Source organism: Prauserella cavernicola, from assembly GCF_016595675.1.
Lineage (GTDB): Bacteria > Actinomycetota > Actinomycetes > Mycobacteriales > Pseudonocardiaceae > Prauserella_A > Prauserella_A cavernicola.
Map to the genome: position 1 here is coordinate 168,754 of NZ_JAENJH010000012.1, position 56,200 is coordinate 224,953.

General features: G+C 71.3%; 53 protein-coding genes, 1 rRNA gene and 1 other RNA gene (1 of these 55 cut by a window edge). 38 read left to right on the plus strand and 17 right to left on the minus strand.

Going from position 1 to position 56,200, the window contains the following annotated elements:
* Window positions 1-839 carry the 3' portion of an AAA family ATPase gene (locus JHE00_RS31965; RefSeq protein ID WP_200325408.1) on the plus strand. The gene continues 121 nt to the left of window position 1, outside the view, so only the last 839 of its 960 coding nucleotides appear in the window; the start codon falls outside the window, past its left edge; it ends in the stop codon at window positions 837-839.
* On the plus strand, window positions 839-2,134 hold the full coding sequence (locus tag JHE00_RS31970; RefSeq protein ID WP_200325410.1) for a DUF58 domain-containing protein: 1,296 nt from the start codon (window positions 839-841) through the stop codon (window positions 2,132-2,134). The genes JHE00_RS31965 and JHE00_RS31970 overlap by 1 nt, the downstream gene beginning before the upstream one ends.
* Window positions 2,135-2,147: 13 nt before the next feature.
* On the opposite strand, the gene JHE00_RS31975 is transcribed toward JHE00_RS31970, so the two are convergent.
* Window positions 2,148-3,155 carry a stage II sporulation protein M gene (locus JHE00_RS31975; RefSeq protein ID WP_200325411.1) on the minus strand — a complete coding sequence of 336 codons (1,008 nt, stop codon included), beginning with the start codon at window positions 3,153-3,155 and terminating at the stop codon, window positions 2,148-2,150.
* A gap of 52 nt (window positions 3,156-3,207) precedes the next feature.
* Here JHE00_RS31975 and JHE00_RS31980 point away from each other — a divergent pair, with 52 nt between their 5' ends.
* Window positions 3,208-4,080, plus strand: a complete 873-nt coding sequence (locus JHE00_RS31980; protein ID WP_307832206.1) for an RDD family protein — start codon at window positions 3,208-3,210, stop codon at window positions 4,078-4,080.
* On the opposite strand, the gene JHE00_RS31985 is transcribed toward JHE00_RS31980, so the two are convergent.
* Entirely contained in the window at window positions 4,073-4,879 is an 807-nt protein-coding gene (locus JHE00_RS31985; RefSeq protein ID WP_200325412.1) for an SDR family NAD(P)-dependent oxidoreductase, read from the minus strand. The genes JHE00_RS31980 and JHE00_RS31985 overlap by 8 nt on opposite strands.
* A gap of 98 nt (window positions 4,880-4,977) precedes the next feature.
* Between JHE00_RS31985 and JHE00_RS31990 the strand changes: the two genes are divergently transcribed.
* The 4 genes from JHE00_RS31990 to JHE00_RS32005 are packed head-to-tail and all read left to right on the plus strand — an operon-like array spanning window position 4,978 to window position 9,644.
* Window positions 4,978-6,264 carry a M16 family metallopeptidase gene (locus tag JHE00_RS31990; RefSeq protein WP_200325413.1) on the plus strand — a complete coding sequence of 429 codons (1,287 nt, stop codon included), beginning with the start codon at window positions 4,978-4,980 and terminating at the stop codon, window positions 6,262-6,264.
* Window positions 6,261-7,643 (plus strand): M16 family metallopeptidase, encoded by a 1,383-nt coding sequence (locus JHE00_RS31995; protein WP_200325414.1) that lies wholly within the window; start codon window positions 6,261-6,263, stop codon window positions 7,641-7,643. The genes JHE00_RS31990 and JHE00_RS31995 overlap by 4 nt, the downstream gene beginning before the upstream one ends.
* The gene (gene nudC / locus JHE00_RS32000) at window positions 7,640-8,641 is read left to right on the plus strand and encodes an NAD(+) diphosphatase (RefSeq protein ID WP_200325415.1); all 1,002 of its coding nucleotides are present in this window, start codon (window positions 7,640-7,642) and stop codon (window positions 8,639-8,641) included. Before JHE00_RS31995 ends, nudC begins: the two co-directional genes overlap by 4 nt.
* A gap of 58 nt (window positions 8,642-8,699) precedes the next feature.
* Window positions 8,700-9,644 carry a cobalamin biosynthesis protein CobD/CbiB gene (locus tag JHE00_RS32005; protein ID WP_200325416.1) on the plus strand — a complete coding sequence of 315 codons (945 nt, stop codon included), beginning with the start codon at window positions 8,700-8,702 and terminating at the stop codon, window positions 9,642-9,644.
* 90 nt (window positions 9,645-9,734) lie between these two features.
* Here the strand turns inward: JHE00_RS32005 and JHE00_RS32010 are convergent, their stop codons facing one another.
* From JHE00_RS32010 to JHE00_RS32020, 3 genes are all read right to left on the minus strand, one after another.
* Window positions 9,735-10,577: an SURF1 family cytochrome oxidase biogenesis protein gene (locus JHE00_RS32010; RefSeq protein ID WP_200325418.1), complete on the minus strand. Its 843-nt coding sequence runs from the start codon at window positions 10,575-10,577 to the stop codon at window positions 9,735-9,737.
* A 105-nt stretch (window positions 10,578-10,682) separates the two neighbouring features.
* Window positions 10,683-11,561: a fructosamine kinase family protein gene (locus JHE00_RS32015; protein ID WP_200325419.1), complete on the minus strand. Its 879-nt coding sequence runs from the start codon at window positions 11,559-11,561 to the stop codon at window positions 10,683-10,685.
* Complete coding sequence (locus JHE00_RS32020) at window positions 11,558-12,016, minus strand: low molecular weight protein-tyrosine-phosphatase (RefSeq protein ID WP_200325422.1); 459 nt, start codon at window positions 12,014-12,016, stop codon at window positions 11,558-11,560. Before JHE00_RS32020 ends, JHE00_RS32015 begins: the two co-directional genes overlap by 4 nt.
* A gap of 154 nt (window positions 12,017-12,170) precedes the next feature.
* Between JHE00_RS32020 and JHE00_RS32025 the strand changes: the two genes are divergently transcribed.
* Genes JHE00_RS32025 through JHE00_RS32045 form a run of 5 tightly spaced genes read left to right on the plus strand, consistent with a single transcriptional unit; the run spans window position 12,171 to window position 16,261 of the window.
* Entirely contained in the window at window positions 12,171-13,613 is a 1,443-nt protein-coding gene (locus JHE00_RS32025; RefSeq protein WP_230425333.1) for a sensor histidine kinase, read from the plus strand.
* Between the two features lie 51 nt (window positions 13,614-13,664).
* Window positions 13,665-14,081: a roadblock/LC7 domain-containing protein gene (locus tag JHE00_RS32030; RefSeq protein ID WP_200325426.1), complete on the plus strand. Its 417-nt coding sequence runs from the start codon at window positions 13,665-13,667 to the stop codon at window positions 14,079-14,081.
* On the plus strand, window positions 14,081-14,440 hold the full coding sequence (locus tag JHE00_RS32035) for a DUF742 domain-containing protein (protein WP_200325545.1): 360 nt from the start codon (window positions 14,081-14,083) through the stop codon (window positions 14,438-14,440). Before JHE00_RS32030 ends, JHE00_RS32035 begins: the two co-directional genes overlap by 1 nt.
* Complete coding sequence (locus tag JHE00_RS32040; RefSeq protein WP_230425334.1) at window positions 14,421-15,029, plus strand: GTP-binding protein; 609 nt, start codon at window positions 14,421-14,423, stop codon at window positions 15,027-15,029. The genes JHE00_RS32035 and JHE00_RS32040 overlap by 20 nt, the downstream gene beginning before the upstream one ends.
* Window positions 15,026-16,261, plus strand: coding sequence for a cytochrome P450 (locus tag JHE00_RS32045; protein WP_200325428.1), 1,236 nt, complete (start codon window positions 15,026-15,028; stop codon window positions 16,259-16,261). The genes JHE00_RS32040 and JHE00_RS32045 overlap by 4 nt, the downstream gene beginning before the upstream one ends.
* On the opposite strand, the gene JHE00_RS32050 is transcribed toward JHE00_RS32045, so the two are convergent.
* Window positions 16,227-17,462 carry a cytochrome P450 gene (locus JHE00_RS32050; protein WP_200325430.1) on the minus strand — a complete coding sequence of 412 codons (1,236 nt, stop codon included), beginning with the start codon at window positions 17,460-17,462 and terminating at the stop codon, window positions 16,227-16,229. The two genes, JHE00_RS32045 and JHE00_RS32050, sit on opposite strands and share 35 nt — an antisense overlap.
* Before the next feature lie 125 nt (window positions 17,463-17,587).
* Between JHE00_RS32050 and JHE00_RS32055 the strand changes: the two genes are divergently transcribed.
* The 4 genes from JHE00_RS32055 to rnpB all read left to right on the plus strand — a co-directional run bounded on the left by JHE00_RS32055 (window position 17,588) and on the right by rnpB (window position 20,655).
* The gene (locus tag JHE00_RS32055) at window positions 17,588-18,406 is read left to right on the plus strand and encodes a Nif3-like dinuclear metal center hexameric protein (RefSeq protein ID WP_200325432.1); all 819 of its coding nucleotides are present in this window, start codon (window positions 17,588-17,590) and stop codon (window positions 18,404-18,406) included.
* Window positions 18,403-19,140 (plus strand): zinc ribbon domain-containing protein, encoded by a 738-nt coding sequence (locus JHE00_RS32060; RefSeq protein WP_200325434.1) that lies wholly within the window; start codon window positions 18,403-18,405, stop codon window positions 19,138-19,140. The genes JHE00_RS32055 and JHE00_RS32060 overlap by 4 nt, the downstream gene beginning before the upstream one ends.
* Window positions 19,137-20,246, plus strand: a complete 1,110-nt coding sequence (locus tag JHE00_RS32065) for a bifunctional RNase H/acid phosphatase (protein ID WP_200325436.1) — start codon at window positions 19,137-19,139, stop codon at window positions 20,244-20,246. Before JHE00_RS32060 ends, JHE00_RS32065 begins: the two co-directional genes overlap by 4 nt.
* Window positions 20,247-20,281: 35 nt before the next feature.
* Window positions 20,282-20,655, plus strand: an RNA gene (rnpB, locus tag JHE00_RS32070) — RNase P RNA component class A.
* Between the two features lie 19 nt (window positions 20,656-20,674).
* Here rnpB and arsM read toward each other — a convergent pair.
* On the minus strand, window positions 20,675-21,445 hold the full coding sequence (gene arsM, locus JHE00_RS32075; protein ID WP_200325438.1) for an arsenite methyltransferase: 771 nt from the start codon (window positions 21,443-21,445) through the stop codon (window positions 20,675-20,677).
* Window positions 21,446-21,556: 111 nt separating this feature from the next.
* Between arsM and JHE00_RS32080 the strand changes: the two genes are divergently transcribed.
* The 12 genes from JHE00_RS32080 (at window position 21,557) to JHE00_RS32135 (ending at window position 33,396) form a co-directional block, all read left to right on the plus strand.
* A complete protein-coding gene (locus tag JHE00_RS32080) occupies window positions 21,557-21,904 on the plus strand; it encodes an ArsR/SmtB family transcription factor (protein ID WP_200325440.1) in 348 nt (115 codons plus the stop codon).
* Complete coding sequence (locus tag JHE00_RS32085; protein ID WP_200325547.1) at window positions 21,901-22,641, plus strand: aquaporin; 741 nt, start codon at window positions 21,901-21,903, stop codon at window positions 22,639-22,641. Before JHE00_RS32080 ends, JHE00_RS32085 begins: the two co-directional genes overlap by 4 nt.
* Before the next feature lie 8 nt (window positions 22,642-22,649).
* Window positions 22,650-23,045, plus strand: coding sequence for an arsenate reductase ArsC (locus JHE00_RS32090; RefSeq protein ID WP_200325549.1), 396 nt, complete (start codon window positions 22,650-22,652; stop codon window positions 23,043-23,045).
* A 91-nt stretch (window positions 23,046-23,136) separates the two neighbouring features.
* Entirely contained in the window at window positions 23,137-24,006 is an 870-nt protein-coding gene (locus JHE00_RS32095) for an SCO6745 family protein (protein WP_200325442.1), read from the plus strand.
* A 501-nt stretch (window positions 24,007-24,507) separates the two neighbouring features.
* Window positions 24,508-24,774, plus strand: a complete 267-nt coding sequence (locus tag JHE00_RS32100) for a hypothetical protein (RefSeq protein WP_200325444.1) — start codon at window positions 24,508-24,510, stop codon at window positions 24,772-24,774.
* 15 nt (window positions 24,775-24,789) lie between these two features.
* On the plus strand, window positions 24,790-25,305 hold the full coding sequence (locus JHE00_RS32105; RefSeq protein WP_200325446.1) for a hypothetical protein: 516 nt from the start codon (window positions 24,790-24,792) through the stop codon (window positions 25,303-25,305).
* Window positions 25,306-25,308: 3 nt separating this feature from the next.
* Window positions 25,309-28,188 (plus strand): ATP-binding protein, encoded by a 2,880-nt coding sequence (locus JHE00_RS32110; RefSeq protein WP_200325449.1) that lies wholly within the window; start codon window positions 25,309-25,311, stop codon window positions 28,186-28,188.
* Window positions 28,185-30,275 carry a magnesium transporter gene (locus tag JHE00_RS32115; protein WP_200325452.1) on the plus strand — a complete coding sequence of 697 codons (2,091 nt, stop codon included), beginning with the start codon at window positions 28,185-28,187 and terminating at the stop codon, window positions 30,273-30,275. Before JHE00_RS32110 ends, JHE00_RS32115 begins: the two co-directional genes overlap by 4 nt.
* Before the next feature lie 9 nt (window positions 30,276-30,284).
* Window positions 30,285-30,896: a hypothetical protein gene (locus JHE00_RS32120; RefSeq protein WP_200325454.1), complete on the plus strand. Its 612-nt coding sequence runs from the start codon at window positions 30,285-30,287 to the stop codon at window positions 30,894-30,896.
* A 1-nt stretch (window position 30,897) separates the two neighbouring features.
* Entirely contained in the window at window positions 30,898-31,890 is a 993-nt protein-coding gene (locus JHE00_RS32125) for a C40 family peptidase (protein ID WP_200325456.1), read from the plus strand.
* Window positions 31,891-31,911: 21 nt separating this feature from the next.
* A complete protein-coding gene (locus JHE00_RS32130) occupies window positions 31,912-33,147 on the plus strand; it encodes a hypothetical protein (RefSeq protein WP_200325458.1) in 1,236 nt (411 codons plus the stop codon).
* Between the two features lie 39 nt (window positions 33,148-33,186).
* Window positions 33,187-33,396: a hypothetical protein gene (locus JHE00_RS32135; protein ID WP_200325460.1), complete on the plus strand. Its 210-nt coding sequence runs from the start codon at window positions 33,187-33,189 to the stop codon at window positions 33,394-33,396.
* Between the two features lie 402 nt (window positions 33,397-33,798).
* Here the strand turns inward: JHE00_RS32135 and JHE00_RS32140 are convergent, their stop codons facing one another.
* Complete coding sequence (locus tag JHE00_RS32140; protein WP_200325462.1) at window positions 33,799-34,746, minus strand: ATP-binding protein; 948 nt, start codon at window positions 34,744-34,746, stop codon at window positions 33,799-33,801.
* A 113-nt stretch (window positions 34,747-34,859) separates the two neighbouring features.
* On the opposite strand from JHE00_RS32140, the gene JHE00_RS32145 reads away from it, so the two are divergent.
* From JHE00_RS32145 to JHE00_RS32155, 3 genes are read left to right on the plus strand one after another with little or no spacing between them, the layout of a single operon-like run.
* On the plus strand, window positions 34,860-36,272 hold the full coding sequence (locus JHE00_RS32145; protein WP_200325464.1) for an RNB domain-containing ribonuclease: 1,413 nt from the start codon (window positions 34,860-34,862) through the stop codon (window positions 36,270-36,272).
* A complete protein-coding gene (locus JHE00_RS32150; protein ID WP_200325466.1) occupies window positions 36,259-36,639 on the plus strand; it encodes a DUF4326 domain-containing protein in 381 nt (126 codons plus the stop codon). The genes JHE00_RS32145 and JHE00_RS32150 overlap by 14 nt, the downstream gene beginning before the upstream one ends.
* Window positions 36,636-37,406 (plus strand): helical backbone metal receptor, encoded by a 771-nt coding sequence (locus JHE00_RS32155; RefSeq protein WP_200325468.1) that lies wholly within the window; start codon window positions 36,636-36,638, stop codon window positions 37,404-37,406. The genes JHE00_RS32150 and JHE00_RS32155 overlap by 4 nt, the downstream gene beginning before the upstream one ends.
* Here the strand turns inward: JHE00_RS32155 and JHE00_RS32160 are convergent.
* Window positions 37,378-38,805, minus strand: a complete 1,428-nt coding sequence (locus JHE00_RS32160; protein ID WP_200325470.1) for an aldehyde dehydrogenase family protein — start codon at window positions 38,803-38,805, stop codon at window positions 37,378-37,380. The genes JHE00_RS32155 and JHE00_RS32160 overlap by 29 nt on opposite strands.
* Window positions 38,802-40,133, minus strand: coding sequence for a 4-aminobutyrate--2-oxoglutarate transaminase (gene gabT, locus JHE00_RS32165; protein WP_200325472.1), 1,332 nt, complete (start codon window positions 40,131-40,133; stop codon window positions 38,802-38,804). Before gabT ends, JHE00_RS32160 begins: the two co-directional genes overlap by 4 nt.
* A gap of 75 nt (window positions 40,134-40,208) precedes the next feature.
* Here gabT and JHE00_RS32170 point away from each other — a divergent pair, with 75 nt between their 5' ends.
* Window positions 40,209-41,651, plus strand: a complete 1,443-nt coding sequence (locus JHE00_RS32170; protein WP_200325474.1) for a PucR family transcriptional regulator — start codon at window positions 40,209-40,211, stop codon at window positions 41,649-41,651.
* Here JHE00_RS32170 and pip read toward each other — a convergent pair whose 3' ends face one another.
* Window positions 41,652-42,611, minus strand: a complete 960-nt coding sequence (gene pip / locus JHE00_RS32175) for a prolyl aminopeptidase (protein ID WP_200325476.1) — start codon at window positions 42,609-42,611, stop codon at window positions 41,652-41,654.
* A gap of 60 nt (window positions 42,612-42,671) precedes the next feature.
* Window positions 42,672-43,550: a 3-methyl-2-oxobutanoate hydroxymethyltransferase gene (gene panB, locus JHE00_RS32180; RefSeq protein ID WP_200325478.1), complete on the minus strand. Its 879-nt coding sequence runs from the start codon at window positions 43,548-43,550 to the stop codon at window positions 42,672-42,674.
* A gap of 253 nt (window positions 43,551-43,803) precedes the next feature.
* Between panB and JHE00_RS32185 the strand changes: the two genes are divergently transcribed.
* Together JHE00_RS32185 and JHE00_RS32190 are read left to right on the plus strand one after the other, a co-directional pair.
* Window positions 43,804-44,427: a DUF998 domain-containing protein gene (locus tag JHE00_RS32185; RefSeq protein ID WP_307832207.1), complete on the plus strand. Its 624-nt coding sequence runs from the start codon at window positions 43,804-43,806 to the stop codon at window positions 44,425-44,427.
* 28 nt (window positions 44,428-44,455) lie between these two features.
* Complete coding sequence (locus JHE00_RS32190) at window positions 44,456-45,034, plus strand: DinB family protein (RefSeq protein WP_200325482.1); 579 nt, start codon at window positions 44,456-44,458, stop codon at window positions 45,032-45,034.
* Here JHE00_RS32190 and JHE00_RS32195 read toward each other — a convergent pair.
* From JHE00_RS32195 to secA2, 3 genes are read right to left on the minus strand one after another with little or no spacing between them, the layout of a single operon-like run.
* Window positions 45,001-45,549, minus strand: a complete 549-nt coding sequence (locus tag JHE00_RS32195) for a methylated-DNA--[protein]-cysteine S-methyltransferase (protein ID WP_200325484.1) — start codon at window positions 45,547-45,549, stop codon at window positions 45,001-45,003. The two genes, JHE00_RS32190 and JHE00_RS32195, sit on opposite strands and share 34 nt — an antisense overlap.
* A 43-nt stretch (window positions 45,550-45,592) precedes the next feature.
* The gene (locus tag JHE00_RS32200; protein WP_200325486.1) at window positions 45,593-47,317 is read right to left on the minus strand and encodes an NAD+ synthase; all 1,725 of its coding nucleotides are present in this window, start codon (window positions 47,315-47,317) and stop codon (window positions 45,593-45,595) included.
* 55 nt (window positions 47,318-47,372) lie between these two features.
* Complete coding sequence (gene secA2, locus JHE00_RS32205) at window positions 47,373-49,697, minus strand: accessory Sec system translocase SecA2 (RefSeq protein ID WP_200325488.1); 2,325 nt, start codon at window positions 49,695-49,697, stop codon at window positions 47,373-47,375.
* An 83-nt stretch (window positions 49,698-49,780) separates the two neighbouring features.
* On the opposite strand from secA2, the gene JHE00_RS32210 reads away from it, so the two are divergent.
* Window positions 49,781-51,355 carry an alpha/beta hydrolase gene (locus tag JHE00_RS32210; RefSeq protein WP_200325490.1) on the plus strand — a complete coding sequence of 525 codons (1,575 nt, stop codon included), beginning with the start codon at window positions 49,781-49,783 and terminating at the stop codon, window positions 51,353-51,355.
* A gap of 4 nt (window positions 51,356-51,359) precedes the next feature.
* On the opposite strand, the gene JHE00_RS32215 is transcribed toward JHE00_RS32210, so the two are convergent.
* Window positions 51,360-52,049 (minus strand): LppX_LprAFG lipoprotein, encoded by a 690-nt coding sequence (locus tag JHE00_RS32215; protein ID WP_200325492.1) that lies wholly within the window; start codon window positions 52,047-52,049, stop codon window positions 51,360-51,362.
* 10 nt (window positions 52,050-52,059) lie between these two features.
* The gene (locus JHE00_RS32220; protein ID WP_200325494.1) at window positions 52,060-53,049 is read right to left on the minus strand and encodes a GlxA family transcriptional regulator; all 990 of its coding nucleotides are present in this window, start codon (window positions 53,047-53,049) and stop codon (window positions 52,060-52,062) included.
* Between the two features lie 71 nt (window positions 53,050-53,120).
* Between JHE00_RS32220 and JHE00_RS32225 the strand changes: the two genes are divergently transcribed.
* The 3 genes from JHE00_RS32225 to JHE00_RS32235 form a co-directional block, all read left to right on the plus strand.
* Window positions 53,121-54,398, plus strand: a complete 1,278-nt coding sequence (locus JHE00_RS32225) for an MFS transporter (protein WP_307832208.1) — start codon at window positions 53,121-53,123, stop codon at window positions 54,396-54,398.
* A 28-nt stretch (window positions 54,399-54,426) separates the two neighbouring features.
* Window positions 54,427-55,770 carry a type I glutamate--ammonia ligase gene (glnA, locus tag JHE00_RS32230; protein WP_200325496.1) on the plus strand — a complete coding sequence of 448 codons (1,344 nt, stop codon included), beginning with the start codon at window positions 54,427-54,429 and terminating at the stop codon, window positions 55,768-55,770.
* Between the two features lie 362 nt (window positions 55,771-56,132).
* Window positions 56,133-56,200, plus strand: a 16S ribosomal RNA gene (locus tag JHE00_RS32235); the annotation flags it as partial.

Here is a 56,200-nt window from a genome sequence, read left to right on the forward strand (position 1 = left end):
ACGTGCTGCTCGAGGGCGTGCCGGGCGTCGCCAAGACCCTGCTCGTGCGCACCCTCGCCGCCGCGCTGAACCTGCGCACCACCCGCGTGCAGTTCACCCCGGACCTGATGCCGGGCGACGTCACGGGCTCGCTCGTCTACGACCCGAACTCCGCGGAGTTCTCGTTCCGCGAGGGCCCGGTGTTCACCAACCTGCTGCTCGCCGACGAGATCAACCGCACCCCGCCGAAGACGCAGTCGGCGCTGCTGGAGGCGATGGAGGAGCGGCAGGTGTCGGTCGACGGCACCCCGAGGCCGCTGCCGGGTGTGTTCGTGGTGGTCGCGACGCAGAACCCCGTCGAGTACGAGGGCACCTACCCGCTGCCGGAGGCCCAGCTCGACCGGTTCCTGCTCAAACTCACGATGCCCGCGCCGTCCAGGGAGGACGAGATCGCCGTGCTCACCAGGCACGCAGACGGTTTCGACCCGAGGGACCTCGGCGCGGCGGGGGTCCGGCCGGTCGCGGGGGAGGCGGAGCTGGCCGCCGCGCGGGCCGCGGTGCGCGAGGTGACCGTGGGCCCCGAGGTCACCGGCTACGTCGTGGACCTGTGCCGCGCCACGCGTGAGGCGCCGTCGGTGCGGCTGGGCGTCTCGCCGCGCGGGGCGACGGCGCTGCTGTCGGTCGCGCGGGCGTGGGCGTGGCTGTCCGGACGCGGGTACGTGACGCCCGACGACGTGAAGACGCTGGCGCGCCCCGCGTTGCGGCACCGCGTCGAGCTGCGGCCCGAGGCGGAGCTCGAGGGCGCGACCGCCGACGGACTGCTCGAGCGCGTCCTCGCCACCGTCCCGGTACCCCGCTGATGGCGCTCACCGCGCGGACCCCGCTGCTCGCCCTCGTCGGCGCGCTCGTCGTGGCGCTGCTGGCGCCGTCGGTGGCCGGGGTGCTCGTGGTGTGCGCGGTGCTGCTCGCCGGTGTGCTCGCCGACCTGGCGCTCGCGGGCAGCGTGCGGGCGCTGACGTTCGCGCGCGACGGCGCCACGGCGGTGCGGCTCGGCGAGGAGGCCGAGGTGCGGCTGCGGGTGACCAACCCCGGTGGGCGCGGCGTGCGCGGGATGCTGCGCGACGCGTGGCAGCCCAGCGCGGGCGCGAGCCCGCGTGCCCACGACCTCGACGTGCCGCCGGGCCAGTCCCGCACCGTGGTGACGCTGCTGCGTCCCACGCGGCGCGGCGACCGCCTGGCCCACCGGGTCACCGTGCGGGCTATCGGCCCGCTCGGGCTCGCGGCGCGGCAGGGCTCGCACGAGGTGCCGTGGGCGGTGCGGGCGCTGCCGCCGTTCCACAGCAGACGGCACCTGCCCGGCAGACTCGACCGGCTGCGCAAGCTCGACGGTCGCAGCGCCGCGCACGTGCGCGGGCAGGGCACGGAGTTCGACTCGCTGCGCGAGTACGTGCTCGGCGACGACGTCCGCTCGATCGACTGGCGCGCCACGGCGAGGGCGTCCGACGTCATGGTGCGCACGTGGCGGCCCGAGCGCGACCGGCACGTGCTGCTGGTGCTCGACACCGGGCGCACGGCGGCGGGCCGGATCGGCGACGGCACCCGGCTCGACGCCGCGATGGACGCGGCACTGCTGCTCGCCGCGCTCGCCGCCCGCGCGGGCGACCGGGTCGACCTGCTCGCCTACGACCGCGAGGTGCGGGCCAGCGTGCAGGGCGTCGCCGCGGCGCAGTTGCTGCCGTCGCTGGTGACCGCGATGGCGCCGCTGGAGCCGAGGCTCGTCGAGTCCGACGCGCGTGGGCTGACCGGCGAGATCCTGCGCCGCACCCGGCGCCGCTCGCTCGTGGCGCTGCTGACCGGATTGGACGCCGCCCCGCTGGAGGAGGGACTGCTGCCGGTGCTGCCCTCGCTGACCGCGCGGCACCGGCTGCTCGTCGCCGCCGTCGCCGATCCCGCGGTGGCCGCACTCGCGCGCGGCAGGGGCGACGCCGAGGCCGTGTACGGAGCCGCCGCGGCCGAGCGCACGCTTGCCGAACGCCGCCACGTCACGGCGCTGCTCACCCGGCACGGCACCGAGGTGGTGGACGCGGAGCCCGACGCGCTGCCGCCCGCACTCGCCGACCGCTACCTCGACCTCAAGGCCGCGGGCAGGCTCTAGGTGTATTCGGTCCTCACCCGGACGCGGGCAGCGTGTCCCCGGTGTGGGCCGCGGCGATGTCGCCCGTCTCGCCCTCGTGCGCGGCGCGCCTGCCGAGCACGAACACGTAGGCGAGGAACGCGACCTCGGCGAGACAGCCGATGCCCACGCGCGCCCACGTCGGCAGGCCCGAGGGCGTCACGAACGCCTCGATCACGCCCGAGATCAGCAGCACGCACACCAGCCCCAGCGCGATCGCGCCCACCGCGCGGCCCGTCTCGGCCAGCGCCACCGACCGGGGCCTGCCTCCGGGGTCGATCACCGTCCAGCCCAGCCGCAGTCCCGCGCCCGCGGCGACGAACACCGCCGTGAGCTCCAGGAGCCCGTGGGGCGCGAGCAGCCCGAGGAAGAACTCACCCCGGCCCGCCGAGGCCATCAGCCCGATACCGACCCCGAGGTTCAGCGCGTTGAGCCAGAGGATCAGCACCACCGGCACGCACAGCAGCACCCCGAGCAGCAGGCACGCGGCCGCCACCTGCGCGTTGTTCGTCCACACCTGGGCGGCGAAGGAACCGGCCGGACCGCTGGAGTAGTAGGACTCGTAGTCGCCGCCGGGCTCGGTCATCGCGCGGATCTGCTCGGGGGCGGCGATGGTGGCGCGCACGCGTTCGTCGCCCGCGACCCACGCCGAGAGCACGCCGGTGACCACCACGAACACGGCCGCCGTCGAGAGCCACCACGGGCCGCTCCGGTACAGCGCGGCGGGAAAGCGCCGCGTGAAGAACGACGCCACTTCGCGCCAGGCCGGGGTGTGCGTGCCCGTCACCGCTGCGCGGGCCTTCGCCACCAGCGACGACAGCCTCGCCAGCAACGCCGGGTCCGGAGCCGTGGAGCGCACAATCGACAGGTGTGTGGAGGCGCGCTGGTAGAGCCGCACCAGCTCGTCGGCCTCCTCGCCGCGCAGCCTCCTGCCCCTGCGGACGAGCTCGGCCAGCCGGTCCCACTCGGCGTGGTGCGCGGCGACGAACACATCGAGATCCACGCGAACACCCCTGCCGCGACGTGAGCACCTGAACGCACACGATACTGGTGGTGTGCAGCAGGAATCCGATCTCGTCACCGGCGATGCCGTCGTGCTCGAACTGCGACTGGCCCGCTCGGCCAGCCGTGCGCTCGGCTACGGCCTCGACCTGTGCGTGCAGCTCGCCTCGCTGCTGCTCGTGGGACTGGTCTTCCTGTTCGCGGGGGTACCCGACGACACCGCGCTGGTGATCGCGATCGTCACCTCCGTGCAGCTGCTCGTGCTCGTCGGCTATCCCACGATCTGCGAGACCCTCACCAGGGGGCGCACGCTCGGCAAGGCCGCGTGCGGCCTGCGCGTGGTGCGCGACGACGGCGGCCCGATCCGGTTCCGGCACGCGCTGATCCGGGCACTCGCGGGCGCGTTCGTGGACTTCGGTCCCTTCGGCGCGTGGAGCGTCGTCGGATTCTCGACCTCGCTGGCCTCGGTGACGAGCAAGCGCGTCGGCGATCACCTCGCAGGCACCGTCGTGATCCGCGAACGCGTGCCGCAGCAGTACGAGCCAGGGCTCTCGATGCCACCGGCGCTGGCGGGCTGGGCCGCCTCGCTCGACCTCTCCGGGCTGACGCCCGCGCTCGCGCTCTCGGCGCGTCAGTACCTCGGGCGCTATCACGAGCTCAACCAGGTCTCGCGTGATCGGATCGGCGCCGAGCTGGCTGGCGAGGTCGCCGCGAGCATCGGCGCGCCGGTGCCGCCCTACACCCCGGGCTGGGCGTATCTGACGGCCGTGCTGGCCGAACGACAGGCCCGCGACTGGGCCAGGCTGTCGCCCGCTGCTCCGGTTCAGCAGCCGGTTCAGCCGCCCGTACAGCAGCCACAGTCCCCGCCGCCAGTGCAGTCCACTTCGGACCAGCCGGGCGACTCGCCGTTCGCGCCGCCTAGCTGAGCGCGGCGGCCACCAGTTCGTCGCTGAGTAGCCGCAGGTTCTCTCTGGCCTTCGGGTGAGTGGCCTGCCAGTGCGGCTCGGCGAGCCGCGTCCCGGCGAAGTAGCGACCGCTGACGTCGTCGAGGTCGCCGGAGGTGATCAGCCGCAGCGTCGCCTCGGCGCCCTCGTCGAGTGTGCTGTGCGGTGCGGTTCCGGTCTCGAGCACCATCGTGGTGGGCATGAACGTCGCGGGGTGCAGCGTGTTGACGGTGATGCCGCTGCCCTGTAGCTCCTCGGCGAGGTCGACGGTGAACATCACCTGCGCGAGCTTGCTCTGCCGGTACGCGCGGCCACCGTCGTAGCTCTCGTGCAGCAGCGGGTCGGCGAAGTCGATCTCCTGCTGGCCAGCCGAGGCGACGTTGACGATCCGCGCGGGCGCGCTGAACAGCGGCAGCAGCTTGCGCGTGAGGTGGTAGCCGGCGAGGTAGTTGACCGCGAAGCGCAGCTCGACGCCGTCCGCGCTTTCCTCGCGGGCCGCAGGCTCGGCTCCCGAACCGACGCCCGCGTTGTTGACCAGCACGTCGAGCCGGTCGTAGCGCTGAAGGATCTCCTCGGCCAGCCGGTCCACCTGACGCAGCTCGGCGAGGTCGGCGCGTTCGGTCTCCACCCCGAGCTCGGTGCGCAGGGTCCGCAGCTTGGCGGCGTCGCGGCCGTGCGCGACCACCGTCGCTCCGCGTCGGGCCAGCTCACCGGCCAGGTGGCGGCCCAGCCCGTCGGTGGCCCCGGTGACGAGAATCGTCTGTTCGCTGAGGGGTCTCATGTGCCGCCCGTCGACGTGCGTGGCTCCTGTCTCGAATCCCCGAACCTACCCGGTCCGGGCGGGACAGCGGAGCGGCCGCACTCCCGTAGGGTGTGAACATGGCCGTACCCGAGCTACACAGACTGACTCTCGACAACGGCCTGCGGGTCGTGCTCGCCCCCGATCGCACCGCACCGGTCGTGGGTGTCAGCGTGCACTACGACGTGGGCTTTCGCTCCGAGCCGGAGGGGCGGACCGGGTTCGCGCACCTGTTCGAGCACCTGATGTTCCAGGGTAGCGAGAGCCTCGAGAAGCTCGCGCACTTCCGGCACATCCAGGGCAGCGGCGGAACCTTCAACGGCTCCACCCATCCGGATTACACGGACTACTTCGAGGTGCTGCCCTCGGCCGCGCTCGAGCGCGCGCTGTTCCTCGAGGCCGACCGCATGCGCGCGCCGAAGCTGACGCAGGAGAACCTGGCGAACCAGATCGACGTGGTGAAGGAGGAGATCCGCCTCAACGTGCTGAACCGGCCCTACGGCGGGTTCCCGTGGATCCTCCTGCCGCCGGTGCTCTACTCGACGTTCCCCAACGCGCACAACGGATACGGGGACTTCACCGACCTCGAACAGGCCACGCTGGACGACTGCGCGGCCTTCTTCGACACCTTCTACGCGCCGGCCAACGCGGTGCTGACGGTCGCAGGCGACTTCGAGCTCGACCGCGCCCGCGACCTCATCGACAAGCACTTCGGTGACGTGCCCGCGCGGCCCAAGCCGCACCGGCCTTCCTTCGCCGAGCCGAGGCCCACGTCGGAGCTGCGCGACATCCACACCGACCCGCACGCGCCGTTGCCCGCCCTCGCGGTCGGCTACCGCATGCCCGACCCGGTCAACGAGCTCGACGGCTACCTGGCCCACCTCGTGCTGTCCGGGGTGCTCTCCGACGGCGACGGCTCGCGGCTGCAGCAGCGGCTCGTGCACCGGGAGCCGCTGGTCACCGACATCAACGCCGGCGCGGGCCTGTTCGGCCCGTTCGAGGCGCGCGACCCGGACACGTTCTCGGTCACGGCCGTCCACGCGCCTGACGTCAGCGCCGACCGCGTGCTCGGCGCCCTCGACGAGGAGCTCGAGGCGCTGGCCAGCACCCCGCCCGGCGAGCAGGAGCTCGCGAAGATCACCGCCAGGTGGAGTGCCAACCTGCACTCCGAACACGACCGGCTCGTGTCGCGCACGCTCGCGCTCGGCGCGTTCGAACTGCTCTACGGCGACCCCGCGCTCGCCTACGGCGTGGCCGACCGCATCGCGGCCGTCCGGCCGGAGCAGGTCGCCGAGGCCGCGAAGGGCCTGCGCCCCGACTCGCGTGCCGTGCTCGTCGTCAAGCCACAGGAGGGACAGGCCCAGTGACCGCAGCGACACACCGCAGCGCGGAGGAGATCGGGCGCACCGCGGCGGGGCCGCGCGAGCTGCCCGCGCTCGGCGAGCAGCGGGCAGCCGCCGACCTCACCCACGTCGACACCGTGCTCGCCAACGGCCTGCGCGTGCTGGCCGTGCGCAAGCCCAACGTGCCGATGGTCGAGGTGCGGATGGCGATCCCGTTCGCGGGCGACGACCCGCTGCACTCGGCCACGGCCGAGGTGCTGGCGGAGACCATCGCGACCGGCACCCGCCGCCGCGACCGGGTCGCGATCGACACCGAGCTCGCGCTCATCGGCGGCGACCTCGGCACGGCCGTCGACCCCGAGCACCTCTCGGTGTCGGCCAGCTCGCTGGCGAGCGGCCTGCCCACCCTGCTCGACGTGCTCGCCGACATTCTCACCGAGGCGTCCTATGTGGACAACGAGGTGAGCAGGGAGGCCGAGCGTCTCATCGAGCGGCTCGCCGTCGCCCGCACGCAGCCGCGCGTGATCGCGCGCGAGGCGCTGCAGCGCCACCGCTACGGCACCCACCCCTACACGCGGGAGGTGCCGGAGCCCGACGACGTCGCGCAGGTGACGCCCGAGCTCGTGCGCGCACTGCACGCCGACGCGCTGCTGCCGCGGGGTTCGGTGCTGGTGATCGTCGGCGACATCGACCCCGACGCCGTCACGGGCCAGATCGAGCGGGCGCTGTCCGCGTGGAGCTCCGACAAGGCCGCTCGCGAGCTGCCCTCGCTGCCGGAGCTGGCGGGCGGCAATCTGCTGCTCGTGCCCAGGACCGGTGCCGTGCAGTCGCAGCTGCGGCTCTCGGCCCAGTCGGTGTCCAGGACCGACTCGCGCTACGCGGCGCTGCAGCTGGCCAACCTGGCCTTCGGCGGGTACTTCTCGTCGCGGCTGGTGGAGAACATCCGCGAGGACAAGGGCTACACCTACGGCGCCCACTCCGGCTTCGAGTTCACCGGGCAGAACGCCACGGTGCAGGTGGAGGCCGACACCGCCAACGAGGTCACCGCGGCCGCGCTGCTCGAGACGCGCTACGAGCTGGGCAGGCTCGGGCTCGTGCCGCCGACCGACGCCGACGTGGAGTCGGTGCGGCAGTACGCGATCGGCTCGCTCCTGATCGGCGCCTCGTCGCAGGCAGGGCTGGCGGCCCAGCTCCTCGGCCTCGCCGCCGTGGGTCTCGGGGCGGAGTGGCTGAGCGGGCACCCCGCGCGGATCGCGGCCGTGACCACCGACGAGGTGGCGCAGGCGGCGCTCGACTTCTTCGCGCCAAGCCGGTTCACCGGCGTGGTGGTGGGTGACGCCGAGACGCTGGCTCCGCAGCTGAGGTCGCTGGGCGGCGTGACCGTGGAGAGCTCCGAGTCATGACCGGCGCACCCTTCCAGCTGGGTGCGCTGCCCGCGCTGTCTCGGTCCACTGTGGATCGTCAGGAGACGTTGCGGACCGATCCGGAGCGGCTGCGCTCGCGCTGGCCGGACGCCAGGGTGCTGCAGGTCGACAGGTACGGCCGCACCCCGGTGCCGCTCGAGCGCGTGGTCCCCCGGTCGGCGGAGGCCATCCCGCTGTCGACGCGCAAGGCACTGAGCTTGGGTGAACAGCCGCCCGACACGGCGTCGTTCCTCGGACAGTGGCAGGACACCGACTACTGGGCGGTGCCCGCCGATCCGCCGGAGGACGCTGAGACGGTGGAGATCGAGGGCAGCTGGGGCGTGCGTCAGCAGGCTCCCATCGCCGAGGGCGAGGCGTGGGTGGAGCTGCGCGGCCACGGCTCGCTGCTCGACGACACCTCCGCCGGCCTGCTCACCACCGCCGAGGCGTTGCGCAACTGGCACTGGCGAGGCCGGTTCTGCGCCCGCTGCGGCGGCGCGACCCGGCGCAGGCAGTTCGGCTGGGCCACCCAGTGCGAACAGTGCGGACGCGAGGAGTACCCGCGCACCGACCCCGCCGTGATCTGCCTCGTGCACGACGACGTCGCGGACAACGGCGAGCACGTGCTGCTGGCCCGCCAGCCCGTCTGGCCGCCGAAGCGCTACTCGGTGCTGGCCGGGTTCGTCGAGGCCGGTGAGTCGCTGGAAGGCTGCGTCGAGCGGGAGATCCGCGAGGAGGCGGGCGTCGGCGTGTTCGGCATCCGCTACCTCGGCAGCCAGCCGTGGCCGTTCCCGCGCTCGATCATGCTCGGCTTCGCGGCCAGGGCCGACGTCGACGCCCCGCTGTATCCCGCCGACGGCGAGATCGAGGAGGCGAAGTGGGTGCGCAGGGCCGAGGTGCGCGCGGCGTTCGCGGGCGAGAACCCCGACCTGCTGCTGCCTGGCAACTCCTCGATCGCGCACGTGATGCTGAGGGCCTGGGCGCGGGCCGAGCCGTAGGCCTCCGGGCGGTCCAGTAGTCTCGCCGCATTCGGGCTGGAGATCGGGGGAGTTCCGAGTGAGCGCGGCACGGGCCATCGGACTGCTGTTGGGTGTGGTCGCCGACGGAGCGATCGGCGACCCGCGACGCGGACGGCCCGGCACCGGGCTCGCGACCGTCGCCGCCGCGGCCAGGAACCGCCTCTACGCCGACCACCCGGCTCCCGGCATCGCCTACGCGGGCACGCTCGCGGGCGGAGCCGTGCTGGCCGGGGTGCTCGTCGAACGCGTCGGCCGCAGGCATCCGCTGCTGCAGGTCGCGGGCACCGCCGCGGCGACGTGGTCGGTGCTCGGCGGGGCCAGGCTGGTCACCGAGGGCACCGAGCTCGCGCGCGACCTCGAGACCGGCGACCTCGACTCGGCACGCGGCACACTGTCCACACTGGATGGCCGGTCCACCGAGGACCTCGACGTGCCCGCCCTGTCGCGGGCGTCGGTGGAGACGGTGGCCGGACAGACCTCGGCCGCCGTCGTCAGCCCGCTCGTGTGGGGCGCGATCGCCGGGGTGCCCGGGCTGCTGGGCTCGCGCGCGGTGACGCTCGCCCGCGCGGCCGCCGAGCCGAGGGTGCCGCGCTACCGCCGGTTCGGCTGGGTCGCCGCTCGCCTCGACGAGCTCGTCGGCCTGCTGCCGACCCGGGTCGCCGCGCTGCTGACGGTCACCGGTGCTCCCGTGGTGGGCGGGTCGGCGAACCGGGCCTGGGAGGCGTGGCATCGCGACACGGTCGTGCACCCGAGCCCCAACGAGGGCAGGGTGGAGGCCGCGTTCGCCGGTGCGCTGGAGATCCGACTCGGCGGCCGGACGGTGTACCCCCACGGCGTCGAGGAGCAGCCCGTGCTCGGCAACGGCCGCAACCCCGACGCCGGTCACGTGACGCGCGCCGTCGAACTGTCGCGCGTGGTCGGCTGGCTGGCCGGAGCCACCTCGGCCGCACTGGCCCTGACCCTGGGCCTGCGCCGCCGCTGACCCCGCGCACTCACCCCCTGGATGCGGTGAAGGGCACCTTTACTGCATTGAACGCAGTAAAGGTGCCCTTCACCGCGTAGGCACCGGGGGCTACGAGTGGGTGCTCGCCTCTTCGCGTTGTTCGTCCTCGGCGAGGATCTGGGCCACCGACTTGCGGCGGACCTTCTCCTGGCCGGTGCGCTCGCCTGCCAGCGCACCGCCGGGACGCAGCTCCCTGACCGTGAAGTACAGCCAGCCCAGCAGGGCCATGGTGCCGAACGCGATCCACTGCAGCGCGTAGGACAGGTACGGCCCCGCCTGCAGCTGCGGCAGCGGCAGCGCGCCGAGCACGCCGGGCTGCCCGCCCTCCAGCTGGAAATAACCGGGCTGGATGTCGAGGTCGGTCGCGCGCCCCACCACCTGCGAGTTCACCGAGTACGCGTGCAGTTCGCCGTCGGTCGAGGAGTCGGCGAACGCGTCCCGGTTGCCGGGGTCGCGCTCGTCCATCCGGACCCGCGCCTCGAGCTGCACCTCACCCTCGGGGGGCGCCGCGTAGCCGGGCACCCTGGTGCGGTCGTCGGGCCGGAGGTAGCCCCTGTCGATCAGCACCACGGAGCCCTCGGTGGTCTGCAGCGGTGTGAGCACCTCGAACGCGGGCTCACCCTGCACGGTGCGCAGGCGCGCGATCACCTCGTCGTCGGGCAGGTACGTGCCCCTGATCAGCACACGCTGCCATTCGGCGTCCTCCAGCGGCGTCTGGTTCTCGGACAGCACCGCCGCCAGCGGCTGCGGCTGGGCGCCGAACGAACTCGACACGGCCTCGTTCTGGGCGGCGCGTTCGCGGTGCCGGTCGAACTGCCACGGGCCCAGCAGCGTGTAGCAGCAGATCGCGAAGATGAACACGACCGCTGTCAACGCCAGCCAGCTGGGCCTGAGCAGGAGCTTCCACCGCACCCTTCCACGGTATGCCGTGTCCCGCGACACCCAGAGCGCGGGGGACGCGTAGGCCTCCGCGCAGCAGCCCGCGTCGGCGTGACCGAGCGTGATCGGCCCGGCAGGCTAGACGCGCAGTGCCGTGCTCGCCGCGGCCAGGGCTTGACGCGCGTACCCGCCGCCGAACAGCACGGTGTGCACCAGCAGCGGGAACAGCTGATGCAGCGGCACCCGGCTCGCCCAGCCGTCGGCCAGCCGCGAGCCCGCGTCGACGGCCGCCTCGGCGTAGGCGCCGAGGACGTGGTCGAGCAACGGCGTGCCGAACAGGCGCAGCATCGCCAGGTCGGTCTCGCGGTGCCCGCCGTGCGCGGCCGGGTCGAGCAGCCACACGCGGCCGTCGCCGCCCCAGTGCACGTTGCCGCTCCACGCGTCACCGTGCAGCCGCGCGGGCGGCTCCGGCTCGGGCACGAGGTCGGGCAGCTTGGCGCAGACCTCGCCGAACACGGCGGCCTGTTCTGTGGTGAACAGCCCGTCGTCCACCGCCGCGCGCACGTAGGGCTCCACCCGCTCGCCCGCGTAGAAGCTCGCCCAGTCCTCGTGCGGCTCGTTGCGCATGGGGGCCAGCCCGATCCACGCGTCGGCGGGACCCTCCGGCGGCGGCGAGCCGAACGCGGGCGCGCCGCGCAGGTGCAGCGCCGCGAGGCCCCTGCCGAACGCCTCGGCGGCCTCGACGCTCGCCGCGCCCGGCGCAACGTAGTCGAGCAGCAACCACTCGTCGTCGGCGCCGCGCACCGCGGGCACCGGGACGTCGCCGGACTCGGCCAGCCAGCGCAGTCCCGCGGCCTCGGCCGCCACCGCCGCCTCGCCGCTGCCGCGCTTGGCCACCACCTGCCCGCCGCCGGACAGCGTCACCAGCTCGGCGCCGCCGAGCGAGTGGGTGCGACCGGGCTCGACCCCGAGCAGCCGCGACACCGCCGCCCTCGCGTCCGCCACGTCGCCGGTCATCGGTCCTCGGAGACCCGGTCGAGCAGGCCGGGCACCGCGCGCTCGATCATGCCGAGCACGTCGGCGAACCCGTCGCCGTCGCCGTAGTAGGGGTCGGGCACCTCGGAGCCCGGCGGTGCCGTCGGATCGAAGTCGCGCAGCAGCACGACCTTCTCCGGATCGTCGACCACGGCGCGCACGTCGCGCAGATGCCCCTCATCCGCGACCAGGAACAGGTCGGCGTCGAGGTGCTGTTCACCGAGCTGCGCCGCGACGTGGCCGTCGTCGTAGCCGTGGGCGCGCAGTGTCGCGCGCGCCCGTGGGTCGGCCGGTTCGCCGGCGTGCCACGGACCAGTGCCCGCGCTGCTCACGCGGACCGCATCGGAAAGTCCCGCCGCGCGGAGCTGCTCGCGGAAGACGCTCGCCGCCATCGGCGAGCGGCAGATGTTTCCGGAGCACACGAAACAAACGTGCATGCCCACAGTGTGCCCAAGCGCTCGGTTCCCCGAACGAGGGGACACACCCGGTGCGAGCCCTAGCCGCCGGGTCTGCGAACGTACTAAGCTCCCGATCTCGTCAACAGCCCGAGTCTCGCCCTTGTTGGCGGGAGCAAGCAGACACCACAGGTCATTGGGGGCTCCCATTTCCCTGTCCACCGCGAACCGCGTCAACGACGAGCGATCGCCGCTCAACCGGGCCTTGCTCGTCCTTCTCGCCACGGTGCTCGTCACGGGTGGAGCGTGGCTGTGGATCACCCTCGAGACGTCCGCCGCCGACCGGGTTCCGGTCGCCGTGGCCGGAGGGGTCACCGCCGCTCTGCTCTGTGCCGCCGCATTCCTGGCCGCACTGCGCCACCACCAGATCCGTACCGCCACCGATGAGGTCGCCGAGCTGAGGGCCGAGCTCGACCGGCTCGCCGACGACACCCTGCCCGCCGCGGCCCGCAGGCTGCGCGAGGGCGCATCGGCCGACACCGTATTTACTGAAATTCCCTTGCCAGGCAACGAAACTCACGAACGCATCCTGCGCACTCTCACCAAGGAGATCAGCGTCGGGCACCGGCAGCGCGCCGCCGCGATGGCGGCCTGCGCCAACGCCGCGGGCCGGGTGCAGGCGCTCGCGACGAGCATGCTCGCCGACCTCCGCGAGATGGAGAACCGGCATTCCGAGGAAGTCCTCGGCGACCTGCTCAAACTCGATCACAGCACCGCGCAGGCGGGCCGCCTCGCCGACAGCATCGCCGTGCTCACCGGAGCGCGCTCCGGCAGGCGCTGGACCAAGCCAATCGTCATGGAGAGCATCCTGCGCGGCGCCATGGGCCGCATCAGGGCCTACCAGCGCGTGCGCATCCACTCGGCCAGCACCTCCGCGATCGTCGGCTACGCCGCCGAGGACGTGATGCACGCGCTGGCCGAACTGATGGACAACGCCACCAAGTTCTCCGCGCCGTCGGAGGAGGTCCACGTCTACGTCGAGGAGCTGCACACCGGCCTCGTCGTGACCATCGAGGACGGCGGGCTCGGCATGAAGCCGCAGGCGCTCGAGCGGGCCAAGACAGCGGTCTCGACCAGTGAGACACTGGACCTGACCAAACTGTCGGGCACCCGGCTCGGCCTCGCCGTGGTCGGTTGTCTCGCGCGCAAGCACGACCTGCACGTGTTCTTCCGCCCGTCGTCGCGCGGCGGAACCGGTGTGGTGGTGCGGGTTCCGAACCAGCTCGTCACCCAGCAGCGGCAGGAGTTCCCCGACACGGCGCCGCAGCCCGCGGTCCCGGCGGCGAACCCGGTCAGGCAGGCCTTCGCGAGTGCCACGCACGCCGCACCGGCGCAGGACACGATGACCGCGGTGCTCGACGGCGAGCAAAGCCAGGCACCGCAACGATCCCTGCCCAAGCGCCGCCGGGGACAGACACTGGCGAACTCGGGGCAGCCGACGCCCGCGCCGAGGCCGCAGCACCCGCCCAAGCCTCGCACCGACGCCGGTGCGCGGTTCGGCGCCTTCCGCCAGGGCACCTCGCGCAACCACCGGCCGGACCAGGGCCCGGCGTCCCCCTCCGCCAACCCCGACAGCTGAGCCTAGACAGATTGGAGTGAGGGGCGGTGTTCGTGCGCCCCGGAAATCCCGATGACCACGACGAACCCGAATCTCGAGTGGTTGCTGGAGAACCTGGTGGAAAGCACGCCGGGCGCCAACCACGCACTGGTGCTGTCCAGGGACGGCCTGAAGCTGTGTCACACCCGCGCGCTCGGCATCGACAGGGCCGACCAGCTCGCCGCCATCGCCGCGGGCGTGCAGGCGCTGTCGCAGAGCGCGTCGGTGGAGTTCGGTGACGGCACGGGTGGTGTCCGCCAGTCCATGACGGAGTTCCACGGCGGCGTGCTGTTCATCGTCGAGGCCGGCGAGGGCGCGCACCTCGCCGTACTCGCGTCCGAGGACGCCGACGTCGGCCTGATCGGCCACAAGATGGACGAGCTGGTGGAGCAGATCGGCGCGTTCCTCACCTCGCCGCCCCGGCACCCGCGGCACAGCCAGCCCGCATGATGGTCCGCGGGGCAGTCGACAGCGAGGACCCGGACCGGCTCTACACCGTCACCGGCGGCCGCAGCAGGGCCGAGTCCCGCGACCTCGACCTCGTCACCCTGATCGTCAGCGAGGCCGACGCGGCCACCGGCATCCAGTCCGAGCACGCCAGGATTCTGCGGATCTGCCGGTTCCCGACCGCGGTCGTGGAGATCGCCTCCGAGCTCGCGCTGCCCGTGAGCGTCGTGAAGATCCTCGTGTCCGACCTGCTCGAGTCGGGTCAGGTCTCCGCTCGCCATCCCACGGCGCCCCGCGCCAGCGCCGAACTCCCGGATCCCGCATTCCTCAAGAAGGTGCTCGTTGGACTCCACAATCTCTGATGAAACCACCAGGACGCCACTGCCGAGCACGGCCATGGAGGGCCTCAAGATCGTGGTGGTGGGCGGCTTCGGCGTCGGCAAGACGACCATGGTCCGTTCGGTCAGCGAGATCCGTCCGCTGAACACCGAGGAGACCATGACCCAGGCCGGACTCGGGATCGACAACACCGGCGGCGTCGCCGACAAGACCACCACCACGGTCGCGTTCGACTTCGGCCGGATCAGCCTCAGCGAGCAGCTGGTGCTCTACCTGTTCGGCGCGCCGGGCCAGGAACGGTTCTGGTTCCTGTGGGACCGGCTCTTCGCCGGAACCCTCGGCGCCGTCGTGCTCGTGGACACGCGCAGGCTCGAGGACTCGTGGTACGCGATCGACCGGCTGGAGCACCACGGAACGCCGTTCATCGTGGCGCGCAACAACTTTCCCGGCGCGCAGCACGGCCTGGAAGAGGTGCGCGACGCACTCACGCTGTCCCCGGACGTGCCACTGATCGACTGCGACGCCCGCAGCCGCGAGTCGGCCAAGAACGTCCTCATCACCCTCGTCAACCACCTCTACGCGCTCTCGTCAGCCAGGGAGACCGCCTCATGACCGACGTCCCACCCGCACACCACGCCGGGCCCGTGCGGCTCTACGGGCCGCAGTTCCAACAGGACCCGGCCGCCCTCTACACCGAGATCAGGAACACCCATGGTCCGGTCGCGCCGGTGCTGCTCGACGGCGACGTGCCCGCGTGGTTCGTCTGCGGCTACCGCGAGATCCACCAGGTCACCAGCGACTCGCAGCTGTTCGCCCGCGACACGCGGCGCTGGAACATGTGGGAGCACGTGCCCGCGGACTGGCCGCTGCTGCCCTACGTGGCGCACAACCCGTCGGTGATGTTCACCGAGGGCACCGAGCACCAGCGCAGGGCGGGAGCCATCGGCGACGCGCTCGGTGCGTTCGACCAGTTCGAGCTGTCGCAGTACTCGGAGCGGGTCGCCGACGCCCTCATCGACGCGTTCGCCGCCAGGGGCGAGGCGGACCTGATGGCGCAGTTCGCGTCGCGGATCCCGCTCAACGTCATCGCGCAGATGTTCGGCATGCCGGAGTCGCAGACCCCGGAGCTGGTGCGCGACATCTCGGAGTCGCTCGACACCGGGCCGGGCGCCGCCGACGCGTACATGCGGGTGCAGAAGGCGATGGCGGGGCTGCTCGACACCAAGCGCTCGATGCCGGGAGCCGACATCCCGTCGTACCTGCTCGAGCACGATGCCGAACTCACCGACGACGAGATCGTGCAGGACCTGCTGGTGGTCACGGCGGCGGCTCAGCAGCCGACGGCGAACTGGATCGGCAACACGATCCGGCTGATGCTCACCGACGAGCGGTTCGCGCTCACGCTCGCGGGCGGCAGGGAGAGCGTCGGCCAGGCACTCAACGAGGTGCTCTGGCACGACACCCCGACGCAGAACTTCATCGGCCGCTTCGCGACCCGCGACACGCAGCTGGCAGGCATGCGCATCAGGACCGGCGACATGCTCGTGCTCGGACTGGCCGCCGCGAACGCCGACCCGAAGGTGCGCCTGGACTCACCCGCCTCGGCGGGCAACCACGCCCACATGTCGTTCGGGCACGGCGAACACGGCTGCCCCTACCCGGCGCCCGAGGTGGCCGAGGTGATGGCGAGGACCACCGTCGAGGTGCTGCTCGACCGGCTGCCGGACCTCACACTCGCCGTCCCGGCCGAGGAGCTGCGGTGGCACCCCTCGGTGTGGATGCGAGGTCTCGGCAGCCTGCCGGTGCGGTTCACGCCGACGTACGTACCCGTGGAGTTGGGCTGAACCGGACCGGCAGCGATGCCGGTCCACGCGTGAACACGCCCTGTTCGGCCGGAGTCTCGTCGTCGGCGAGCTCCAGGTCGAGCAGGGCGTCGAGCAGCTGGGCCACGCCCACCTCCACCTCGCTCTTGGCGAGCAGCGCTCCCACGCAGAAATGCCTGCCGAGCGCGAAGGACACGTGTTGCGCCGCGGCGGAGAACGCCGTGCCGGTGGGCAGGTCCTCGCGGAAGATGTCGAACGTGTCGGGGTCGGTGAACCGGCTGGGGTCGCGGTTCGCCGCACCGATCAGGCACGTCACCGTGCTGCCCGCGGGCACCGTGCCGCCGCCGAGTTCCACGTCCTCGGCGGGCTGGCGCATGATCATGTGCACCGGCGGCGTGTAGCGCAGGGTCTCCGCGAACGCCCTCGGGATGAGCTCGTGGTCCTCGCGGACCGCCCGCAGCTGGTCCGGGTGCTCGAGCAGGTTCTTGATGATGCTGGCGATCGCCTTGTCCGTGGTCTCGCCGCCCGCGGCGAGCAGCAGGCTGACGAAGGCCTTGATGTCCTCGTCGCTCATGCTCTGGCCGTCGACCTCGGCGGCGCACAGTGTGGACAGCAGGTCGTCGCCGAGGTTCTCCCTGCGCTGCCTGATGATCGGGATCATGTACTCGGCGAGCTCGTCGCGCGTGTGCAGCCCGTCGGCGGCGATCGTCTCGTCCTGGCTCAGGTTGCCGAGGAACGCGATGATCGACGTGTACCAGCGCTGGAAGCGCGCGTGGGCGGAGCGGTCGAGGCCGAGCATGTCGACAATGACGTTGATGGGGAAGTGCCGCGCGTAGTCGTTGACGATGTCGGCGGTGCCACGTTCGCGGAAGCCGTCGATCAACTCGGCGGAGTTGCGCTCGATGACGGGCAGGAACTTCAGCTGTAGTTCCGTGCCGCGAAACGCGGGTGCCACCAGCGCGCGGCGGACGGCGTGCTCGCGTCCGCTCATCTGCAGGATCGTCTTGCCGTGTACGGGTTCCAGCTGCCAGTCGTAGTTGTCGGTGGTGAAAACGGGCTCCTTGAACGCCCTGGCCACGTCCTCGTAGCGGGACACGATGTAGCTCTGCATCGGTTCGTGCCAGATCAGGGGCGCGTCCTCGAGCATCAGCCGGTAGGCGGAGTAGGGATCTTCCGCGAACTCGGCGGAGAGAATGTCAGGTACTTCGCGAGCGGCGGTCATTGCGCTCCTCGGTCAGCCGGAAAATGACCGTCAGAGGCTAGCGATGATCTTGGTCGAGCTGGGTGGCCACGAGGCAAGTTCAGACGGTTGGCCTAAGGGGCTGGAGCGCATGCGAGGATCGGCGCATGTCCGTGACAGTCGCCGACGTCATCGCCGCGCTGGACGCGGCTTACCCCCGGGACCTGGCCGAATCGTGGGACGCGGTGGGTCTGGTCTGCGGTGATCCCGACGAGCCCGCCGAACGTGTGCTCGTGTGTGTCGATCCGGTGGCCGCCACCGTCGACGAGGCGGTCGAGCGGGGCGCGCGGCTGATCGTGGCGCACCACCCGTTGCTGCTGCGCGGGGTGCACGGGGTGGCTGCCGACTCGGTCAAGGGCTCGCTCGTGCATCGCATGATCAGGTCGGGCATCGCGTTGTTCTGCGCGCACACCAACGCCGACTCGGCCAACCCCGGTGTCTCCGACGCGCTCGCCGCGTCGATCGGCCTGACCGTGCGCCGCCCGCTCGCGCCGCACCCGCAGGGCGACACCGGCATCGGCCGGATCGGGGAGCTCCCCGAGGCGGAACCGTTCGCGCGCTTCGTCGAGCGCGTGGGCGCGGCACTGCCCCCGACCGCCGCCGGCGTCTACGGCGCGGGCGACCCCGATCGTCCGATCAGGACGGTCGCCGTCTCCGGCGGCGCCGGCGACAGCTACCTGGCCGCCGCGACCGAGGCGGGCGTCGACGCCTACGTCACCGCCGACCTCCGCCACCACCCCGCCGGAGAGCACCTCGAACAGCACGGACCCGCGCCCGCTCTGGTCGGCGTCACGCACTGGGCGAGTGAATGGCCGTGGTGCGGCCAAGCCGCCGGGGTGATCCGGAGTGCGGGTAACGTCGACGTTCACGTCTCCACGCGGTGTACCGACCCGTGGAACGTCCGAGCGAACGGGAGTACGAAGTGAAGGCAGACGCCGCCCTGCAGCGCCAGCTGCTCGACCTCGCCAAGGTCGACGCCGAGCTCTCCCGGGTGGCGCACCGGCGCCGGACCCTGCCCGAGCTGACCGAGATCACCGAGGCCGAGCAGGCCCTGCGCGAGCGCCGCGACGCGCTGGTCGCCGTGCAGACGACGGCATCCGACCTCGACCGAGAGGTACAGCGCCAGGAGCGCGAGGTGGAGTCGGTGCGAGCGCGTGCCGACCGCGACCGCAAGCTGATGGAGTCCGGCTCGGTGTCGGCCAAACAGCTCACCGACCTCGAACACGAGCTGGAGACGCTCGACCGGCGCCAGTCCGCGCTCGAGGACGACCTGCTCGAACTGATGGAGCGGCGCGAGGCGGTCGACCTCGACATGCAGCGCACGGGCGCCGAGGTGAGCAACGCCGAGCAGAAGCTCTCCGACGCGGCCAAGCGGCGTGACGAGGCGGTGGCCGACCTCGACGTCACGCAGAGCCGCCGTGAGGGCGACCGGGACGGCCTCGTCCCGAGGTTCCCCGCCGACCTGCTCGCCCTGTACGAGCGGGTGCGCGAGCAGAAGAGCATCGGAGCCGCGCTGTTGCGGTCGCGCCGCTGCGGGGCCTGCCAGCTCGAGCTCGACCGCGCCGCGATCGCCGAGATCAAGGCGGCCGCCGACGACGAGGTCGTCCGGTGCGACAACTGCGGCGCCATCATGGTGCGCACGATGGAGTCGGGTCTGTGACCGAGCACGTCGTCGTCGAGGCGGACGGCGGGTCGAGGGGCAACCCCGGGCCCGCGGGTTACGGCGCCGTCGTCAAGGACGCCGGCTCCGGCGACGTGCTCGCCGAGCGCAAGAAGGGCCTCGGCGTGGCCACCAACAACGTCGCCGAGTACAGCGGGCTCATCGCGGGACTCGAGGCCGCCAGGGACGTCGGTGCGTCCACTGTGGACGTGCGGATGGACTCCAAGCTCGTGGTGGAGCAGATGTCCGGGCGGTGGAAGATCAAGAATGCCGCCCTGCAGCCGCTCGCCGACCAGGCGCGCGAGCTGGCGGGGGCGTTCGCTCGCGTGCGCTACGAGTGGATCCCGCGGGCGCTCAACTCCCATGCCGACCGCCTCGCCAACGAGGCCATGGACGCGCAGGCGGGGGGCTCCGGCAAGGAGCCCTCCGCCGCGCCGAAGCAGGACCGCGTCAGCCCCACCGGCTGGACCGGCGCCACCGGTACCCCGACGCGGTTGCTGCTGCTGCGGCACGGCCAGACGGAGATGTCGGTCGACCGTCGCTACTCGGGCCGTGGTGACATCGGTCTGACCGAGCACGGCAGGTGGCAGGCGTCCTCGGCGGCCAAGCGGCTGGCCGGCATGGAGGGCTTCGGCGACGAGCCGCCCGTCGTCGTGGCGTCACCACTGACGAGGACGATGCAGACGGCCCAGGCCGTCGCCGACGCCGTCGGCACGCGCGTGAGCACCCTGCCAGGCCTGGTGGAGACCGACTTCGGCGAGTGGGAAGGGCTGACGTTCGCCGAGGCGTCGCGACGCGACCCCGACGTGCACGCCAGCTGGATGAGCGACACCTCGGTGCCCCCGCCCGGCGGAGAGAGCTTCGACCAGGTGCACAAGCGGGTGCGCGCGGCGGCCGACGAGCTGTTCGAGACCCACCCGGGCCGCACGGTCATCGTCGTCAGCCATGTCACGCCGATCAAGTCCCTGCTGCGAGTCGCACTCGAGGCGGGTCCCTCGCTGCTTTTCAGGCTGCACCTGGACCCGGCGTCGCTCTCGATCGCCGACTTCTACCCCGACGGCAACGCCTCGGTGCGGCTGGTCAACGACATCTCGCACCTCCGCTGATCGCGCGAGCGAAGGCGGTACCCTCTCCGGGTGGACGAGTTGGCAGGGCGGCCGCGACCTGAGTGGTCGAGGAAAGTCCGGACTCCGTAGGGCAGGGTGGTTGCTAACGGCAACCCGGGGTGACCCGCGGGACAGTGCCACAGAAAACAGACCGCCTCGCGGCAACGCGGGGTAAGGGTGAAACGGTGGTGTAAGAGACCACCAGCGTCCCGGGCGACCGGGACGGCTCGGTAAACCCCACCCGGAGCAAGGCCAAGAGGGAGCTCAGGCTCCTGCGCAGGCGTTCGAGGGTAGCCCGCCCGATGCCTGCGGGTAGGCCGCTGGAGCCTGCCGGCAACGGCAGGCCGAGATGGATGGCCGCCGCCCGCGTACGCGGGGACAGAATCCGGCTTACATGCCAACTCGTCCACCCACCCCCTCCCGCGGGGCTACGGCCTGCGTGGCTGGGCGGAGGCCGGTGTGGTCGCCCGGATGATGGCGGAGTGCATGCCGTCGGCGACGGAGTGGGTCGGCGTGATCTCGACGTCGGTGAACCCGGCCGCCTCGAGGCCGTTGCCGTACTCGGTGAAGGAGAGAGCTCCGGCGATGCAGCCGACGTAGTCACCGCGTTCGGCCCGCTCGGCAGGGGACAGGGCGTCGTCGGAGACGACATCGGAGATTCCGATCCGGCCGCCGGGTTTGAGGACGCGGAAGGTCTCGGCGAACACGGCGCGCTTGTCCGTGGACAAGTTGATCACGCAGTTCGAGATCACGACGTCGATGGTGTTCGCAGGCAGCGGGACCGCCTCGATGGTGCCCTTGAGGAAGTCGACGTTCGTGACCTCCGCCTTCGCGGCGTTGGCGAGCGCGAGGGCGAGCATCTCCTCGGTCATGTCCAGGCCGTAGACCTTGCCGGTCGGTCCGACCCGCCGGGCGGACAGCAGGACATCGATCCCGCCACCGGAACCCAGGTCGAGTACTCGCTCTCCGGGGTGCAGGTCGGCGACGGCGGTCGGGTTCCCGCAGCCCAGCGACGCGGCGACGGCGTCGGCGGGGAGCGTGCCGCGCTCGGTGTCGTCGTACAGCGCGACGCCGAAGTTCTCGTCGAGTTCGATCGGCTCCGGCGCGCAGCAACCTGCGCCACCTGTGGTCACCTGCACAGCGGCTTCGGCGTAGCGCTGCCGGACGGTCTCCCGCAGGTCTGCTGACTGCTGACTCATCACACACCCCTTGTCCTGCTGGTATCAGCGACTCGCCAACCAGCTTGTATCGACGTTTGTGGAAACAAGCTTGCGCCTTGTATCGAAAAACGTCAAGATAGACAGGTGTCGATGCAAGATTCTGGTTGCTGCGCCGGATTGGCTTCTGCGCCGCTGGGCGAGAGCGAGGCCGACGAGCTGGCGCGCGCGTTCAAGGCGCTGGGCGACCCGGTACGGCTACGGCTGTTGTCGATGATCGCGTCTCGTGAGGGCGGCGAGATCTGCGTCTGCGAACTCACGCCCGCTTTCGAGCTGTCGCAGCCGACGATCTCCCACCACCTCAAACTCCTGCGTCAGGCCGGACTCATCGCCAGCGAGCGGCGCGGGACGTGGGTCTACTACCGCGCGCTGCCTGCCGCGACGGATCGGCTGGCGGCACTGCTGGCCTCGTCCCCGCGGACCGTCGAGATCGGCGTGTGAGCACCTCACTCGCACGTCGGGCCGCCGCCGAAGCGCTCGGCTCGGCGGCGTTGGTCGCGGTGGTGGTCGGCTCGGGCATTCAGGCGAGCGAGCTCTCGTCCGACGCTGGTGTCCGGTTGCTGGCGAACTCCCTGGCGACCGTCCTCGGACTCGGGGTGCTGATCATCGTGTTCGGCCCAGTGTCGGGGGCGCATTTCAACCCGGTGGTGTCGCTGGCGGTGTGGTTCAGCGAGCGTCGTTCCGATGGTGGATTCTCGCTGCGTGACGTTGCTGTGTACGCGCCGGCCCAGATCGCCGGCGCCATCGGTGGGGCCGTGCTCGCGAACGCGATGTTCGCCGAACCGCTGGTGAGCTGGTCCACTCAGGATCGCTCGGGCGGGCACCTGTGGCTGGCGGAGGCGGTCGCCACCGCCGGGCTGCTGCTGGTGATCCTTGGTTTGGCACGCGCGAATCGTGCGCACCATGCGCCGCTCGCGGTGGCGTCCTTCATCGGTGCTGCCTACTGGTTCACCTCGTCGACCTCGTTCGCGAACCCGGCTGTCACCATCGGCCGGGCCTTCACCGACACCTTCGCCGGGATCGCACCCGGCTCCGTCCTGCCGTTCATCTGTGCCCAGTTCGCCGGTGCCGTGATCGCTCTCGGCGTCGTCGCGACCGTGTTCGCACGTCCGGCTCAGGCTGCGTACGACCCGGCCGTACGTGCTATCTCGCGGCCCGTGGAAAGGAGTGCCCCGTGAGTGCCCAGGTGCCTCGTCCGTCGGTCCTGTTCGTCTGCGTGCACAACGCAGGCCGCTCACAGATGGCCGCCGCCTTCCTGGCCCACGTGGCCGGAGATCGCGTGGTGGTGCGCTCGGCCGGTTCCGCTCCGGCGGACGCCGTCAATCCGACCGTGGTCGAGGCCATGGCCGAAGTGGGTGTCGACATCTCGGCCGAGGCACCGAAGGTGTTGACCGTCGACGCCGTGCGGGCATCGGACGTGGTGATCACCATGGGCTGCGGTGATGCGTGCCCGGTCTTTCCCGGCAAGCGCTATCTCGACTGGGCGGTAGGCGATCCCGCGGGTGAATCCATCGAGGCCGTTCGCCCCATCCGGGACGAGATATCGGAGCGGGTTCGGAGCCTGGTCGACGACATCGTGTAGTCGAGTGCTGGAGTCCGGAGTGCGGGACAGATCCGGTCCGCGGCCGACTCGTCCACCCCGCGGCCCGCCTCTCGCCGCTACGCTGCCTGCCATGGATCACGAAGAAGCCCGCGCTGTCGCGGCTCGCTGCAACCGTGCTCTCGAACCCCTCCACTCGATGGTCTACTTCGCACCGGAGGCAGAGCAGGCCTACACCGAACTGGGTCTTCCCGGTGGTCGGATGGGCTACTTCGCCAGCCGCGGAGCGCCACTCGGGCCGGTCGGTCCCGCCGTCGTCGCGGCGACGTTCTACAACTTCAATCCCGCGCTCGTCGCCAGGCACATCCCGAGCGCGTGGACCTTCGCGAGCCCCGAGGCGATCGTCGAGGCGCGGTTCCTGGCCGCGGGCGCGGCGCTGCGGCGGCTGCTCGGGCCGGAGCTCGCCGAGTCCGAGGCGCTGACCGAGCTCGCCGCACTCGTGCGCGAGGCCGCCGACGGCTGCGACGGTGACGGCAGGGTGCTCTACGCGGCCCATGCGGCGCTGGACTGGCCGGAGGATCCGGTACTGGTGTTGTGGCACGGAATCTCGTTGCTCCGGGAACACCGCGGCGACGGGCACATCGCCGCGCTCGTCGGTAACGGCCTCGGTGGGCTGCCCGCACTGATCACTCACTGCGCCACCGGCAAGGGTTTCATCCCCGATGTCGCGCGGAAGCTGCGTGGCTGGTCGGAGGACGAATGGGCCGCGGCCACCGACGAGCTGCGCGAGCAGGGACAGCTCGACGCCGACGGCGGGCTCACCGAACTCGGTCTCGCCACGCGGGAACGGATCGAGGAACAGACCAACGCCGCCGCCACGGGTCCATTTCGGTGGGTCGGTGCCGACAAGGCCGAGCGCATGCGGGAGCTGGGCAAGGAGCTGACCCGGCAGGTGCTCGCCAACGGAGCCTTCCCACCAGGGGTCTTCGCTCGGGGTAAGTGATCCGGCCCGGAAATCCCCACAACGGGCTAAGCGTCACGGAGAGTGCGCGAAACGCGGGGTGCGATTGTGCGCGCCGTAGTCGTTGTCGCTCTTTCGGTTGACGGAGATCGGGAGTGGTCCGGACAAGCGCAGTGACCTAGCGGAGCCCGCTTCTGCCGCCGATCGGGGCATGGTTCACTTGTCTCGCCATCATGAAGCGGTGAAAGCCCGTACTCACAGTGAGAAGGATCTACGCATGTGAGTGAGTCCATGCGCACACTAGGAAATCCGGGTGGACAGGGTTAATCCTGGACGCCGTTGCGGCGATGATGGAGGGCGGGCGAATTTCAGTGAGCGCGATCGTGACGGCAACGGAGCGGATGAGGCCGGGATGGCCGGCAGGCCTTTGACCGCTCTCTGTCGTCACGCCATGATGTTGTTCGAACACGGCAAGTGCTGGAACCTCTGTGTGGCACACACCAGTGTGTCGCGCACCACACTCCGGGCACTCGGGAGTACGCGATGACCACGATGACGCTTGCGGCACTGGCGCAAGGCGGAGAGCTCGGCACCGGCAACGTCCGGCAATGGCTCCTAGACAACATTGTCCCGCTGGTTCTGCTCGCGGTCGCACTGCTGCTGCTGTGGCTGGGCGGCGGCAAGGGCGACAACGCCGGCGTGATGCGCAGGCTCGCGGGTGTGGTGATCGCGCTCGCGATCATCGGGCTCGCGGTCAGCGGCCTCGGAGTCAACGTCGGCGAATGGATCGCCGGCCTGTTCACAGGCTGATCGGGAACCGCCCCAGTGCGTATTCGAACCGATGACGAGGTCTACCGGGTTGACGCGGTCTGGCTCGGTCCGCCCAAGGCCACGTTCCCGTGGCGCGCCCGCTATGTGGCGTGGGGCGTCGGGATCCCGCTCTTCCTGGTCACGCTGGGCGTCGAACGCCAACTCGGGTTCGGGTTCGGCTTCTTCACCACGGCGTGGGCATTCGTCATCACGATCGCCCTCACCCGGCTGATCACCTCGAAGATCAGCCACGAACGCCCGCTCGGCGCGGTGTTCGCCATGTGGATGAGGGAGTTGCAGGCGCCCCGCGAGAAGTCGGCGGGCACCGGCGGCGCCGCGAGCGCCAGCAAGATCAAGGTGCGCACCGATCGGCCGAGGCCGAAGCGAGCCAGGGGCACCGCCCGGCGCACAGGTCACCGCCCGGCAGGGCCGGGACGCGCTGTGAGCACGGCGAGCCCGGTCATCTACCCGTCACGAGAGACCACAGCACGAGCACGCCGCCGCCGTTCGTCGGCGCCGGTGGGGAGGTAGTCCTTGTTCGGTCGCGACCGCAGCCGGAACACCCAGCAGCCGGCACAGTCGAACCAGGCCGAAGGCGGCCGCCGGGGCAGGCGGCTGCCCGGTGAGCAGGCCATACCCACCTACACGCCCTCCATCGCGGCGCGCACGATCGACGGGCACCTGCTCCGCACCGGCCACGAGGTCTACGCCTGGTACCGGCTCGCGCCACAGCGCTGGTCGTTCCGTTCCGACTCGCAGCGCCGCGACCTGATCGCCGCGATCGCGGGCCAGTACGCCGAGCTCCAGGGCCGGTGGATGCACCTGCGCGTCACCACCAGGCCGTACCCCATCCGGATGTGGGCCGAGGCGCACGTGCACAACGCGCGCAACCGGCCTGGCGACGTCCCCGGCTCGCTGTCGTTCGACGACTACCTCGTCGGCGAGCAGCAGCAGCTCATGGGCCGTTCCATGGCGGAGAAAGAGGTCTACATCGGCATCCAGGTCCAGACCCGCCGGGTCGTGGACCGCGCCGTCGAGCGTGCGGCTCCGCTGCTGCGCAAGATCCTGCCCGAGGCCGTCGATGCCGAGCTGTCCGCGCTGGACTCCGAAGTGGAGCATCTCGACCAGGTCATCGGCTCGAGCGGGTTCGAGGGCAGGCCGGTGGACGCCGAGGAGATGTCCTGGCTGATGCACCGGTCGTGCTCGCTGGGCCTGCCCGCGCCGCGCAACCTGCCCGCCGTTCCCGGCGCCGCGTGGGAGCCGGAGGACCTCGCGAGTTTCACCGACGCCGCCGACTTCCACAGCGATCCCTACGCCCCGACGGTCACCGTGCGCGGCCGCACCGGCTCCAACGCGGGCGTCAAGCGCCACGTCGCGGTGCTGACCGTCGGCCAGATGCACGGCCTGCAGATCCCCGAGGTGGACGACCCGTGGGTGCAGCACGCCGACCGGCTGCCCGCGGCCGTGGAGTGGTCCGCGCGCATCTACGTGCGCAGGCCCGAGGAGGTCGCGGGCGAGCTTCAGCGCCAGATGAACAAGGTGCGCTCGCAGGTCAAGCACTACACCGACGAACACGAGCTGGAGCCGCCGCAATCGCTTGCGCGGCAGGCGTCGCGGGTCCTCGAGATCGACGACGAGATGACCACGGGCTTCACGGCGCTCGCCACCCGCGTGCGTTCGTGGTGGCGGCTGGCCGTCTCCGGACCCACCGAGCGCGAGGCGCTGCGGCTCGCCCAGCAGCTGCTCGACCTCTACAAGCCCAAGGTCGCCATCGAACACCCCGAGGCGCAGTACGCGCTGGCCAGGGAGTTCATCCCCGGTGAGCCGTTGTCGTCCGGTGCCTACATGCGCCGCGGCTCGGTGGTGTGGGCCGCGTCCACGGTGCCGACGGCGACCGCGGAGGTCGGCGACCGGCGCGGCATCCTGCTCGGCGAGACGTGCACGGCCACGCGCAGGCCGGTCGCGTGGGACCCGTGGATGGCGCAGGAGATCCGCGACGGATCCGGCCTCAGTGCCATGGTCGCGGGGCTCGGTGGCGGCAAGTCCTTCCTCGGCGGTGGCGTCGTCTACAAGACGCTGCGGGCCGGTGCGAGCTGGACGATCCTCGATCCCTCCGGGCCGCTGTCGAGACTGTGCGACCTACCCGAACTGCGGCCGTACGCGCGGCCGATCAACCTGCTCAACGCGCAGCCGGGCATCCTCAACCCGTACCGCGTGGTCGCAGAGCCGATGCTCGAGCACTTCATCGAGGACGAGGATCCCGAGCGCGCGTGGCGTCGCGAACGGGCGCTGGCCGGCGCGACCCGCCGCCGCCTCGTGCTCGACGTGCTCACCGGCGTGCTGCCCTACGACGTGGCCCGGATGCCGCAGACGCGCATCGTGCTCCTGCGTGCGGTGCGGACCGTCGGTGGCCGCTTCGACGCCGACCCCGGGCAGGTGATCGACGCCCTGCGCAGGGACTCCAGCGAGCACCACGAGCACGCGGTCGTGGTGGCGGACTTCCTCGACGAGCTCCGCGAGCGCATGTCGCTGCTGATCCCGGAGGCGGGCGAGGACCCGTACTCCGACACCCGCGACGACCGGCTCACCGTGCTCACGATGGCCGGACTGGCGCTGCCGAAGGAAGGCGTCGGGCGCGAGCACTGGACCGACGCCGAGGCGCTCGGTGTCGAGATGCTGAACCTCGCGGCCTGGCTCACCCAGCGCTCGGTGTACGAGAAGCCGAAGGACCAGCGCAAGGGCGTCTGGATCGACGAGGCCTTCTTCCTGTCCGAGGTGCCGACCGGCCGGGTGCTGATGAACCGCTTCGCGCGTGACTCGCGAAAGTGGAACGTCCGCGTGCTGCTGTCGTCGCAGATCCCCGCGGACTTCCTGCGGATCCAGGGCTTCGTCGCGCTGCTCGACTCGGTCTTCGTCGGCAGGCTGGACGACGACGACACCCAGTCCGACGCGCTGCGCCTGCTGAAGGTGCCGGTGGGCGTCGGCTACGAGCAGGTCGTGTCCGCGCTGGGCAGGCGTCCCGGAGCGCAGCGCGGCGTCGAACGCGACCGCGACCCGAGGCAGTTCATCTTCGCCGACGGCGCCGGTGGCGTGGAACGCATCCGGGTCGACTTCTCCGGCCCGCACCTGGAGCACCTGCGCGACGCGCTCGACACGACGCCGGGCTCGGTGCAGGAACGAACTCCCGCGAAGCCGCAGCGGCAGCAGGAGGAGCCCGGGCACCGCGCGCCGGAGCCCCCGATGCCGGAGGAGGACCTGGAAGAGGACCTCGAGCGCGCGGCCGAACTCGAGGTCGGCCTCACGGAGGAGCAGGTCCTCGACGACACGGTCGACGAACGGGCCCGTGAGCAGGACGGGGACAAGCAACCAGCAAGGGCGGGCAAGAACGGTGGCACCGGCCGGGACGCGGCATGAACACCGTGCTGACGTTGCTCGTCGTGTTCCTGTGCGCCTGGGGCTGGCACCGCGCACGGGACCGGCGGAAGCGAGGTGAGGGCCCCGGCCGGGGCCGCAAGAGACTCCCGGCCCTGATCGCCGCCATCGCGATGCTCGGCCTGCAGGCCGTCGTCACCGCACCCCCCGCCATGGCACAGGGCGGCGGTTGCGAGGCCCCGAACCCGGAACGCCCGGGCTCGGGCATGGTCGGCGCGATCGACCCGACCAAGGGACAGGGTGAGGCGGGCAGCGCCTACCTCGACTACGGCTATGCCGGCATGGTCTGGAACGTCTACGACTGCGACAACGGCGCGCTGGGCATCACCGATCCCAACACGACGGTCGACACGTGGGCCGGTAACCAGCTCTTCAACATCGGCAAGAACATCGTCGGCGCCACCAACTCGTTGCACTACACCGTGCTCGAGGGCGGTTTGCTGAACCCCATCTACAACGCGGTTTCCCAGGGCGCCGAAGCGGTCTACAACAACATCTACGCCCAACTCTTCGGGCTCGCGGCGCTGATCCTCGCGCTCATCATGTTCCGCAACATCTGGCGTGGCGACCTGTCCACGGTCAGCAAACGCGCCCTCCTCGCGATCGGCGGGCTCTGGCTCGCCGCGTCGTCGATGGCCCTGTTGCGCTACTACGACGAGATCGACCGCGCGATCGTTCAGACCACCACGAACATCCAGGCCGGGTTCGTCGATGAGACAGAGGACCGGGTCGTGCGCCACGTGCTGCCGACCGACCTGCACGACAAGGTCGTCTACGAGAACTGGCTTCGGGGCACGTTCGGTTCGCCGGAAGCACCCCAGGCCGAGCAGTTCGGCAGACCGCTGTTGGACGCACAGGCGTTCACCTGGGAACAGATGCGCGGCGGAGACGATGCCGACGAGAACGTTATCAACGGCAAGAAGGAAGAGTTCAAGAACATCTCCACGCAGCTGGGCCCAGCCGCCGGTTACTTCACCGGTGAGGACGGCAGCCGAACCGGCGCCGGTTTCCTCTCCATGCTGCAGAGCCTCGCGTACGCACTCTTCCAGCTGTTCGCCAAGGCTGCGGTGCTGCTCGCGCAGATCCTGGTGCGACTGTTCACGCTGACGGCACCGCTGATCGGCCTGGTCGCGATCCTGCACCACGACATCCTGCGCAGGGTCGGCAAGGTGATCGGCTCCGTGGCCTTCAACCTCATCGTGCTCTCGGTGCTCGCGGGCGTGCACGCGTTGCTGTTGCAGGCGATCTTCGCGGCAGGCAACTCCTTGTCGATGCTGACGCAGATGGCGCTCGCCGGGCTCGTGACGATTCTGCTCTTCCTCGTCGGCAGACCTGCGCGCAGGTTGTGGCAGATGGTCGAGATGTCCGTGAGCATGGTCGGGTCCGCGGTGCCGACTCCTCGCGGTGGCCTGTTCTCCCGACTACGCAAGAAGAGCGACGAACCCACACCGCAGGACGAGTTCTGGCGCAACGTCCGCGACGACGACGAGGCCGCCGGCGGAACGGCGACCCGAGGGCACGCGGGCGCCACGAACGGCGCCCGGTTCCGGCCGGAGGCCACCGTGTTCGCCAACTCGCAACGGCTCGATCCGGGCGGCAACGCGATCCACCCCGCGAGACACTGGCCAGGCCAGGTGGGTGGTGGCATGGACCAGCGGCCCGGTCTGCCCGCCGGTGGCAGCGCACCCGCAGGCGCGTTCTCCGAGTACACGCCCGGCCGCTCGCCCGGCGACTACATGGAGGCGCGCCCGGTGATGATGGCGAGCAGGCGGGTCGACACCGCGCCGGTCACCGACCGGGGCTGGGACCGGGAGGATCCCGATCCGCTCGTCGTGCCGTCGCGGATGGCGTCGACCGGCGTCGGAGAGCCCGCCGCGCAGGCGGCCAGGGAGATGCCGAACCCACCGCCGCCGCCTCCGCCAGGAGCCGCTGCCGCCGCGCCGCAGCAGCCGCGGCGCGTGGAGCCGGAACTCGTGGCAGGCAAGCCCGTGTTCGTGCTGTACCGGCCCTCGCGGGGGCTCGAGGTACGGGGCGACGACGCCCGCGACACCGACCACCTGGTGCGGTAGGGGGTCGCGATGCCGATTCGTACCAACCGCGGCCGCGCGGCCGTCTACCGACGCCTCTGGGGCTGGCCGTTGCGTTCGCCGACGCACCTGATCGGCACGTTCATCGTGGTGGTCGGAGTGCTCGTGGCAGCGGGCATCCTCGTGCCGAGGCTGGTCGGTGACACCGGCGCCGATGCGTCGCCGACACCCGGCGGGCAGTCGCAAGCTCCCGCCGCCGGCGGTTCGTCCCAGGACGACGAGACGAGCAGCACCAGCAGCAGCGCGCTGCCGACCAGGCTCACCGAGCCGCTCGCCACGCCGAGCACGGCTCCGCCCAAGCCCGGCGCCTTGAAGGCGGCGGCGGACTGGGCCTCGGCGTGGGTGAACCACCCCGACGGCATCACCAACGAGAAGTGGCTCGACGGCCTGCGTCCTTACACCACCGAGGAGTACCTGCCGGTGATGCGCAGCGTGAACCCCGCCAACATTCCGGCGACGAAGGTGACGGGCGAGCCGCGCGCCACCGCGTCCTACACGAGTTCCGCCGAGGTGGAGGTCGACACCGACGGGCCCACCCTGACCATCACCGTGGTGAGCACCAACGCCGGCTGGCGGGTCGCTCACTACGACCAGGCGGGTTAGCGTGCGCGCGGGGCTGCTGGTCGCGTGTATCACCGCGGCTGTTCTCACCGTGCTGCTCGCCGTCGGGATGGTCACGATCATCGACAGCCAGCGGCAGCAGGCGCAGGGCGTGACTCCGCTGAGCTGTGAGGCCTCCATCGGACCGACGCAGCCCGGCCAAGCGGGCAAGGGAGTCGCGGACGCGTCCGAACTCGACGACGAGCAACGCGGCATCGTCGCGCTGATCATCTCGATCGGCAAGGAGCGTGAGCTGTCGCCTCGCGCGTGGCAGATCGCGATCCAGGCGGGCATGACCGAGTCGCGGCTGCGCAACCTCACCTACGGCGACCGCGACTCGCTGGGCATCTTCCAGATGCGGCCGTCGATGGGCTGGGGCACCGTGCAGCAGGTCACCAACCCGCCGTACCAGGTCAACAAGTTCTACGACGTGCTCGAAGAGGTCCCGGACTGGCAGAACATGCGGCCCGGCGACGTCGCGCAGGCGGTCGAGCGCTCCGCGTTCCCCGACCGGTACCACTCGTGGGAGCCGATGGCCGTCCATCTGATCGAGAACGTCGGGCAGATCGAGAACGCGTCGGGTTGTGGTGAAGGCGCCGGTGCGGTGTTGCCGCCCAACGAGGTCGCGGGCGGTGCCATCCAGTTCGCGCTGAGGGAGCAGGGCAAGCCCTACGTCTGGGGCGCGACGGGCCCCAACTCCTACGACTGTTCCGGGCTGATGCTGCGGGCGTACGAGGCGGCGGGCGTGACCCTGCCGCGCGTGTCGCGGGACCAGTACAAGGCGGGCGCCATGCTGCCGGTCGAGGAGTCTCAGCCCGGCGACCTGTTGTTCTGGGCATACGACTCGTCCGATCCGAGCACCATCCACCACGTGGCGATGTATCTCGGTGACGGGAAGATGGTGGAAGCACAGCAATCGGGTGTGCCGGTGCACACCAGGGACATCTCGTGGGACGAGGGCGGCCTCCTCCCACAGGCGGTCAGGCCCGGCGTGTGAGTACTACGTGGAGTGAGTGTCGTGGCGAAGAAGTGGGGTAAGCGCGGGAAACAGGCTGGCCAGTCCTCGGGACTCGACGCCGACCCGCGCAACATGTTCGGGATGCCGCAGGCGCCGAGGAGCGCGCCGCCTGCGTCCAGCACTCCGCTCGCCGACCACCTGCGCAGAGGCGGGCCCGGGATCGACCCCGGGTATGTCGTGCTGCCGCGCTCGATCGCCGAGTCCATGCCGCTGCCCTGGCAACAGCAGATGGCGAACCTGCTGGCGCAGTTCCACGAGACGCACGCCCGGTTGTCCTGGCCGACGTACCGCGTGGTGCCGTCCCGGCCCGAGCGGCTCATCGACCTCGACGAGGAGCAGCTCGCCGAGGCCGGCTACCTGGTCGAGATCGATTCCGACGGCGAGATGGTCTACCGCGAGCGCAGCGGCAAGCGGGTCGAGGATCCGGACAACACGACGGTGCTCGTGTCGTGCCTCGACCCGATCGTGCGGGGCGCCCAGCAGGCCGTGCAGCAGGCGCCCGCGCCGTCGCAGGGCAGGCCCGCTCCGATGAACATCGGTCCGCAGCCCGTGTGGCGAACTACGTCGGGGTCGGCGAACCCGCCCGCGCCGCCGTTGCCTCCCCCGCCGACCGCGCGCTCGGTGTCGTCGCCGAAACCGAGGCAGTCGCCCGAGCAGCCTGAGGTCGCGGAGCCGGAGACGGCTGCGCCGAAGCGGGTTCCGGTGGAGGACCTGGACCTGGATCTGGACACCCCGCCGAGGGGAATCCCGATGCAGCAGCCGGTCTCGCGGCCCGAGCCGGCGTCCGCCGCGCCGGGTTCGACCCCGGTTCAGGACGCGCCAGAGGCCGCGCCGCCGGACGTGACGCAGTCGCCCGCGGATCCCGGACGCGCGCTGCCGCAGTCCGGGTCGCAGCCCGAGCAGGCGCCGCAGGCCGGGTCGCAGCCCGAACCGCGCGTCGTCGAGCCGCCGCGGGAACCGGCGCCGCAACCGCGGTCCACGGCCCAGCCGGAACGTGCACCGCGGGATTCGGAACCGGCCCAGCCGGTGACTACGGCGGGCGAGCGTGATGCCGAACGCCCGGTGCGGCAACCCCAGTCGGGGCGGGAGCAGTCGCAGCGCGGGTGGTTCGACGAGATGTCGGACGCAGGCTCGGGTCCGGGTGCGGGTCGGGGTGCCGCCGGTGCCGCACGGGGCGGGGAGTTCGGCCCGACCGGTGACGAACCGACCGAGATCCCGTATCGGTACGACCGCTGAGCGGTGGCCCGGGCGGTCGCGGCGTGCGACGCTCGGGTCATGGCACCGATGAGCAAGGACCCGAACCCGGCCGCGGGCTGGTGGTACAACACGCGCACCGGCGAGGTCGAGCACGGCGAGCTGTCACGCTCGATCGACCGGCTGGGGCCCTACCCGGACGAGGCGTCCGCTCGTCATGCCCTGGACATCGCCAGGGAACGCACCAAGGCGGCCGACAAGGCCGACGCAGACTGGGAAGCCGACGACTGACCGCGATCGCGAGTCGTGCATTCGAGCTCGCGAGTCGTCCGCTCGGGACCGCGGGTTTGTGCGCTCCGAACGGCGAGTCGTGCATTCGACGGGGCTGGTCGCTGGAGCCTGGGCGGCGGAAGCCCGTCCGACGCCGAACGCTGGGTCGCGTGGCTTGGCTCGATGACGTGTGGGCTTGTGCCCAGGCCCGGCGGCATCGAAGCGGCCCGCCGCCGTTGGGGCCGCAACCCGGAGCGCCGAGTTCGCCTTCCTAAGCGCAGAACTCGCGGCCCTGAACGCAAGACTCGCGGTCTGGAGCGCGGGACTCGCGAGCCCGAGTGCAGGACTCGCCGTCTGGAGTGGGGGACTCGCGAGCCTGAGTGGGGGACTCGCGGGGTTGGGTGTGGGACTCGCGCGGGTGGGTTATCGGGTCGTGGCCAGGGGGCCCGGGGTGTAGTCCGGGTCCACCTGGGCGGCCAGTTCCGGGCCCGCCCAGGAGCGCGCGTTGCGCAGGTGGAACTCCACCGCCTGCGCGTGGTAGCGCTCCCAGTCGCGCTCGGTCGCGTCCACTGTGGACAGCATCGTGCGCAGGGTGCCCAGGTTGTGCGGCTCCAGTTCGGTGATCGGCCGCGCCTGACCGCGTTCGGCCGCTCGCACGTGCTTCGACGCTCCGATCCAGCCGAGCAGGTCCGAGCCCACGGACTCGCGCAGGAAGTCGACGTCCTCGTCGTCGGTCACCTTGTTGCCCACCACCGCGAGCCGCACGCCGAAGTCCCGCGCGTACTCCGTGTACTGCCGGTAGACACCCACGCTGCGCACGGTCGGCTCGCACACCAGAAACGTCACGTCGAAGCGGGTGAACAGGCCCGAGGCGAAGGCGTCGGCGCCCGCGGTCATGTCCACCACCACGTACTCGCCCTGACCGTCGACCAGGTGGTTGAGCAGGAGTTCCGCCGCGCCGGTCTTCGAGTGGTAGCAGGCCACGCCGAGGTCGTCCTCGGCGAACCGGCCGGTGACGGCCAGTCGCACCCCGGCCACGTCGCGGACACAGGCGTCGGTGATCGGGTTGTCCTCGGTGGGCGTCATCAGCCGCGAGCCGCGCCCCGGCGGTGTCGTCTTGATCATCGCCGCGGCGTCGGCGATCCTCGGGTTGTCGCCGCGCAGGTACTCCTTGATCAGCCCGAGGTTGTCCCCGAGCGTGGGCAGCGCGTCCGCCTCGTCCTGGCTCGCGCCCAGGCCCACCGCCAGGTGCTGGTTGATGTCCGCGTCGATGGCCAGCACGGGGTGTCCGGCAGCGGCGAGCGAGGACGTGAACAGCGACGCCAGCGTGGTCTTCCCGCTGCCGCCCTTGCCGACGAAGGCGACCTTCACAGCTAACTCCTGAAAACGATGTTGATTTTCATTACGTGTGGGAGGGAAGGTACACCCGCGTGGGAAGGACTCGATCAGGTCATCCACCCGGTTCGGCGAGTTAGGGTTCAGGTGTGGCTCTCACGGTCCACAGGCCGGGTGCCGGCGACTTCGCCTCGCTGCGCGCCGAGTTCGAGCTGCCGGAATCCTTTCCCTCCGAGGTGCTGGCCGAGGCCGAATCCGTCGCAGGCGACCCCGCCGACGACGGGGCTAGAGAGGACGCCACCGGGCTGCCCCTCGTCACCGTCGACCCGCCAGGGGCGAAGGACCTCGACCAGGCCGTCTGCATCGAACGGCGACCGCTCGGCGGCTTCCGGGTGCACTACGCCATCGCCGATCTGGCCGCGTTCGTGCCGCCGGGCGGGCTCATCGACCTCGAGGCGCGCAGGCGCGGCCAGACGCTGTACCTGCCCGACGGCAACGTCTCGTTGCACCCGCCCGAGCTCAGCGAGGGCGCGGCGAGCCTGCTCCCCGGCATGGTCCGCCCTTCGGTGCTGTGGACGATCGACACCGACTCCGACGGCGAGCCCGTGTCGGTGCACGTGCGCAGGGCACTGGTGCGCTCGACGGAGCGGTTCGACTACGACACCGTGGCCGCCGCGCTCGCCGTGGGTGAGGCGCATCCGTCGATCGCCGCTTTGCCCGCGCTCGGCAGGTTGCGCAGGGAGCTGGCCGTGCGCCGCGGCGCGGTGGAGCTGCAACTGCCCGAGCAGGAGATCGGCGCCGGACCGGACGGCGGGTGGGTCCTCACCCGCCGTCCTCGCCATGACGTCGAGGCGTGGAACGCCGAGGTCTCGCTGCTCACGGGCATGGTCGCCGCCTCGATCATGCTGGATGCCGGCATCGGGGTGCTGCGCACACTGCCGCAGGCCGACGACGACACGGTGAACTGGCTGCGCCGCTCGGCGACCGCGCTGGGTATCGACTGGCCCACCGACGCGACGGTCGCCGAGTTGCTGGCCGGGCTCGACCCGGCCAACCCGGCGTCGCTGGCGCTCTACGCGGGCACCACGCGACTACTGCGCGGCGCCGGATACACGTCGTTCGACGGCACCGAACCCGAGTTCGCCACGCACGCGGGCCTGGCCAGCCCGTACGCGCACGTGACGGCGCCGATCCGGCGGCTGGTGGACCGATTCGCCGCGGAGATCTGCCTCGCCGTGACCCACGACCGGCCCGTGCCCACGTGGGTGCGGGCCGCGCTCGCCGAGCTGCCGGAACTGATGAACGCCTCCGACAACCGGGCGGCGAGGGTCGAGCGCGCGTGCCTGGACCAGGTGGAGGCGTGGATCCTCGCCGAGCACATCGGGCGCACGTTCGACGCCGTGGTGCTGCGGGCCGAGGAGACCAAGGCGGAGGTGTTCCTCGAGAACCCGCCGGTGCTCGGCAAGTGCACGGGCACGGGTTTTCCCGACAGCGGCCGCATCTCGGTGCGGCTGACGGCGGTGGACGTCACCAAGCGGAAGGTGTCCTTTGAGCGCGCGTGAGGCGTGGACCGACACGGAGAAGGAGCTGCGCGACGACGTGCTAGCCGGGCGCGGTGCGGCGGTGAACGTCCGGAAGTCGGGTCCGCACAAGCATCTCGTGCCGTGGCTGGTGGACAACGACCTCATCGTCTACATCGGACATCGTGGAAACCGGCACTCGTGGCCGGAGTCCGACTTCGCGAACCCGTTCGTCAAAGAGGCCAAGATCGACAGGGAGGCGATGGTGCGCCACTACCGGTCCTATCTCGAGGACCAGCCGGAGCTGCTGCGGCGACTGCGCGACGGTGAGCTCAGCGGCCGCGCGCTGGGCTGCTGGTGCGCGCCCGCCCCGTGTCACGCCGACGTGCTGCTGGAGTACCGCCGATGAAGGACGACCTGGGCGCCGAGGTCGGCCTGCGCGGCGTGCCGTCTCGTGTGGTGTCGCTGGTGCCCGCGCTGACCGAGGCCGTGGAGGCCACCGTCCCCGGAGCACTCGCGGGTGCGACCGACTACTGCACGCACCCGCCCGAGCTCGCCGTGTCCAGGGTCGGTGGGTCGAAGTATCCGAAGGTCGACGCGGTGCTGGAGCTGGGCCCCGACCTGGTGCTCGCCAACTCCGAGGAGAACCGGCCCGAGGACGTGGAGCGGCTGCGCGCCGAGGGCGTGCCGGTGTGGGTCATGGCCGCTCCGGCGACGGTGCCGGACGCGCTCGCGTCGCTGCGCGCGCTGCTCACCGAGGCCTTCGCCGTCGACGCGCCCGGCTGGCTCGTCGAGGCCGAGGCGCTGTGGGCCGAGCGAGTGCCGATCCGGGCTCGCGCCGTGGTGCCCGTCTGGCGAAAGCCGTGGGTGGTGCTCGGCCGCGACACCTTCGGCGGCGATGTGCTGCACCGCCTCGGCGTCGCGACCGTCTACGGCGAGCACACCGACCGCTACCCGCGTCCGAAACTCGACGAGCTGCGCGGCTGGTTCGACGCGGGGGAGGCCGACCTGCTGGTGCTGCCCGACGAGCCGTACGAGTTCACCGACGACGACGGCCCCGAGTCGTTTCCCGGCACCGAGTACGTGCTCGTGTCGGGCCGTTACCTCACCTGGTACGGGCCGTCGCTGGTCGATGCCCACCGCGAGCTCACAGCCGCACTCCGGTCAGCACGGTGACGCGCTCCTCGGTGAGGTCGGCCATCGCGGCGGCGGGACCCTCCCTGCCGACGCCGGAGTCCTTCACCCCGCCGTAGGGCATCTGGTCGGCGCGGAAGCTCGGCACGTCACCGATCACCACGCCGCCCACCTCCAGCTCGGCCGACGCCGCGAACGCGGTGCTCAGGTCATGGGTGAACACGCCCGCCTGCAACCCGAAGCGCGAGTCGTTGATGCGCCGGAACCCCTCCTCGACGGAGTCGACGGAGTTCACGGCGACGACGGGGCCGAACACCTCGTCGGCCATCACCCTCGCGTCCTCGGGCACGCCGGTGAGCACGGTGGGTGCCACGGTCGCGCCGTCGCGTTGCCCGCCGACGTGGCACCGGGCGCCCGCGGCGACCGCGTCGGCCACCCACGTCTGCACGCGCTCCGCCGCCGCGGCGTTGATGAGCGGGCCCACGTCGGTGCCGGGTGAGGCCGGGTCGCCGGTGCCGAGCGCGCGGACCTTGCCGACGAGCCGCTCGGTGAGCTCGGCGGCCACGTCGGCGTGGGCGTACACGCGCTGCACCGAGACACACGACTGTCCTGCCTGGTACGTCGCGAACGTCGCGATGCGCTCGGCCGCGTGGTCCAGGTCGGTCCAATCGGGACAGACGAGCACGGCCGCGTTGCCGCCGAGCTCCAGCGTGACGTGCTTGCGGGGCACCGAGTCCCGGATTTCCCAGCCCACCGGGACGCTGCCGGTGAACGACACCACGGGCAGTCTGGGGTCGCTCACCAGGGCGGCGGCCTGGTCGTTGCCGACGGGCAGCACCGACCACATCCCCTCCGGCAGGCCCGTCTCGGCGAGCACCTCGCCGAGTGCCAGCGCGGTCAGCGGGGTCGCCGGCGCGGGCTTGAGCACGATCGGCGCGCCGACGGCGAGCGCGGGCGCGACCTTGTGCGCCACCAGGTTCAGCGGGAAGTTGAACGGCGTGATGCCCAGCACCGGGCCCCTCGGCACGCGTCGCACGAGCGCGAGCCGCCCGGTCGAGCCGGGGTCGGTGTCGAGGCGCTGCAGCTCCCCGGTGAACCGGCGAGCCTCCTCGGCGGCCCAGCGAAACGTCGAGGACGCACGGGCCGCTTCGGCGCGCGCCCACGTGAGCGGCTTGCCCGACTCCGCGGTGATCAGCGCGGCGAACTCGTCGGCGCGCTCGGCGAGCACCCTCGACACGTGGTCGAGCGCGCCCGCTCTGACGTACGCGGGCAGTGCGGCGGCCTCGCGGCGCACGGCGTGCGCCGCCGCCACCGCGGCTTCGATGTCCGATGTGGACGGAATGGCGTAGCGGCCTGCCTCGGTGTCGTCGTAGGGGCTGCGCACGACGGCGGTACTGTCTCCGCTCGCCTGTTTGCCCGCGATCCAGAACGGCGTGGTCATCGGGCCGCTTCAGTCCGCACGGCCTGCTCGAGCACGCTCAGGCCCTCCTCCAGCAGGTCCGGTGGCAGCGTCAGTGGCGGCAGCAGCCGCACCACGTTGCCGTCGGTGCCGCAGGTCAGCACCACCACGCCCTGCGCGTGGCAGGCCGCGGCGACCCGCTTGGTCAGCTCGGCGTCCGGCTCGGTGGTGCCGGGTGTGCAGAACTCCGCCGCGAGCATCGCGCCGCGTCCGCGCACGTCGCCGATCACACCCGTCTCGGCGGCCAGCGCCCGCAGCCTCGGCAGCACGGTCTCGCCGATGCCGCGCGCCGCCGTGGCGAGCTCGCGCGTGCGCATCGTCTCGATCGCACCCAGCGCGGCCGCGCACGCCAGCGGGTTGCCGCCGTAGGTGCCGCCGAGGCCGCCGTGATGCACGGCGTCGAGCAGTTCGGCCCTGCCGGTGACGGCGGCGAGCGGCAGTCCGCCCGCGATGCCCTTCGCCGTGGCCACCAGGTCGGGCATCACGCCCTCGTCCTCGCACGCGAACCAGTCGCCGGTCCGGCAGAACCCGGTCTGCACCTCGTCGGCGACGAACACCACGCCGTTGTCGGAACACCAGCGCGACAGCGCGGGCAGGAAACCGGGCGCGGGTGCGATGAAGCCGCCCTCACCCTGGATGGGCTCGATCACCACGGCGGCCACGGCGTCGGCGCCGAGCTGCTTCTCGATCCGGTCGATCGCCGCTGCCGCCGCCTGCTCGCCGGTGAGGCCGGGCGCGTCCCGGAACGGGTAGGAACCCGGTACGCGGTAGACCTCGGGTGCGAACGGGCCGAAGCCGTGCTTGTACGGCATCGACTTGGCGGTCAACGCCATCGTCAGGTTGGTGCGGCCGTGGTAGGCGTGGTCGAACACCACCACGGCCTGCCGTCCGGTGGCCGCCCTCGCGATCTTCACGGTGTTCTCCACCGCCTCGGCGCCGGTGCTGAACAGCGCGGAGCGCTTGTCGAACGAGCCGGGCGTCAGCTCGGCCAGCGCTTCGCACACCTCGACGTAGCCCTCGTACGGCGTCGCCATGAAGCACGTGTGCGTGAACGCCGATGCCTGCTCGCGGACGCGGTCGACCACGGCGGGGACGCCGTGCCCCACGTTGGTCACCGCGATGCCGGAGCCGAGGTCGATGAGCGTGTTCCCGTCGGCGTCGGTGAGCAGTCCTCCGTCGGCGGCCGTGATGTAGACGGGCAGCACGGAGCTGACTCCGGCGGCGACGGTGGCCGCGCGCCGCTGCTGCAGCGCCTTCGAGGCCGGGCCGGGGATCTCGGTGAGCAGCCTGCGGTGAGTCGTGGCGGTCATGCCCCCAGGATGAGTCCACGGCCACGCGACGTCAGCCTGCCGAGTTGTCCAATTTCGGCACTACAATTCGCCATCATGGCACTGACGTTGCGGGCGCTCGTCGCTAATCGCGCGCTCGGGCTGACCGTCCTCGCGGGCGCCGGCGGAATCGACCGCGAGATCACGTGGGTGCACCCCACCGAGCTGCCCGACCCGTCCGAGTTCCTCGACGGCGGGGAGCTGCTGCTCACCACGGGCCTGGCGTTCGAGCACGGGCGCGCGGCCGACTACGTGCGCGGCCTCGTCGGCGCGCGGGCCAGCGGGCTCGGGTTCGGCATCGGGCTCAGCCACGACGCGGTGCCTCCCTCGCTGATCGAAGCCGCCGAGGCCGCCGGGTTGCCGCTGCTGGAAGTGCCCGTCCCGACGCCGTTCATCGCCATCACCAAGGCGGTGTCCGCGGCGCTGGCCGCCGAGCAGTACGAGTCGCTCGTGCGCACCGGCCGCGCCCAGCAGGAGCTCACCAGGACGGCGCTGCGGCGCAGCGGGCCCGGCGCGCTCGTGCGCAAGCTCGCGCAACTGGTCGACGCGTGGGTGCTGCTGCTCGACGGAACCGGTGCCGTGCGCGAGGCCGCTCCCGCGTCCGCCAGGTCGTTCGCCGAGCCGTTGCGGTCGGAACTGCCCCGCGGCGGCTCCCGGCTCGCGACGGTCGCGGGACAGGAGGTGGTGGTCCAGCCGCTCGGCACGCGTACGCGCGGGTATCTCGCGGTCGGTGCGGCCACCCGGCTCGACGCGGCAGCCCAGCACGTCGTCACCACGGCCACGGCGCTGCTCTCGCTGGCGCAGGAGCGCGACCGCGCGCGGGGAGACACGGTGCGCGGGCTCCGTTCGGGGCTGTTCGACCTGCTGCTCGACGGGAGGACCGACCTGGCGCTGCGCACCCTGCGCACGGTGTTCGGTGCCGCGCCAGCCCTGCCCTGTCCCGTCGTGGTGCTGGTGGGTTCCGCGCGGGCGCGTGCCTTCGCCGTGGACGTCCTCGAGAGCGAGCACGAGCGTACGTTCTTCGCCGAGCACGGCGACGTGCTGGTGGTGCTGGGGGAGGACCCCGCGGTCCTGACGCTGCCCGAGCGCGTCTCCGGCCTGCACGCCGGGCTCTCGTCGTCCTCTGTGGACGTCGAGACCGCGTACGAGCAGGCACGGCAGGCCGCCGAGGCCGCGCGTGCCGCGGACAAGCCCATGGTGCGCTTCGCCGAGCACGCCGGCTCCGGAGTGCTCGGGCTCGTCGAACCGCACGCCGCCCGCGCGTTCGCGGAGGAACTGCTGGCGCCGCTGCGCCAGCACGACCGGACCGGACGCGGCGAGCTGCTGGCGTCACTGCGCTGCTGGCTCGAGCACAACGGGCACTGGGACGCGGCAGCGGCGCGCCTCGGCGTGCACCGGCACACCCTGCGCAACCGCATCACCAGGGTCGCCGAGCTCACTGGCCGTGACCTCGACTCGCCAGGAGTGCGCGCCGAACTGTGGCTCGCCCTGCAGGTCTGATCAGGAACCCGAGAAGGAGTCCAGCGCCATGCGCAGACCCGCGAGCATGCCGGGATCGGTGATGGCGTGGCCCGCGCCGTCGAGCAGCATCAGCTGCGAGCCCGGCCACGCCCGGTGCAGCTCGTAAGCCGTCGTGGGCGGGCACACCGCGTCGTAGCGGCCCTGCACGAGCACGCCCGGGATACCCGAGAGCAGTCCGGCGTCGCGGATGAGCTGCCCGTCCGACAGCCACGCGTCGTTGGTGAAGTAGTGCAGCGCGATGCGCGCGAACGGCACCGCGAACGCGGGCGCGCTGTAGCCGGTGCGGTAGCTCAGCTGCGGCACGATCGAGACGATCGCGCCCTCCCACGCGCTCCAGGCCACCGCGGCGCGCTCGCTCACCGCGCGGTCGGGGTCGTCGACGAGCCGCCGGTACGCCTCGACCAGGTCACCGCGCTGGTCCTGCGGCACGGGCGCGAGGTAGTCGGCCCACTCCTCCGGGAACAGGTGCGCCGCGCCGCCGTTGTAGATCCAGTCCAGCTCGCTGCGCCGCGCCGTGAACACCCCGCGCAGCACGAGTTCGCTCACCCTGGCCGGGTGCGTCTGCGCGTAGGCCAGCGCCAGCGTGACGCCCCACGAACCGCCGAACACCAGCCAGCGGTCGATGCCCAGATGCTCGCGCAGGCGCTCCATGTCGGCGACGAGGTGCCAGGTGGTGTTGCCGCTCAGGTCCACGCCGGGCTCGCTGACGTGGGGCGTGCTGCGCCCGGCTCCGCGCTGGTCGAACAGCACGATCCGGTAGGCGGAGGGGTCGAAGTGGCGACGGCTCAGCGGCGCGCTCCCGCTGCCGGGCCCGCCGTGCAGGACCACGGCGGGCTTGCCGTCGGGGTTGCCGCTGACCTCCCAGTAGAGGGAGTTGCCGTCGCCGACCTCGAGCATCCCTGAGGCGTGCGGCGCGAGTGCCGGGTACAGCTCCTCCATGTGCCGCCACGCCTTTCGCTGTGAACGTCCCGTTCGGAAGAGACGTTCATAGCACCCCGGTCAGTGGAAGGCGTGTTCCGGGGCGGGGAACTCGCCGCGCCTGACCTCGTCGGCGAACGACTGCGCCGCGGTGCTCAGCGCACCGGCGACGTCCGCGTAGCGCTTGACGAACCTCGGCGCCTTGCCCCGGCGCAGACCCACCATGTCCTGCCACACCAGCACTTGCGCGTCGCAGTCCGGCCCCGCGCCGATGCCGATGGTCGGGATCGCGAGCTCGTGCGTCACCCGCTTGGCCGCCTCGGCGGGCACCATCTCCATCACCACCGAGAACGCGCCCGCCTCCTGCAGTGCGAGTGCGTCGGCGAGCAGGTCGTCGGCCGCCGAGCCGCGGCCCTGCACCCGGTAGCCGCCGAGGTTGTGCTCGCTCTGCGGCGTGAACCCGATGTGGCCCATCACCGGCACGCCCGCCGCGGTCAGCGCCTCGACGTGCGGCGCGAACCGGCGTCCGCCCTCGAGCTTCACGGCGTGCGCGCGGCCCTCCTTCATGAACCGCACGGCCGTCTCGAGCGCCTGTTCCGGCGAGAGCTGGTAGGAGCCGAACGGCAGGTCGGCCACAACCAGCGCGCGCGTCACCGAGCGGGTCACGGCGCGGACCAGCGGCAACAGCTCGTCCACCGTCACCGGCAGCGAGGTGTCGTAGCCGAACACGTTGTTGGCGGCCGAGTCGCCGACCAGCAGCACCGGGATCCCGGCCTCGTCGAACAGTTCGGCGGTGTACATGTCGTAGGCGGTGAGCATCGGCCACGGCTCGCGCCGGTCCTTGAGCTCCCGCAGGTGGTGGATGCGGACCTTCTTGCGCGGCGGAGTCGCCTGCGCGGACGGGCCGGAACCGTAGGGTGCGGACACTTCGCCGGCACGCTCGTTGTCGGATACGGACATCGTTGTCGACCGTCCTTCCCTCGAGGCCTCGGACGAGGTCCCCGGGTCGTGGATCGTTGATGCGTCGAGCGTGGCACCGCCACCACCGCGCTCCAAGGCCGTGCGACCAGCTTCACACGGCGGTGCGGGACTCCCAACGAGTGAACACGCTGGGTTCCGGAGCGATCGCTGTCGTGATATGACGATCGCCATGCCGCCCGCACTTCACCGTCTGCACACGCTCGCGGCGGTTCGGGTGGTCGGATTCACCCTGGTGGGTGTAGCCACCCTCGCGCACCTGGGCTGGGCGTTGGAGTTCGTGCTCGATACGGGACTCTCGCCGGCGCACTCCGCGCCGGACGACCTCAGCGCACCAGGGCAGCCCTACCGCGAGCTGTTCCGTGCGCTCGAACTGGTGGCCGGCATCGCGTTCCTGCTGAGCTGCGCTCCGCTGGCCCGGCTCGCACCCGTCCAGTGGCAGGCACGCTCGACCATCGCCGTGATCGCCGTGCTCGGCGTCGTCCTGGTCGCGCGGTCGGCGTTCACCCTCGACTGCGCCGGGGCGCTGACCGGCGCGTGCACGGCGGACTTCTCGCCGGCGCACCACGTGCACGTCGCCACGTCGGTGCTGCTGCACGTGATCTACGTGGCAGGCCCGCTGAGCCTGCTGCTCTGGTGGGAAGGCCGCTGGCGGGTGGTGCCCGTGCTGGTCGCCGCGGTCGAGTCGGCCGCGTTGCTCGCCGTGGTCGTGGTGCGGCTCGTCGGCTCCGGTCAGTTCCTCGGCCTGGTGCTGCGGCTGCAGCTGCTCGCGGGCACGGCCGTGCTCGTCACCGGCGCGTTCTACCTGTTCACCGTGGCCCGCGACGTGCGGGACCGCTGGCAGGATGCGCGGCAATGATCATCCGTGCGGAGCAGGAGGTACCGGCATGCCGGGGTTGGTCGGGCCCGTCGCCGACGAGCGCGACGCGCTCCTGGCGTATCTCGCGCAACAGCGATACGTGCTGTGCCTCGCGGCGTATGGACTCACCGACGCGCAGGCCAGTGCCACACCGACGGTCAGCTCGCTCAGCGTGGGCGGGCTGATCAAGCACGTCGCGGCCACTGAACGCGGCTGGCTCGGCACGGTGCTCGGCCACTCGCCGGACGACACGGGCGACTTCCGGCTCGGTCCCGCCGAAACCCTCGCCGACGTGATCGGCGAGTACGAGCTGGTGGCCACCGAGACCGAGGAGATCATCGGCGGCATCGACGACCTCGGCCGGGCGGTGCCGGTGCCCGAGGACGTGCCGTGGTTTCCCGACGACGTCGGCTCGTGGTCGGTGCGGTGGGTGCTGCTGCGCGTGATCGAGGAGACCGCGCGCCACGCTGGCCACGCCGACGTGATCCGCGAGTCGATCGACGGGGCGAGGGCGTTGCCGCTGATGGCCGCGGCCGAGGACTGGCCGCGGACGCCGTGGCTCACGCCCTGGCGCTACAGGTCGAACAGCGTGGGCTCCTCGACGTGAACGCCCTCGATCTCCAGCATCCGTAGCTTCGTCTTCGTGCCGCCGTGCGCCGAGAAGCCGCCCTTCTTGTCACCGGCGGCGAGGATGCGGTGGCACGGCACGATCGGCGGGAACGGGTTGGCGCCCAGCGCCTGCCCGACGGCGCGAGCGGCGCCGGGACCGCCGCCGAGGCGGTGCGCGATCTCGCCGTAGGTCATCGTGGCCCCGACGGGGATCGCCCTGGCGACCTCGTACACCTTGGCGTGGAACGGCGGCACGCCGCTCAGGTCGAGCCGCACGTCGTCGAGCTCGGGCGGGTCCTCACCGCGCAGCAGCGCGCGCACGGCCTCGATCGCGGAGCGCACCGCCTCAGGGGGCTCCTGCTCGACCGCCCCGGGGAACCTCTCCAGGACGTGGCGCCGCGTGGGTTCCGGCCCGCCCTCGGGCAGCCGGCTGCCGAGCACGGCGTGCTCGTCCCACACGATGCCGCAGTGCCCGATCGCCGTGTCGAAGACCGCGAACCCTTGTGCTGCCATGTTCCGAACGGTACGCCCGGGCTGTGACAGAAACCGGCCCGCGCTAGTGGGTCTCGCGCCAGGCGTTGGTCATCGGCAGCCTGCGGTCGCGCCCGAACGCCTTGAACGTGATCTTCGTGCCCGGCGGGTACTGCCTGCGCTTGTACTCGGCCCGGTCGACCATGCGCACGACCCGGTCGATCACCTCGGCGTCGAAGCCGGCGGCGAGCAGCTCCTGGAAGCCGCGGTCGCCCTCCACGTAGTCGTCGAGGATGTCGTCGAGCAGCGGGTAGTCCGGCAGCGAGTCCGTGTCGAGCTGGCCGGGACGCAGCTCCGCCGACGGCGGCTTGCTGATCGAGTTCTCCGGGATGGGCGGCGTCTCGCCGCGCTTCTCCGCGTCGGCGTTGCGCCAGCTGGCGAGTTCCCACACGTGGGTCTTGAACACGTCCTTGATGGGCGCGAACCCGCCGACGGCGTCGCCGTAGATCGTCGAGTACCCCACGGCGAGCTCGGTCTTGTTGCCGGTCGCCAGCACGAGGTGACCCTCCAGGTTGGACAGTGCCATGAGCAGCATGCCCCGCACGCGCGCCTGGATGTTCTCCTCGGCGAGCCCCGTGCCGGCGAGTGACAGCTGGTCGACGTAGACCTTGACCATGTCGGCGATCGGCTCGGTGCGGAAGTGGCAGCCGAGCCTGCGGGCCAGCTCCGCCGCGTCGGACTGCGAGTGCTCCGACGAGTACTCCGAGGGCATGGACACGCCGTGCACCGCGTCGGCGCCGAGCGCGTCGGCCGCGAGCGCGGCGGTGACCGCCGAGTCGATACCGCCGGAGAAACCGAAGATCACCGAGCGGAAACCGTTCTTGCGCGCGTAGTCGCGCAGCCCGGTCACCAGCGCCGACCACACCTCCGCCTCGGTGGGCAGCGGTTCGCTGAGCACGGGCGCGGGCAGCGGCTCGTAGGCGGGCAGCGGGTCGGCGTCGAGCACCCGGCGCGCGACCCGCAGTCCCGCGAACTCGCCCTCCGCGGTGTGCCCGCCGGCGGACAGCTCGAGATCGAGCACCTGAAGGTGCTCCGCGAACTGCGGCGAGCGCGCCAGCAGTTCGCCGTCCGTGCCCACGACGATCGAGTCGCCGTCGAACACCAGGTCGTCCTGGCCACCCACCTGGTTGGTGTAGAGCACCGGCGCGCCGGCCTCGCGGGCCCGGCCCGCCACCAGCGGCAGCCGCACGTCGTCCTTCGACTTCTCGTACGGCGACGCGTTGGGCGAGACCACCAGGTCGACCCCGGCCTCGCCGAGCGCGGCGACCGGACCGCCGTCCTGCCAGAGGTCCTCGCAGATCACCATGCCGATGTCGAGACCGTGCCAGCGCACGACGTCGAGCGTGTGCCCCGGCTTGAAGTTGCGGCGCTCGTCGAAGACGCCGTAGTTGGGCAGGTGGTGCTTGTACTGGGAGGCCACGATCCCGCCACGCAGCAGGCCGGCGGCGGCGTTGCGCGGGCCGTCGTCGTCCCGGTCGAGGTAACCGACGTAGGTCAGCACCTCCCCGCAGCCCGCCTCGGCGAGCCGCTGCGCCAGCGTCTCCACCTGGCCCCGGGAGGCCGTGGCGAACGCCTTGCGCAGCGCCAGGTCCTCCACCGGATATCCGGTCACGGACATCTCGGGGAACACGACGACGTGCGCCCCCGCCTCGGCGGCCTTGCGAGTCCAGTCGACGATCAGATCGCTGTTGCCCGTCAGGTCGCCGACGGTCGGGTTCACCTGGGCCAGTGCGATGCGCAGTTGCGGCATGCGCCCATTCTCGCGCACCCGCGCCGCCGCGTCCCTGTGTCGGGTGGCACCCCGGTCAGGAGCGCTTCTTGCGCAGCATCCCCCGCACCTTCTTCAGCGCCTGCTCAGCGTCGGAGTCGAACGGGTTGTCCTGCACCAGGTAGGTCCACGTCGAGTTCGGCCTGCGCACGCCCGCCGCGGCGAGGTCGACCCCGTCGTCGGTGACCTCGGCCTCCAGCAGCGTCTTCGCCGACCGCTGCTCGGCCTCATCGGCGATCTTGTGGAACTCGGGGATCGCCGCGCGGTGGAACTCGTCCAGCGGGGTCTCCCTCGCCATCGCGCGCAGGTGGATCGTCTCCCGCACGTCGGTGAGAAACGCCAGGTGGTCGGCCCACAGCTGGTCGAGGTGGAACAGCAACGCGTCCCGGCACACCCGCGTCAGGACGTCCTCGCCCACCGACTCCGCGAGTTCCTTGCAGCGCTCCGCCTCGGCCGCCTCGAGCTTCTCGCGCGCCACGTCGGTGCCCAGCACCTCGTCGCGCTGCTTGAGCAGCTCCGCGCGCTGGTGCTCGATCAGCCGCGTGTAGCGCCACGTGTTGCGGTGGATCTCCAGGTCGACGCCCTCGGCCACGCGCTGCGCGTGGTTGATCTGGCGGTGCGCGGCCTGCTCGGTGATCTCGCCGGTCTCCTCGTCGGAGTGGATGCCGTCGGGCACGTCGGGCGCGTTGGCCAGCACCAGTTCGTCGTTGAGGCTCGCGAAGAACACGGAGCTACCGGGGTCGCCCTGCCTGCCCGCGCGTCCGCGCAGCTGGTCGTCGAGCCTGCTGCTCGGGTAGCGCGCGGTGCCGATGACGTGCAGTCCGCCCAGCTCTGCCACGCGCTCGCGGTCGGCGCCGTCGGCGCCACCCAGCCGGATGTCGGTACCGCGACCGGCCATCTGGGTCGACACGGTGATCCGGTCGTAGGTGCCCGCCTCGGCGATGATGGCCGCTTCCTCGGCGTCGTTGCGCGCGTTGAGCACCACGCACGGCAGCCCGGCCTTCGCGAGCTTGTCCGCGAGCTCCTCCGATTCGGCCACGTCCTGGGTGCCGACGAGGATCGGTCGCCCCGACTCGTGCACCGTGCGGATCTCCTCCACGATCGCCCGCAGCTTCTTGCCCGGCGATTCGAAGATCCGGTCGGCGGAGTCCTCCCGCACGTTCGGCGTGTTCGGCGGGATCACCGCCACCTCGAGCCTGTAGAACTCCCGCAGCTGCTCGGCCACGGCCACCGCGGTGCCCGTCATGCCCGCCACCTGCGGGTACCCGGCGAGCAGTGCCTGGACGGTGATCGAGTCGAGGATCTCGCCGTGGTCCGAGGGCGGAAGCTGCTCCTTCGCCTCCACCGCGGCCTGCAGCCCGTCGGGCCAGCGCTGCAGCTCGGCGACGCGGCCGCGCGAGGCGTTGATGAGCTGCACCTTGCCGTCGCGCACCAGGTAGTCGACGTCGCGGGTGAGCAGTGCGTGCGCGTGCAGGGCGACGTTCACAGAGGCGAGCCGCTCGGAGCCCTCGTCGTCGTAGAGGTCCACGCCGCCCAGCGACTTCTCGACCACCGACGCGCCGGCCGAGGTGAGCCACACGTTGCGGCCGTCGGCGTCGGTCTCGTAGTGCAGGCCGAGGCGCAGCCGCCGGACGATGTTGGCGACCTCCTCGTCCGCGACACCGGCGTCGACCGAACCGGCCATCACCAGCGGTACGCGCGCCTCGTCGACGAGCACCGAGTCGGCCTCGTCGACCACCGCCACGTCGGGTGCGGCCTGTGCGCGGTCGTCCTCGGCCGTGATCAGCCGGTCGCGCAGCACGTCGAACCCGATCTCGCTGACGGCGCCGTAGCAGACCTCGGAGGCGTAGGCGTCGCGCCGTTCCCGCGCGGACAGCGACGGCTCGACCCAGCCGACCCGCACCCCGAGCAGCTCGTACACCGGGCGCATCCACTCGGCGTCGCGCCGGGCGAGGTAGTCGTTGACGGAGATGACGTGCACGCGGTTGCCCTGCAGCGCGTACCCGGCCGCGGCGAGCGCGCCGGCGAGGGTCTTGCCCTCACCGGTCGCCATCTGCACCACGTGGCCCGACAACAGGCCCATCGTGCCGAGCAGCTGGACATCGAACGCCCGCTCGCCGAGTCCTCTGCGCGCGGCCTCCCGGCCCAGCGCACACAGCTCGACCAGCTGCTTGTCGCCGAACACCTCAGCGTCCCGCAGCGAGGCCGCGGCCTCGGTGAGCTGTTCGTCCGACAGCTCCTCCAGGTCCGGCTCCCGCTTCTCGACGGCGGGGAGCAGCGCCTCGTAACGCGTCAGCTCCACGCTGCCCGGGCGCTGGATGATCCTGCGCAGCCGTTTGCCCACCCGGCTCATCAAGGCCACCCGTGGTCTCCCCTCTCGAGTCCTTGCCCGTCCAACGCGGTGCTGGTGCCGTCCGGTTCCTGTACCAATGGCACGATCGAGCTGTGCCTGCTCAGAAACGCTACCTGTCCCTGGCAGCCTGTCTACTCGCCCTGACCGGGTTGGTGGCGTGCTCGTCGGACTCCGAGCCCCGCGAGGAGCGAACAGGCCCGGTCGGGCCGGTTCCCGACGGTCTGGACCGCTACTACGGGCAGACGCTCGACTGGGGCGGGTGCGAGCCTTTCTCGACCTCGCAGAGCACACAGTCGGCGTTGTCGGGCGACGGCTTCGAGTGCGCGCGGCTGACGGTGCCGCTCGACTACTCCGACCCCGAGGGCACCACGATCACCCTGGGCGTGCTGCGGCAGCAGGCCAGCGGCGACGACCGCATCGGCTCGCTGGTGCTCAACCCGGGCGGTCCCGGAGCCTCGGGCATGACGGCCGCGGCGTCGATCGCGCCGGGCGTCGCCAACCAGGAGCTGGGGCAGCGCTTCGACATCGTCGGTTTCGACCCGCGCGGGATCGGGGCGAGCGAGCCCGCCGTCACCTGCCTCACCGCCGAGGAGCGCGACGAGGACCGCGGAGACGACTCCGAGCTCGACGGCAGCCCCCAGGGCGTCGCGGCGACCGAGAACCAGGAGCGCGAGTTCGCGCAGCGGTGCGCCGAGCGCACCGAGCACGGCGACGAGATGCTCGCCCACCTCGGCACCCGGGACGTCGTCAAGGACCTCGACGTGCTCCGCTCGGTGCTCGGCGACGAGAAGCTGAACTACCTGGGCTACTCCTACGGCACGCGCATCGGCTACACCTACGCCGAGGCGTTCCCCGGCAACGTCCGCTCGCTCGTGCTGGACGGCGCGCTGGACCCGGAGCAGGACATCGTGGAGTCGCTCGTCGCGCAGGGCGAAGGCTTCGGCAAGGCGTTCGGAGAGTTCGCCGCGTGGTGTGCACCGCGGGAGGACTGCGCCCTCGGCTCCGACCCGGTCGGAGCGACCAAGGCCTTCCAGGACCTCACCCGGCCGCTGATCGAGAACCCGGTCCAGGTCGGCGACGGCCGCGGTCTCTCCTACGAGGACGCCACCACCGGCACCGTGCAGGCGCTTTACTCCGAGCAGCTGTGGTCCTACCTCAACACCGGGCTCGCCGAGCTGAAGCAGAACAACGGCAGCACGCTGATGGGGCTGGCCGACATGTACAACGAGCGCGGCAACGACGGCGAGTACGCCACCACCCAGGACGCGTTCGTGGCGATCCGCTGCGTCGACGACCCGAGGGTGACCGACAAGAACAAGATCAGGCAGGCGCAGGCCCGCTACGCCGAGGTCGCACCGTTCCTCGACCCGGGAACGCCCGCGTCGTCGGCGCGCGACGCTTGCACGTTCTGGCCGGTGCCCAACACCTCGGAGCCGCACCTGCCCGACGTCGAGGGCGTGCCGCCCGCACTGGTCATCTCCACCACCAACGACCCGGCCACGCCGTACCAGGCCGGGGTCAACCTCGCGAAGGCCATGAACGGTCGCCTGCTCACCTACGAGGGCAACCAGCACACGGTGTTCCTGCAGGGCTTGAAGTGCGTGGACGACGCCGGTGTCGACTATCTGGTCGACGGGACGCTGCCGGACGAGGGCAAGCGCTGCTAGCGGGTCAGTCCCGCATGCTCTCGATCGGCTCGTTGTGGTCGGAGAGCGCGAGCTCGATCATCACCGAGCCCTCGTTCTTCTGCCGCGGCGGCACCTGGATCCAGATGCGCAGCAGGTCACGGCTCTGCTGCTCGCTCACCCAGAACTTCACGTCGACGTCGGCGTGGACGCCCGGCACGAGCTGGGAGACCGCCTGCCGGGACAGTTCACCGTTGACGCGGTAGGCGGCCACGTCGTCGAGTTCCTCACGGCTCTCGGTCTCGAGTCCAGTGGCCTGCGTGAGCAGCTCGTGCAGGCCGCGCTCGGGGTCGAGCACGCGCGCGGGGCCGAACTGCTCGGGCACGGGCAGCTCCTCGTCCTCGCCGTCCTGGCCGGTCAGGCGCAGCCGGTCGCCGGAGAGCTCGTACTCGTACTGGGTCCGCTCCGTCGTCCGCTGGACGTCGACCTCGCCGCTCGCGTAGCCGAACTCGCCTGCCGAGCGCTGCGCGACGCCGTTGACTCCCCGCACCGACAGGCCGGGGATCGCGCCGCTGACCCGGAAGTCGAACCGCACGCTCTCGAGGTCGCGCAGCGTCTCGGCGGAGGCGTCGACCAGCGACGCGCCATCGGGCAGCGATTCGGCGTCGGGGGCCGACGTGCAGCCGGAGAGCAGTCCGAGCGCGAGTGCGGCGACCAGGATCCGTCGGGACACCATGGTGCTTACGTTAGCGGGGCGATTCGACCCTTTCGTTCAGACCTCCCGCGCGTCGCGAGAACGTCCGCCGGTACGCCAGCGGTGACACGCCGATGGCCGCGTTGAGGTGCTGCCGCAGTGACGCGGCACTGCCGAGGCCAGATTCGGCGGCGACGCGATCCACGGCCAGGTCCGTGGTTTCGAGCAGGTGCCGGGCGTGCAGCACGCGCTGGCGGGTGAGCCACGTGTGGGGCGGCAGGCCCGTCTCGTCGCGGAAGCGCCTGCTGAACGTCCGCAGGCTCATGTTGGCGTGCGCGGCGAGCACGGTCAGGTCGAGCTGCTCGCCAAGCCGTTCCAGCGCCCAGGCTCTTGTCGGCGCGGTGCTGCCGCCGCCCGCCTCGACGACGGGACGGTCGATGAACTGCGACTGCCCGCCGTCGCGCCACGGCGGCACCACGCAGTAGCGGGCGGCCACGTTGGCGACCTCGCTGCCGTGGTCGGCGCGCACGACGTGCAGGCAGAGGTCCACGCCCGCGGCCAGTCCCGCCGAGCTGAGTACGTCGCCGTCGTCGACGAACAGTACGTTCTCGTCGAGGAGGACCCTCGGGTACAGCGCGCGGAAGGCGTCGGCGTGCGCCCAGTGCGTGGTGGCGGGCCTGCCGTCGAGCAGGCCGGCGGCGCCGAGCACGAACGCGCCGGTGCAGATCGACATGATCCGCGCGTGCGCCGGAACGCGGTCGAGCGCGGCGGCGACGTCGTCGGGCAGCGTCCCGTGGAAGCGGGGGCCCTCGACGCGGGTGCCGGGCACGATCACGGTGTCGGCCTGCTCGAGTGCCTCGGGGCCGTGGTCGAGTACGGCGGTGTAGCCGGCGCTGATGCGGACGGGCCGGTCGTCGACGCCGCAGACGCGCACGTCGTAGAGCCGCTGCCCGTTCCTGCGCGCGGAGTTGAAGATCTGCGGCGGGATCTGCAGGTCGTAGCCGACCGCTTCGGTGATGGCGAGTACGACGACTCGGTGCATGGCCGAATTCTTACACATATTGGCATTCGTGCCACTAGTTCAGACCTTCCGGAGTCTCCAAGCTGGTGCCCGTGACCGATGTGCGTGCCGCGGCGCGGCGTACTCCTCGACTCCACTGGGCCTGGTTCGTCGCCTTCGCGGCGTTCGTCGCGCTGGTCGGCGCGGCGGGATTCCGGGCGGCCCCGAGCGTGCTCATCGACCCGCTGCACCGCGAGTTCGGCTGGTCGCGAGGCACGATCTCGGCGGCGGTGTCGATCAATCTCCTGCTGTACGGCTTCATCTCGCCCTTCGCCGCCGCGCTGATGGAGCGGCTCGGCATGCGCAAGGTCGTCGCGTCGGCGCTGCTGCTGGTGTCGGCGGGCAGCGGGCTCACGGTGTTCATGACGGCGAGCTGGCAGCTGCTGTTGTGCTGGGGCGTGCTCGTCGGCACGGGTACCGGCGCGATGGCGCTCGCGTTCGTCGCCACCGTCACGAGCCGGTGGTTCGTGCGGCATCGCGGCCTCGTGAGCGGGGTGCTCACGGCAGGGGGAGCGGCGGGACAGCTGGTCTTCCTGCCGCTCGTCGCGGCGCTGGCCACCGACCACGGCTGGCGGCCCGCGTCGCTGGCCGTCGCGGGCGCCGCGCTCGCGGTCGTGCCCGTGGTGCTGCTCCTGCTGCGCGACCGGCCGAGTGATGTCGGCACCACGCCGTACGGAGGTGAGGCGGAGCAGGAACCGCCGCGAGTGCGGGGCGGCAGCGTCGTCCGCGCGCTCACCGTGCTGCGCGACGCGGCTCGCACCCGGACGTTCTGGCTGCTCGCAGGTGGCTTCGCGATCTGCGGAGCCTCCACGAACGGCCTGATCGGGACCCACTTCGTGCCCGCCGCCCACGACCACGGGATGCCGCACACCACAGCGGCCGGGCTGCTGGCGCTGGTGGGGCTGTTCGACGTCGCGGGCACGATCGCGTCGGGCTGGCTCACCGACCGCGTCGACGCGCGCTGGCTGCTCGGCGCGTACTACACGCTGCGCGGTGCGTCGCTGCTCGTGCTGCCGCACCTGTTCGCGCCGACCACGGAACCGCCGATGTGGGCGTTCATCGTCTTCTACGGCCTGGACTGGGTGGCGACGGTGCCGCCGACGGTCGCTCTCTGCCGGGAGCGGTTCGGGATGGCGGGCCCCATCGTGTTCGGCTGGGTGTTCGCGTCGCACCAGGTCGGCGCCGCCATCGCCGCGTTCTCGGCCGGCCTGACCCGCGATCACCTCGGGTCCTACGACCTGGCCTGGTACGTCGCTGGGGGCCTGTGCCTGCTCGCCACGGTGATGTCGTTGCGAATTCGCTCGAACGGGCGCGTGGCCCCGAAACATTGAGTTAACAAGCCGCGTTTAGGGTCGCGGCATGGATCGCCAGCAGGAGTTCGTGCTGCGCACGCTGGAGGAACGCGACATCCGCTTCGTGCGGCTCTGGTTCACCGACGTGCTGGGTTTTCTGAAGTCGGTCGCCGTGGCGCCCGCGGAGCTCGAGGGCGCCTTCAGCGAGGGCATCGGCTTCGACGGCTCCGCGATCGAGGGCTTCGCGCGCGTCTACGAGTCCGACATGGTCGCCAAACCGGACCCCTCGACGTTCCAGGTGCTGCCGTGGGAGACCCCGGAGGGCGGGCACTACTCGGCGCGGATGTTCTGCGACATCGCGATGCCCGACGGCTCGCCGTCGTGGGCGGACCCGCGCCACGTGCTGCGCAGGCAGCTGTCGAAGGCGGGCGAGGCCGGGTTCACGTGCTACGTCCACCCGGAGATCGAGTTCTTCCTGCTCGCCAACCTGCCCGACGACGGGCGGGAGCCCGAGCCCGCCGACAACGGCGGGTACTTCGACCAGGCGAGCCACGCCACAGCGACCCATTTCCGCAGGCACGCCATCGAGGCACTCGAGGCGATGGGCATCTCGGTGGAGTTCAGCCACCACGAGGGCGCCCCCGGCCAGCAGGAGATCGACCTGCGCTACGCCGACGCGCTGACGATGGCCGACAACGTCATGACGTTCCGGTACGTGGTCAAGGAGGTCGCGCTGACGCAGGGCGTGCGCGCCACCTTCATGCCCAAACCGTTCACCGGTCAGCCGGGCTCGGGGATGCACACGCACATGTCGCTGTTCGAGGGCGACCAGAACGCCTTCTACAGCCCCGAGGACCCATACGAGCTGTCGGAGACGGGCAAGGCGTTCGTCGCGGGACTGCTGCACCACGCCAGGGAGATCTCCGCGGTCACCAACCAGTGGGTCAACTCCTACAAGCGATTGATCCGGGGAGGAGAGGCCCCGACCACGGTGTCGTGGGGGAGGGCCAACCGCTCCGCGCTGGTGCGGGTGCCGATGTACTCGCCGGGCAAGGCGTCGTCGCGCCGGGTGGAACTGCGCACGCTCGACTCGGCGTGCAACCCCTACCTCGCGTACTCGGTGATCCTGGCCGCGGGACTGAAGGGCGTTGAAAAGGGATACGAGCTCCCGCCCGCCGCGGAGGACAACATCTGGACGTTGTCCGACTCCGAGCGCAAGGCCGCCGGCTACGCCGAGCTGCCTCAGAACCTCGGCGAGGCCCTCACGGAGATGGAGCAGTCCGAGCTCCTGCCGGAGGCGCTGGGCGAGCACGTCTTCGACTTTTTCCTCCGCAACAAGCGCGTCGAGTGGGACAACTACCGGAGCGCGGTGACTCCCTACGAGTTGCGCACGCTCCTGCCCGTGCTGTGAAAAAAAGGCCGATGACCTGGGGTTTTAGCACTTAGGTACCCCCCTCGTTTCGGGGTGTTCCAGCACGTGTAATGTTCTCTTCGTCGCCAGGAGCGGCCGGGACGAAGCGGGTTGACACCGCCAAACGGACCGGGTAGCGTAACTGGTCGGCCCTGAAGCAGGACAACTTCCGAGTTAAGTCTTACGACATAAGTCATGAAGTTGGCTAATGCTTCGGGCTAAAAATCTGGAAATGCAACTTTGTGTTGTTTGAGAACTCAACAGTGTGTTTGTGAGCTTGTAGTCTTTGAGTTTGGCTCGCCGTTTTTGGTGGGTTTGCTTGAGGCTATATGTTGAATATAGCCAGGTTTTTCTCTAATGCATTGTTGGAGAGTTTGATCCTGGCTCAGGACGAACGCTGGCGGCGTGCTTAACACATGCAAGTCGAACG

What these genes read in the sequence shown, in the direction of transcription:
- JHE00_RS31970 (WP_200325410.1), top strand. Translation starts at nt 839, where the DNA reads ATGGCGCTCACCGCGCGGACCCCGCTGCTCGCCCTCGTCGGCGCGCTC.
- JHE00_RS31985 (WP_200325412.1), bottom strand. Translation starts at nt 4,879, where the DNA reads ATGAGACCCCTCAGCGAACAGACGATTCTCGTCACCGGGGCCACCGAC.
- JHE00_RS31990 (WP_200325413.1), top strand. Translation starts at nt 4,978, where the DNA reads ATGGCCGTACCCGAGCTACACAGACTGACTCTCGACAACGGCCTGCGG.
- nudC (WP_200325415.1), top strand. Translation starts at nt 7,640, where the DNA reads ATGACCGGCGCACCCTTCCAGCTGGGTGCGCTGCCCGCGCTGTCTCGG.
- JHE00_RS32015 (WP_200325419.1), bottom strand. Translation starts at nt 11,561, where the DNA reads ATGACCGGCGACGTGGCGGACGCGAGGGCGGCGGTGTCGCGGCTGCTC.
- JHE00_RS32020 (WP_200325422.1), bottom strand. Translation starts at nt 12,016, where the DNA reads ATGCACGTTTGTTTCGTGTGCTCCGGAAACATCTGCCGCTCGCCGATG.
- JHE00_RS32030 (WP_200325426.1), top strand. Translation starts at nt 13,665, where the DNA reads ATGACCACGACGAACCCGAATCTCGAGTGGTTGCTGGAGAACCTGGTG.
- JHE00_RS32035 (WP_200325545.1), top strand. Translation starts at nt 14,081, where the DNA reads ATGGTCCGCGGGGCAGTCGACAGCGAGGACCCGGACCGGCTCTACACC.
- JHE00_RS32045 (WP_200325428.1), top strand. Translation starts at nt 15,026, where the DNA reads ATGACCGACGTCCCACCCGCACACCACGCCGGGCCCGTGCGGCTCTAC.
- JHE00_RS32050 (WP_200325430.1), bottom strand. Translation starts at nt 17,462, where the DNA reads ATGACCGCCGCTCGCGAAGTACCTGACATTCTCTCCGCCGAGTTCGCG.
- JHE00_RS32055 (WP_200325432.1), top strand. Translation starts at nt 17,588, where the DNA reads ATGTCCGTGACAGTCGCCGACGTCATCGCCGCGCTGGACGCGGCTTAC.
- arsM (WP_200325438.1), bottom strand. Translation starts at nt 21,445, where the DNA reads ATGAGTCAGCAGTCAGCAGACCTGCGGGAGACCGTCCGGCAGCGCTAC.
- JHE00_RS32080 (WP_200325440.1), top strand. Translation starts at nt 21,557, where the DNA reads ATGCAAGATTCTGGTTGCTGCGCCGGATTGGCTTCTGCGCCGCTGGGC.
- JHE00_RS32095 (WP_200325442.1), top strand. Translation starts at nt 23,137, where the DNA reads ATGGATCACGAAGAAGCCCGCGCTGTCGCGGCTCGCTGCAACCGTGCT.
- JHE00_RS32100 (WP_200325444.1), top strand. Translation starts at nt 24,508, where the DNA reads ATGACCACGATGACGCTTGCGGCACTGGCGCAAGGCGGAGAGCTCGGC.
- JHE00_RS32115 (WP_200325452.1), top strand. Translation starts at nt 28,185, where the DNA reads ATGAACACCGTGCTGACGTTGCTCGTCGTGTTCCTGTGCGCCTGGGGC.
- JHE00_RS32120 (WP_200325454.1), top strand. Translation starts at nt 30,285, where the DNA reads ATGCCGATTCGTACCAACCGCGGCCGCGCGGCCGTCTACCGACGCCTC.
- JHE00_RS32135 (WP_200325460.1), top strand. Translation starts at nt 33,187, where the DNA reads ATGGCACCGATGAGCAAGGACCCGAACCCGGCCGCGGGCTGGTGGTAC.
- JHE00_RS32155 (WP_200325468.1), top strand. Translation starts at nt 36,636, where the DNA reads ATGAAGGACGACCTGGGCGCCGAGGTCGGCCTGCGCGGCGTGCCGTCT.
- JHE00_RS32160 (WP_200325470.1), bottom strand. Translation starts at nt 38,805, where the DNA reads ATGACCACGCCGTTCTGGATCGCGGGCAAACAGGCGAGCGGAGACAGT.
- gabT (WP_200325472.1), bottom strand. Translation starts at nt 40,133, where the DNA reads ATGACCGCCACGACTCACCGCAGGCTGCTCACCGAGATCCCCGGCCCG.
- JHE00_RS32170 (WP_200325474.1), top strand. Translation starts at nt 40,209, where the DNA reads ATGGCACTGACGTTGCGGGCGCTCGTCGCTAATCGCGCGCTCGGGCTG.
- pip (WP_200325476.1), bottom strand. Translation starts at nt 42,611, where the DNA reads ATGGAGGAGCTGTACCCGGCACTCGCGCCGCACGCCTCAGGGATGCTC.
- panB (WP_200325478.1), bottom strand. Translation starts at nt 43,550, where the DNA reads ATGTCCGTATCCGACAACGAGCGTGCCGGCGAAGTGTCCGCACCCTAC.
- JHE00_RS32190 (WP_200325482.1), top strand. Translation starts at nt 44,456, where the DNA reads ATGCCGGGGTTGGTCGGGCCCGTCGCCGACGAGCGCGACGCGCTCCTG.
- JHE00_RS32195 (WP_200325484.1), bottom strand. Translation starts at nt 45,549, where the DNA reads ATGGCAGCACAAGGGTTCGCGGTCTTCGACACGGCGATCGGGCACTGC.
- JHE00_RS32200 (WP_200325486.1), bottom strand. Translation starts at nt 47,317, where the DNA reads ATGCCGCAACTGCGCATCGCACTGGCCCAGGTGAACCCGACCGTCGGC.
- JHE00_RS32215 (WP_200325492.1), bottom strand. Translation starts at nt 52,049, where the DNA reads ATGGTGTCCCGACGGATCCTGGTCGCCGCACTCGCGCTCGGACTGCTC.
- JHE00_RS32220 (WP_200325494.1), bottom strand. Translation starts at nt 53,049, where the DNA reads ATGCACCGAGTCGTCGTACTCGCCATCACCGAAGCGGTCGGCTACGAC.
- glnA (WP_200325496.1), top strand. Translation starts at nt 54,427, where the DNA reads ATGGATCGCCAGCAGGAGTTCGTGCTGCGCACGCTGGAGGAACGCGAC.